The following is a 57671-nucleotide window of genomic DNA, read 5'->3' as shown; positions in this document are numbered from 1 at the left end:
CCTTCGCCATGATGTAGCGAATCTGGTCGACGGGGATGAGCACCTTGCGCCCGCCCTTCTCGACCGGGATGCGCTCGATGGTGGCCTTGCTCTCCGCCTGGGGCTTCACGCGCGTGAGGACCTTCTCGATCGCCTGGTCGAGACGGGCCTCCTCGACGGGCTTGAGCAGGTAGTCGACCGCGTCGACGTCGAACGCCTCGACGGCATGGTCGCTGTAGGCGGTCACGAACACGATCGCGGGCGGGTTCTTGAGCTTATGCAGGGCCTCGGCGAGCTGGAGGCCCGAGGCGCCCGGCATGGAGATGTCGAGGAAAACCACGTCCACGCGGCTCCCCATGAGCATCTCGATCGCGGAGCGGACGCTCGACGCCTCGGTGATCGAGTTGATCTTGCCCGTCTGCTCGAGCAGAAACCTCAATTCAGAGCGGGCAGGAGCCTCGTCATCGACGATCATCGCACGCAGCATAGGCTTGTGATCCCTTCATCTATTCATCTGCAAGCGCAAACCAGCGCGCATCATTCATGAATAGCAGTATTTTACCCCTCATCGAAGATACTCTGCAGCAAATCCAGATGCAAGGTGATGGTGGTGCCCTCGCCCGGGCGCGAGTCGACGCGCGCGAACGAGCGCGGCCCGTAGAAGCGCTTGATGCGCTCGGAGATGTTGCGCATCGCCACGCCCGCGCCGCCGCCTTGGGGCGCCGAGGTGTCGAGCTTGGGCATCGACGCGTCGAAGAGCCGGGCCGCGGTCTCCTCGTCCATGCCGGCGCCGTCGTCGGCGACCTCGATGGAGAGGGCGTCCCCCTCGCAGCCGCGCACCGTCACGCGGATGTGGAGCGCCCCCTCGTCCTTCATGGCGTGCCGTACGGCGTTCTCCACCAGCGGTTGCACCACGAAGGCCGGCACGAGCGTGTCCTCGACGCCCTCCTCGATGGAGAACTCGTCGGCGATGCGGTCCTCGCCGAAGCGCGCCTTCTCGAACATGAGGTAGCGCCGCGTCTGGGCGATCTCGCGCGAGATGGGGATGAGCGAGCCGGAGTTGTCGAGCGTCGAGCGGTAGAACGACGAGAACTCGCGCAGCAGCTCGCGGGCGCGCGCGGGGTCGGTGCGCGTGAACGACGCGATGGTGTTGAGCGTGTTGAAGAGGAAGTGCGGGTTGATCTGCGCCTGGAGCGCGCGCACCTCGGCGCGGGCCGTGAGCTCCTCCTGGAGCTCGAGCTCGTGGATGGCGAGCTGCGTCGAGATGAGCTCGGCGAAGCCCGAGACGAGCGCGTACTGGGTGCGGTTCACCGCGTGCGGGCTGCTGAAGTAGAACTTGAGCGTGCCCACCGCGCGCCCGCGCACCTTGACCGGCGCGATGATGCCAGCGGGGATCTCGCACGAGCGGCCGTTCTCGACCGAGACCCGCTCCTGCGTGAACGACTGGATGATGCCGTGCTCGAGCACGTAGTGGGTCGCCGGCGTGTGGATGAGCGAGCCCGGCGGGAAGTCGCGCACCATGGCGCCCACGCAGGCGAGCACGTGCGTCTCGTCGGTCACGGCGATGGTGCTCGCGTGGGTCTCGGGCAGAAGGCGCCGGCAGATGGCCTCGGCGCTCTCGGGCGTGAGGCCCACCTGCAGGTCCTCGAGCATGTCCGACGCCATGGAGAGCGTGGCCTCGGTGTACTGCGAGCGCAGCATGTCGGGGTTGAACGCCAGGTAGGCGCAGAAGGCGGCGAACAGCGTGAACAGCACGCAGAGCCCCGCCGCGAGCGCGGAGTCCAGGCCGGTCGCGAGCAGTGTGGCGAGGTAGACCACCACGAAAAAGGCGATCAGGGCCACGCATGCCCAGAGCAGCGAGGGGATCTCAAGGCGTCGCACGGGGCGGGGGCCGCGTATGCTCATCGGCGATCCTCCAGACGGGAAGCGAGGGCGGTGTTGTTCCACAGGCCATCCATGATAGCGGGCCAGAAGCTCTGGATGCGCAGATAGTTGCCGCGATGCTCGCTCGCATAGCGCTCGGCCTGGTCCTTGCCGTGCCGGTAGATGTCCCAGTAGGCCCCGCGCTCGGAGGTGGTGAGCGCCCGGGCGAGGGCCGTCTTGCGCACGCGCGCGTCGAGCTCGTCAGAGAACCACGGCCCCGGATAGGGCATGAGCGACGCGGCGGTGACCGAGGTCAGGTCGTTGCGGCGACTCGCGTCCGCGAGCTTCGCGCGCTCGTAGTACCACCGGTAGACGTCGGCCATGAAGCGCTGGGCGCCTCCCTCGCCCGAAGGCGGCAGGTGCCTGACGGCCCACGCGTTGTCGAACCACACGTCGAGGCCGTGGAGGCGCAGGTTGCACAGGTAGTCGAGGTCCTCGCCGCGCGTGATGTAGGGGTCGAAGGCCACCCGCGTGAAGGCGCGGGCCGAAAGCGCGCAGCAGCCGCCGCACAGGTAGTTCGAGCGCGAGATGCGCGTTCCCCCGAGCGCGCGGCGCATCCACTCGTTGAACTCGGCGCGGCGGGTCCACCAGCGCATGCCGGGCCCCACCTTGCCCTCGTCGGCGAAGGGGGAGCCCGCCTCGTTGTAGTAGTAGCCGCTCTTCGCCAGGATGGGGAGCCCCTGGCGCGTCTCGTGCCCGAGCGCGTAGCGGGCCTCGGCCATGAACGCGGAGTCGATGGCGACCTCGTCGTCATCGAGGAAGACCACCGTGTCGCGCCCCTGGATGGCGGCAACGGCGAGCCCCATGTTGCGGATCGCCCCGTAGCCGCGCAGCGACACGCACTCGCCCGCCCCGCGCGGCGCGATGCGCTCGACCTCCTCCATGACAAGCGCGGCCTCGTCGTTGGTCACGGTCGTGATGGCAAGCGACGGGTGCGCCTCGACGATCTTCCCCACGCGGCGGACGACCTCCCCGGTCGCCGAGAGCGGGCACACCACGAGCAGCACGATGGGCGCGACATCGTGCACCTGCTCGAGGGACGCGAGGCAGCGGTCGAGCTCGGGGGAGGGGCTGTCGAGCAGGGTCGCATGGTCGTAGGAGCCGAAGGCCCGCGCATCGGCGCGAGCGCTCGCCCAATAGGTGGGGATCACGATGACCGGCTCCATGGCGCGACCTTTCCCGGCAGGCGCGCGGCGCCGGCCGCAAGTGCACGTTCGGCACCCCGGGCGCGCGGGCGGTAACGTGCCCTTATGCCCTGCGCCCGAAGGGCGAGAGCTCCTTGAAGTAGGGCGAGCGCGCGAGCGACTGCGCGAGGGGGTACCCCAGCACATACATGATAACCGCTTCGCCGGCACCCGTGGTCACCAAGCCGAAGAGGTACATGAGCGGCCAGGCGCCATCGAGCGAGATCGAGGTGAAGGGGATGGTGTAGAAGCCGGTGGCCTGGAGCAGGATCGGCAGGTAGGCCGGGACGATGAGCGCGTTGGCGATCACGGGGCCGGCGAGCGCGACCAGGGGGCGCTTTCTCATCTTCCACGTGAACCAGGCGCCGGCGCAGGTGGCGGCGGACCCGAACACGACGTCGAGCAGCCCCAGCATGCCCGTGCCCGAGAGCGCGATGTTCGCGACGTTGGCGATCGCGCAGCCGAGCGTGAGCCCGGGCACGGCGGCCGGCGTGAAGAGCGCGAGCGCGCAGAGCGCCTCGGACACGCGGAACTGGATGGGCCCCCACGCCAAGCTGCCCAAGAACATGAGCGCGATCAGCGTGCAGGCCGCGTACACGGCGGCGATGACCCCTATGCGGGCCACGTCATTCGATTTCATGGCATTCACCTTCTATGTCGGAGGGCTTTACTGGATGCGCATCCGACATACCCGCAGGCGAAGCGCCCGGGGAAGGCGAGCGGGGCCGTCGCGCCCGGCCCCTAGGCCATGCCCTTGATGCGGGAAAGCCGGATGAGCATGACAAAGCCCACGACCAAAAGGATCCCGATGGAAAGCACTCCTAAAGAAGCATCCCCCGTGAGCGATGTCACGACAGATACTAGCAGAGTTCCCATCACGGAGGCGTAGCGCCCGAAGATATCGAAGAAGCCGTAGTACTCGTTGGCGCGCTCCTTGGGGATGAGCTTGCCGAAGTAGCTGCGCGAGAGCGCCTGGATGCCGCCCTGGAACATGCCCACCACGATCGCGAGGATCCAGAACTCGACAGCCGACTTCAGAAAGAACGCGGCGAACAGCACGATGACCACGTAGGCCGCCACCGCGACGATGATCATCTTGAGCGTGCCCTGGCTCTTGGCGAGCTTGCCGTAGGCGATGGCCGAGGGGAACGCCACGAACTGCGTCACGAGGAGCGCCAGGATGAGCTGCGTCGAGTCGATGCCGAGCGAGGTGCCGTAGGTCGTCGCCATCGAGATGACCGTGTGCACGCCGTCGATGTAGAAGAAGAACGCGACCATGTAGATGAGGATGGCGCGGTCCTTCGCGATGCGGCGCATCGTGGTGCCCAGACCGGTGATGGTGCGGCGCACCTCGCTCGCGAAGGTCTCGCCGGGGGCGAGCTCCTTGGCGTAGCGCTGGCGGTAGGTCCTGATGAGCGGCAGCGTGAAGGCGAGCCACCAAAGGCCGGTGATGACGAACGCCACGCGCACGCAGAGGAGCATGTCGAGGTCGAGGGCCGCGGGCCCGCCCAGGATGAGCGCGATGCACACGATGAACGGCACGCACGAGCCGATGTAGCCCCACGCGTAACCGGACGACGACACGGCGTCCATCCGCTCGTCGGTGGTGACATCCGGCAGCATCGCGTCGTAGAACGTCATCGACGAGTTGAGCCCGATGGTGCACAGCACGTACACCACGAGAAACGGCATCGCCCCCATGGGGATGGCCTGCGCAAGGCAGAGCACGAGGCCCGTCAGGAAGAACCCGAGGAAGAACTTGATCTTGTTGCCTGCGAAATCGGCGAGCGAGCCCAGGATGGGCATGAGGAGCGCCACGACGAGCGACGCGACGGTCTGGGCGTTCGCCCAGGCGGTCACGAGCTCGGCGGAGTTCGCCGCCGTGTTGATGGCGTCGAAGTAGATGGGCACCACCGAGGTGTTGAAGAGCACGAGCGCGGAGTTGCCCACGTCGTACATAACCCAGTTGCGCTCGAGCTTGGTGTAGTTCATCGCCGTCCCCTCCGAGATCATGTGGACGCCGCGCGCGGGCGCGGCGGCAGGCCGCGGCATGCAGCGTCCGCGGGCCATACCGCTCTATGGTAGAGCAGCACGGCCCGCATGAACATCATGATTCCGTAACGGACGGCGCGGCGTCCCGCCGCGGGCGGCATCCGCATGGCGCCGCCGGCGCTACTCGTCCCGCTCGTACTCCTCGCAGACGTCGAGTGGGCGGCCGGAGTAGTTGAGGTGGCGCGTCAGACCCTCCATGTCGTCGGACTCGATGAAGCGTGCGGCGGCGTCGCGGTAGCCCGCGAGGGCGCGCTCGAAGACCTCGGGGAAGCTCTCGTGCGACTCCTCGCCGGTGAACGGGTCGCTCCAGCTCAGGTGCCCCATGTTGCCCGCGCGGTACGGCTGGACGGTCGTGACGCGGTGCGCGAGCGAGGCGAGCAGCGACGCCCCGCGCGCCGCGGTCTCCGCGAAGTCGATGACGTTCGAGAGCGGCGAGCCCGCCGGCTCGATCGCGCGGTAGGCCATCCGCATGTCCGCCACGGACCGGCCGTACTCCGCCGCGCCGACCGTGAGGCCATAGACCTTGAGGCCGATGAAGCTCATGAGGGTGCCGGCGACCTTGTCGATGCGCTTGGAGGTGATAAGCGCGCTCTCGGGCGGGTAGTCCGCGACCGTCGCGCCGTCGCGCTTGAGCTGGAGCATGAGCACGTCGAGGTCGCTCTCGATGATGGCGTGGACCTGGCTCCCCACGCCCTCGAGGCTCTCGTCGGTACCCTGCACGCCCCACTGCTGCGCGTAGACGAAGGGGTGCGCCGTGCGGTCGAGCTCGTAGTGCGACAGCAGGCCGAGCGCGAAGGCGCGCCCGAGTGCCGCGTCATGGCGCTGCAGGTGGCTCACGCCGTCGCGGAGCGCGGCGAACTGGCGCGAGGGGCGGCAGCGGTGCATGGCGCGGGCGAGCTCCATGCACGAGGCGAGGCGCGGCGTGCGCACGCGGAAGAAGTAGGGGTCGGGCCCCTGGTTGGCGATTAGGAAGGCGATCCGCTCGTCCTCGGTGCCGATGATGCCCTGGGGCAGGGCGTCGATGCTCTCCTCGCCAAACAGGCGGTGCGTGATGAGTGCGGGCATGTCGATCCTTTCCGCCGGGCGGCTCGCGCGCGAGCGCCAAGCGCGGCGCGGCGCCGGCTGTCCCCCATTATGCCCCACGGGCGCCCATCCGAACCATCCGGCGCGGCCCGCCGGCCCACCGCGCGCGGTGGCGGCGCCCACGCCTATGCCGGCACGGCGCCATGCGGTAGTATGGTGCGGATACGCAAGGGAAGGAGGGACGATGGCTGAACGTCGGCGATCCGACGGCGACCGCATGCCGCCCTCCGCCCCCGGCGCCCGAAGGTCCGCGCCCGGCCGCGAGTCCCTGAGCGCCGCCGGGCAGGCGACCTCGCGCTCGGCGCGGCTCGCGTCCTTCGGCGCGGCCCGCGGGCAGGCCCCCTCCCCCGAGCGGCAGCGCACGGGCGCCCCCTCCCGCAGTCGCATCCACCAGGGCACCCTCTACGACGACAAGCCTCCCCGCCGCGCCGGTGGGGCAGGCGTGACGGACCTCCCTGCAGGCGACTCCCCCGCCCCGCGGAAGCGCCCCTCCCAAGGCGCGCGGGCGGGCACGCGCACGGCCACGGGCCCCGCGGGCGCGCGACCGCCATCGAACCCCGCGGGAACGCGCCGTGGCGACGGGCGCCGCGGCGGCGCGCGGGCGGGGACGGGCCCGGCAGCGGGAAGCCGGCCACGCGGCGGGTCCCCGGGTACCGCGCGCGCCCAGGGCGCCGGCAAGGTCGCCCTCATGGTCGCCGGCACCGTCGTCGCCGCGCTCGCCGCGCTCCTCGGCGCCATCGGATCCGCGGTGGGCGGTCTCTTCTCGCGCGCGTCCCGTCGGGGCGGCTCGTGCTACCTCACCCACTCCTACGGCGGCCACCGCGTCTCGTTCGCCGGCGCCTCGCGCTACGGCTCGCACCGGCAGTCGCGCGCGTGGTCGGGAGGGCACGGCGACGGCTCGGTGAGCATTTCGCGCGCCATCGCCACCTCCGCATGCGGCGCGCTCGCCGTCTGGCTCGCCTCGGCCCTCTTTTTCGCCGCGCCCGTCGGCGCGGATGCTGCGAGCGAGGCGCGTCAGCTCGACATCGCCCCGCTCGACGCCGGCAGCCTGCCGCTCTCGACCCCCTCGACGGAATGGTCGCAGGGCTCGATGCCCTACCTCTACCAGATCGACCCCGTCTGGAGCACCAAGCCCTATGCGGGCGGGACGGTCGCCATCAACGGCTGCGGCCCCACCTGCCTCACGATGGTCTACATCTACCTCACGGGCGACACGTCGTACACGCCAGCGCGCATGGCCGCCTATGCCGACGAGGGCAACTACGCGCCCACCGGCGCGACCGAGTGGCGCTTCATGTCCGAGGGCGCCGAGGGCCTCGGGATCGACGGCAACGGCATCCAGGTCTCGTCGGCAGCCGTCACCGAGGCGCTCCGGGCCGGCCATCCGGTCATCTGCGCGATGGGCCCCGGCGACTTCACCACGACCGGCCACTTCATCGTGCTCTCGGGCATCGACGAGCGCGGCATGGTCACCGTCCACGACCCCAACAGCAGCTACCGCAGCGCCCGCACCTGGCAGCTCTCGCGCGTGCTCTCGCAGGCGTCCGCCTGCTGGGAGTTCACGGCGTAGCGCGGGCGCGGGCCCGGGCGCGGGCCGCCTCGGGACGGCCCTCGATATGAGAAGGGCGCCGCGGATGCGACGCCCCATCGTTCAGGTTCCCTTCGCGCCGTCTCGCCGCGACAGGCCGCTAGTTGCCCCAGAGGTACCAGGAGCCGTCGATCTCGACCGCGCTCAGGCCCGTGGAACCCATGTCCTGCGACTGCGTCTCGCCGGCCTCGTAGCCGCCGTAGTCCTCGAGCAGCGTCGCCGTTATGCTCGCATCGAGCTCGTAGGCGTCATCAATCTCGAAGTCGAGCCCCATGTAGTCGAGGTTGTCGTTCATCGACGAGATCTCGCTCGCGCTCATGTGGTCGCCGACCTCGACCTCGATGGAGAGGTCGACCATGTCGAGTGCACCGGAGGCGTAACTCATCGCCGAGCCCAGAGCGCCGCCCAGATCCTCGCCGAACTCCTCCTCGCTGTCGTAGCCCATCTGCTCCATGCCGGCGCGCACGGCATCATCATGCATGAGGTCGACCAGGCCGTTGCTGAAGCGCGCCCACGCGTCGCTGTCGAGGTCACTCGAGAGCAGGTCGTTGTACACGGACTCGACACTGTCGGCGACCGACTCGGCGCTGCCGCGCTTCCCGCCGCCGAAGACGCCCGTCACCGCGAGCACGATCGCGACGATGGCGACGACGCCCACGGCGAGCACGCCGATGGTCATGCCGCGCGTCACGTGGAAGGGGCGCTTGGGCCCCTGGCCGCCCGCGACGACGGGCCCCTGCGGGGGCACGCTCGGCGGGTAGGCACCGGCGGGCTGGGCGCCCTGCGCGGGCTGGCTGGGCGCCGCGGGCTGGGCGGCGGTGTTCGCGGCGGCAAGCGGCGAGCCGCAGTTGCCGCAGAACGCCGACCCGTCCGGCAGCTGTGCGCCGCAATGAGGACAGAACATGGTTTCCCTCCCGATTCCTGTGCTTCCAGACACCCGTGCCCGCACGCGGTCGCGCGCGGGCACGGCACCGGGCGCTCGGCACCCGGCCGTTGGAACCAGTGTAGCGCTCGGGTGCCCTTGCGACTACACGATGGGCGCGATACCCGTGAAGTGCAGGTAGAGGGAGATGATCGCGACGACGACCACGACGGCGGCGATGACCTTGTCGTGCGCGAGCGGCAGCACCGGCTTGCCGCGGCCGCGCTCGCCGAGGGCGTACACCACGATGGCCGGGGCGAAGAGGATGGTCGTGATCATGACGCCCTGCAGCCCGGTCGACCACACCAGGAAGATGGTGTAGATGAAGCCCAGGGTGCCGAAGAGCCGCGCGACCCAGAGCTTGGGGGCGCGCGGGCCGTCGAGCCCCTCGTTCTTCCAGCCGATGACCATGTAGTAGGCGGCCGAGCACACGTACGGGATCAGGATCGTGTTGACCGCGCAGGTGTAGAAGAACTGGTAGGTGCTCGCCGCGATCACCGAGAGGATGAGGAAGAGCTGGGTGATGCCCGAGCTCACCAGCACGGTCACGATGGGGGCGCCCTGCTCGTTGGTCTTCGCGAACGCGAGCGGGAACGTGCCCTGGCGCGCGGCCTCGAAGGGCGTCTCGGCGGCGATGATGACGTAGCCGAGCATAGCTCCCACGAGCGACAGGATCACGCCGAGGTTCACCACCGCGGCGCCCACGGGCCCGATGGCGTGCTCCAGGATGCCCGCCATGGAGGGCGTCGCGAGCTCGGCCATCTCGGCGCGCGGCATGATGCCGAGCGAGAGCAGCGAGATGAGGAGGTACAGTACGAACACGGCGATGAACCCGAGCGCCGTCGCGCGGCCGACGTCCTTCACGTACTTCGCGCGGCCCGAGATCACCACGGCGCCCTCGATGCCGGTGAACACCCACACGAGCGCGATCATCGTCGAGACCACCTGGTCGCCGAAGCTCGGACCCCCGGGCTCGCCCCAGAAGTTGTCCATGAAGATGGCGGCGTCGAACTTGCCCAGAAGGATGATGGACAGCACGAACAGGCCGAGCGGGACGAGCTTGGCGAGCGTCACGATGACGTTGATGCCCGCCGCCTCCTTCACGCCGCGCGTCACCAGGAAGGTGAGCACCCACAGGAAAATGCTCGCGCACACGATCGAGAGCACGTTGTTGCCGGCCTCGAACGCCGGGAAGAAGTAGCCGAGCGCGCTGAACAGCAGAAGCGCGAAGCTCACGTTGGACAGGCACGCGCTGATCCAGTAGCCCCACGCCGAGTTGAAGCCCACGTAGTCGCCGAAGCCCGCGGCGGCGTAGGCGTAGATGCCGCCGGTGAGCTTGGGCCGCGCCTGCGAGAGCCCGTTGAACACCATCATGAGCGCGAACACGCCGATGAAGCAGATCGCCCACGACACGATGACCGCACCGGAGTTGGCGCCGCCGGCGGCCATGTCGCCGGCCAGCGAGAAGATGCCGCCGCAGATGCTCGCGGTGATCACCATCATGGTAAGGCGGAAGAGGTCGAGGCCCTCGGGGTCGATGATGCCGTCGGCGCCCACGCTCGCGGCGCTATCCCTCTCTTGAGCCATGATCACTCCTATCTCTTACAGGTTGTATACAGAATACAAGGGCCGGTGACCGGCTTTCCGGTGCACCGGCCCTCGCGGACGGGGAGCGCTAGAAACGCAGCGACAGGCAGGAGAGGCCGCCGTCGACCTTGCGGTACTCGGAGGTGTCGACCACGAGCGTCTTGTAGCCCAGATCCTGGACCGCCTTCAGGACGGTCGGGTAGCCCTCGGCCACGATCACGGTGTCGTTGACCCAGATGCAGTTCGCGCCGTAGGCCTCCTCCTCGGGCACGACGATCTTGTTGTACTGGGCGAAGTCGGGCTTGTCGATGAACTCGCCCGAGACGAGCATGTTGTTGTTCTCGATGTAGTTCACGCCGGTCTTGAGGTGCAGGACCTCCTCCAGCGGGACCTCGGAGCCCTCGAGGCCCCAGCCGGCGAGGATCTCGCAGAACTGGCGGATGCCCTCCTCGTTGGTGCGGGCCGAGCGGCCGACGTAGAAGTGGTCGCCGACCATCATGACGTCGCCGCCGTCGAGCGTGCCGGGGGCCTCGATGTGCTTGACGTGCTCGTCATCGAAGAAGCGGCGGATGACCGGCTCGATCTCGTCCTTCTCGCCGTTGCGGCTCGCGGCGCCGGGGTTGGTGATGATGGCGCCGCAGCGGGTGATGACAGCCGGGTCCTCGACGAAGCAGCTGTCGGGGTACTGCTCGAGGGCGGGGAGCACCGTCACGTCGACGCCGCACTGCTCGAGGGCGTGCTCGTAGTCGTAGTGCTCCTCGATGGCGCGCTCGTAGATGGGCTGGCCGAGCTCGGGGGCGCTCGTGATGCCGTTGCTGAGCGACTTGCCGGGGCGGCGGATGATGACGTGGCTGAACTTGGTCATGGGATCGAACCTCCAAAGCTCGGTGCGGGGATGACCTCCATCCCCTTTCGACACCCTCATCCTATGGCTCCGCTTCTCAGTTGTATATTGTATACAATCTGAACGGTAGCTAAACGTCGGTGAGCGTTTCGCTAAATCGCAGCCGGTGCGATATGGCCGCTCCCCGGCCTTGATATACTGTGGGCGGCATCGTTCGACCACGGGTTGCGTGCGGTATACGCGCCGCGGCATTCCCATCCGTGAAGGAGGCCCGCATGGGCGCACCGCACAGCTCGCTCAAGGACAACGTCTACGCCTACATCGCCGGCCGCATCGACTCGGGCGAGCTCTCCGCCGGCGACCGCGTGAGCGAGCAGGCGATCTGCGACGCCATGGGGGTCTCGCGCACCCCCGTGCGCGAGGCGCTCATCCAGCTCGCGAGCGACGGCTACCTCGACAACCTCCCCCGCCGCGGCTTCCGCGTGCGCGGGTTCGACCGCGAGAACGCTCTCGAGGTCTTCGAGATCATGGGGCCCCTCGACGGCCAGGCGGCCTATCTCGCCTGCCCGAGACTCGACGACGACACCGTCGCGCAGATGCGCTTCCTCGTGGGATCGATGGACCTCGCCATCGAGAGCCGCCTCATGCTCAAGTACGACGACCTGCAGCGCGAGTTCCACTACACCTACTACCACCTCTGCGGGAACCAGCGCCTGATAGAGCTCCTCCGCCAGCTGGAACGCTGCTTCATCAAGCGCGACTACAGCACCGTGGACCGCGAGGAGGCCTACCGGCTGCTGCGCAAGGCGAACGACGAGCACCGCCGCATCCTCGAGCTCTTCGAGGCGCGCGACGCCGCCGCGGTGCGTGACTACATCCGCGACATCCACTGGAACACCGAGAACGCCCAGTTCACGGTCTGGTAGCCCCGACAGCGCACGAAGGCGGGGATTTGCATGGCGCGGGCTACAGCGCCGCGGCAATCTTGGAGAGAGGCCGTATCTTCCTGAGCTCAGGCTCAAGCTTACGACGAGCGACCTCGATGTCGTGCGCCGCCTGCGCACGCAACCAATACCCATCGGACAACCCGAAGAAACGACAGAGCCTTAGGTCGGTGTCGGCGGTCACGGAGCGACGCCCCAATACGATCTGCCCGATGCGCTGCGCGGGTATGCCCGTCTCCTTGGCAAGGCGGTACTGCGAGATGCCCATGGGCACGAGAAACTCGTCGCGCAGCAGCTCGCCCGGAGTAATGGGGGCAACCATCTCCCCCTCGCCGACAGGCTCAGTGGTAGTCGACGATTTCGACATCCTCGGCACCTCCCTCGATTCATCGAAAACAGACCCGGAACTGGTCGTTGATGCGGATGCTGAACTGGCCCGCCCTATCTCCACTCAACGCCTCGAGACGATTTCCCGGAGGAATCCTGAGGTCGGACAGCTCGTTTGCGATTTGCAGCTGACGAATCTTCCTCAACGCGACGCGCTCGAACGCAACGAACCTCGAAACGCGCGATCCCATGGAGAGCCGCTCGGTATCCTTGTCTCCAAATGACCTAATCATAGTATCGTTTCGCGTTACTATTGTCAATGATCATTCGGGCGTCTCAGTCCATCTAGTAACCGCATTATATAAGAACATGTGTTCGTGTCAACGGGGTCACTTGAGAAATTACAGCCGAAGGGCAGTGCTGCCAACCACATCCGGGATGATCTCGGAGCACGTCCCCTCGGGCTCGGGCTCCGCCTCGGCCTCATGTCACAGGTCGCCATCGATGCGCTGCAGAGGCCGGCGGCCAGCTCCCCGAGCGCGATCGCGCCCGTCTCGCAGGTCGATAGACATGAGAAAGCCTCCCATCCCCCGGACCTGTATGGGCGGTCCAGGAAATGGGAGGCGCTTCACCCTAGATCCCAGGGCTCATCACGCTGTTACCAGGCGGCCGCGTCTCGCGCGGCCCCGTGCGGCGGCGCTACGCGTAGATGCGCGTGCCGGACAGACCGGCCATGGTCTCAGCGGCCTTGTCGAGGGCGCCGATGATGCACATACGGCCCTTGCGGCTGCGCGCGAACTTGATGGCCGCGCGGACCTTCGGCTCCATGGAGCCCTTGCCGAACTGGCCCTCGTCGGCGAGGCGCTCGGCCTCGTCGGCGGTGAGCTCCTCGAGCTCCTTCTGGTCGGGCTTGCCGAAGTTGATGGCAACGTGCTCCACGGCGGTGAGCAGGAACAGCACGTCCGCATCGCAGTCCTCGGCCAGAAGCTCGCCGCCCAGGTCCTTGTCGATGACGGCCGCGACGCCCTTGTAGCAGCCCTTGTCGTTGTAGTCGCGGACGACCGGGATGCCGCCGCCACCGCAGGCGATGACGATGAACTCGTTGTCGAGCAGGTTCAGGATCGAGTCGGCCTCGACGATCTTCTTGGGCTCGGGCGAGGCGACCACACGGCGCCAGCCGCGGCCGGAGTCCTCGACGAAGGTCATCTCGGGATGCTCGGCCTTCTGGGCGTCAGCCTGCTCCTTGGTGAGGAACGGGCCGATGGGCTTCGTGGGGTTCTGGAACGCGGGGTCGTCCGGATCGCACTCGATCTGGGTGACGACCGTGGCGGCATGCCAGCGCTTGTAGCGGCGGTGCATCTCGCGACCGATGCCCTGCTGCAGGTGGTAGCCGATGTAGCCCTGGCTCATGGCGCCGCACTCGGGCAGGTCCATGGCCGGGGTGCCGATGGCCTCATGGGCGGCGGCGAAGGCGTTCTGGATCATGCCGACCTGCGGGCCGTTGCCGTGGGTGATGATGATCTCGTTACCCTGCTCGATGAGGCCCAGGAGCGCCTTGGCGGTGTTGTTGACGCGCTCGATCTGCTCCTCGGGCGTGTTGCCGAGGGCGTTGCCGCCGAGGGCGACCACGATGCGGTCGGGCTTGCCGATGGGCTTGGACATATTCGTTCCCTTCCTTCGATACCAGCTGCCAAACAACCCGCGCTCGAGCGGGTAGGTCTGAGATTATATGCTCCAAGTTCGCGTTTTTATTCATTTCTCAACTCGAATTGCGCTAGCAATCGGGTGAGCGGTATGTTCTCGCCGCTCAGCGTAAGCACGTATGGATTTTTCTTTAACCCCAAGGTATGGCCTATAAAACCATCGCGTTCGCATCAAATTCGGCCCCTTTCGCCCCTAGATGCATGGAACTTCCCTCAGAGCCAACTTTATGCATAGTGGGGTTCTTTCATGCACGGTCGCGGCGCTCGCGGCCGGCGCTACCCTACGGGTTCACGCAGTTGATGCGGTCGCCGTCGAGGTAGTGGCGCAGGTTGTCGCACACGATGTCGATCATGCGCTGGCGGGTCTCGAAGGGGCACCAGGCGATATGCGGGGTGAGGTAGCAGTTCTCGACCCCCTCGAGCACCGTGTGGTCGTCGGTCCACTCGGTGTAGGACGCGTCCGCGCCGAACCCGCGCATCTTGCCGCTCTCGAGGGCATCGACCACGTCCTGCTCGACGACATGCCCCGGGCGCGCGATGTTGATGACGATCACGCCGTCCTTCATCTTGTCGATGTTCTCCTTGCGGATGATGTCGCGGCTGTCGTCGTTCAGCGGCGCCGAGACGAGGATCACGTCGGATGCGCGGAAGACCTCCTCGACGTCGGTGGTGGTACGGGTCATCTCGTCCTCGAGCTCGGGATGCGCGTGGCGGCTCTGGCCTATGACCCTCATCCCGAAGGCGTTGGCCATCTTTCCCGCCGCCTGCCCGATGGAACCGAACCCGATGATGCCCATGGTCTTGTCGAGCAGCTCGATATGGTCCTTGAGCCAGAAGCACCAATCGGGGCTCTCGACCCATTTTCCCTCGTTCACCGCCTGGGCGTGCATGCCGACCATGTTGGTGATCTCGAGCAGGAGCGCCATGGCCATCTGAGCGACCGCCATGGTGCTGTAGCCGGGCACGTTGCACACCGAGATACCGTGCTCGCGCGCCGCCTCGATATCGATCACGTTGTAGCCCGTGGAGAGCAGGCCGATGTACTCCAGGTTGGGGCAGCGCTCGAACACGTCGCGGCCGATGACCACCTTGCTCGAGATGACGATCTCCGCATCGCCGATGCGCTCGGCGATGAGCTCGGGCGGGGTGCGGTCGTAGATGGTCAGGTCCCCCATCTCGGCAATCGGCTCCCACGAGATGTCGCCGGGCACCGTCGCCCACGCATCGAGAATCACGATCTTCTTGGTCATAGGGACCACCCTCCTGATGTCGTAGCTGGAGCGAGGCATGTGCGGGCCGTCGTGCAGGAGCCGGCCGGCCCGCCTACGAAGACGGGCGGCCCCGGGGCACCGGGCGCCGTGCGCCGGGAGCCGCTGGGACCGCCCGTCCGTTACCGGTTCAGGTCGAGCGTCTGCGGGAGCGCCTACATGTGGATGCGGGTGCCCGACAGACCGGCCATGGTCTCGGCTGCCTTGTCGAGGGCGCCGATGATGCAGGTACGGCCCTTGCGGCTGCGCGCGAACTTGATCGCGGCGCGGACCTTGGGCTCCATGGAGCCCTTGCCGAACTGGCCCTCGTCGGCGAGGCGCTCGGCCTCGTCGGCGGTGATGTCGGTCAGCTCCTGCTGGTCGGGCTTGCCGAAGTTGATGGCCACATGCTCCACGGCGGTGAGCAGGAACAGCACGTCGGCGTCGCAGTCCTCGGCGAGCAGCTCGCCGCCGGCATCCTTGTCGATGACGGCCGCAACGCCCTTGTAGCAGCCCTTGTTATTGTAGTCGCGCACGACCGGGATGCCGCCGCCACCGCAGGCGATGACGATGAACTCGTTGTCGAGCAGGTTCAGGATACTCGGAGCCTCGACGATCTTCTTGGGATCGGGCGAGGCGACGACGCGACGCCAGCCGCGGCCTGAGTCGTCCACGAAGACCTTGGACGGGTCCTCGGCCATAATCTCCTTGGCCTGTTCCTCGGTGTAGAAGGGGCCGATGGGCTTCGTGGGGTTCTGGAAGCTCGGGTCATCGGGGTCGACCTCGATCTGGGTTACCACGGAGGCGACGTGCCAACGCTTGTAGCGCTTGTGCAGCTCACGGCCGAGGCCTTGCTGCAAGTGGTAGCCGATGTAGCCCTGGCTCATGGCGCCGCACTCGGGCAGGTCCATAGCCGGCGTGCCGATGGCGTCGTGGGCGGCCGCGAAGGCATTCTGGATCATGCCGACCTGCGGGCCGTTGCCGTGGGTGATGATGATCTCGTTGCCCTGCTCGATGAGGCCGAGCAGCGCGTGGGCGGCGTTGCCCACCTTCTCGATCTGCTCCTCGGGCGTGTTGCCGAGAGCGTTGCCGCCCAGCGCGACGACGATGCGCTCGGGCTTGCCAAGAGGCTTGGACATAGCAAAATCCTTTCTCTATACGACCATGTCGGCATCTGAAGCGAACATGATCAGATACAACTAGAAGGAGGTCTCGATCTGTGTATGAGTCTCGACGATGACCTTGCCGTTCTTGATCACGTAGAGGCGCTCGGGCAGGTCGATGACAGCAGTCTGCACAGATGTGGTGTCGAGCAGAACCATATCGGCCTTGTTGCCCTCCGCAATTCCGTAACCCTCGAGGCCGATGGCCCGCGCCGGGTTCTCGGTCATCATGGGCAGAACGGTCGGCAGATCGTCGGCACCGCCCAAGTGACACACGGGAATGCCCAGCATGGCAACTTGGAACAGGTCCCCGGTGCCATACGGCGTAAAGGCGTTGCGGATATTGTTTGTGGCGAAGCACACGTTCACACCCGCGTCACGTAGTTTGCGAACGGGCGTCACGGCGCGGCGCACATTGTAGGCGTCATTGCGGCCGCCCAGATGCTGGTCAGTCATGGGCAAGCACATGACGCTGATCTGCGCGTCCGCCATCTTACGCATGATGGCCTCAAGCTCGGCGTCCGGCAGCGCGCCCAAAGCCGTGAGGTGCCCCACCGACACGCGGCCTTGCATCCCCTCGGCAATCGTGCGGTCGCAAATCTCCTCGATGGTGATGTTGTCGGCGTCGTCCTTGAAATCCTGATGGAAGTCGAGCGGCTTGTCATACTTCTTCGCCAAGTCAAAGACGAAGTCGAGGTGTTTGTCGACGGGCGTATCATTGTATGGAATGGCACCAACCACGTCAGCACCCATCTCCATTGCCTCGACCATCATCTGCTCCACACCCGGACATTTGAAAATGCCCTCCTGCGGGAAAGCGACAACCTGGATGTCCATGAGGTCGCGATACTTCTCGCGCATCTCGAGCACCGTCTCGAACCCGGTGAAGCCCTGCGCAGGGTCGAACTCTGCGTGCGTGCGGATATAGGTGGTACCGTAGCGCAGCAGCGTCTTCATGGCGCGCGTCGCGCGCTCCACCACGTCTTCCTTAGTGAACGTCGGTTTGAGCTGCGCCGTCACCGCGATTGCCTCCTGGAGCGTGCCCGATTTGTTGGGCAGGCGATCCATGATGTAGGCCTTATCGAGGTGAATGTGGCTGTCGACGAGCGAGGGAATGAGCACGCGCCCCTCGGCATCGATGATGCGCGCCGCATCGCACGCGAGCCCGGTTCCCACTGCGGCGATGCGGTCGCCTGCAACGGCGACGTCGACCAAGCCGTCATATCCCGGAACCGCAGCGTTAGTAATAAGAAGCTCCATGTCCATTGACCCACTCCTTTGCACGATATGGATAATCTCCCTACAAAGACGGCTGATACCAAGCTCCGCTTACAGCACGAAGCCAAGGACCAGCAACACGGCAAGCGACGCGGCAACCCATGGCAAGTTGCCCTTAACAACCTTGTCGATAGGAATCTGGAAGCCGGAGGACATCGCCTGCATGGTGATGTTCACGTACGCTATCTGACTGCCGAAGCCAACGCCAATGGTCACAAGACCAACCTCGAAGAGCGAGAAACCCAAAGAAACGGCGATGGGCAGGATGAGCGCAAGGATGGAGCCTACGTAGGCGCCAGCAGGGAAGCCGATGAGGAAGCCCGCAAGGATCATGGCGGGTACGAGCAAGAACGCGGGAGCCGTCTGCGCGACGTTCACGATGGATGTGAAGGCCCCCGTATCGCGGATGACGTTGATGAAGGCCAGGAACACGGCGACGCCGAGCAAGCGCGTCAAGATATAGGACGACCCATCGATGAACGCCTGGCAGCTCTCGTTGAACGTGAATTTCGTGCACATGCCGATGAGCGCCACGGTGATAATCATATAGGCGGCGGTTCCGAGCACCGGCATGCCCACGGCGCTATTGATGAACGGGCCGCCGATTACCGCGAAGAGCAAAAACACGGCCGGAATCATGGTACGCACCAGGTCGGCGGTCGTCATGTCCTTGAACTCCTCGTCCTCGGCACCTACGAAGACGGCCTTGCGCCTGATGGCGCCAAAGACCGCGATGCCGACGCCAACAGCCACGAAGAGCAGGGTGATGATGCGAATCGTGTCGACGTATTCATTCACCGAGGCACCCGTGAACTGCGTAAGCATGCTCGTTTCGAGCGAGGCGGGCGAGGTGGTGAAGCACACTGCCGTAGCGACGCACATGCCCGCGATCAACTCGGGGATGGCACCGAGCGCAGCGAAGGCGAGCGGGGCAATAACCATGGCTGAGCCGCCGCCAATGCCCGACATGTATGTAGCCGCAGACTGCAGCAGCACGATGAACGCCGCCATAATCCACGTACGCTCGCCAACCGCGCGGCGCACGAGCATGAGAGCCGCCATGTAGCCGCCCGACTTGAACACGGCGGTCGCCACAGCGGAGTTGATGATGGGAGCGGTATTCGAAAGCATGCTGGGAACCGTCTCCAGCAGCTGCGCCTGCAGGTCGGCGATGCCAATACCGCCTATGACCATAGCGAGCGCGCCGCCGGCAAGACCGGCAATCAACATATCCACCTTCATGATGAGCAGCGCGATAATCACCACGAGCGGGATGATGACCACAAATGCCATGGCACCCTCAGGTGCCGGTGCCATACCAGACGCCTCATCGGCGAAGGCGGGAACCGCCGTAGCCAAGAAGAGGGGCAAAGCGAGCGCGATGCCTTTGAGAATGCGTTTGATGCTCACTCCCATGTTATTCACCTTCTCTTTCGTCTCTTACGCCGCGTCCGCCCTTGCGGTATCCCGCACCGCATCACGCACATATCGACGCAAGGGCGGCACGCGGTCACACATCAGATGGGGTCGTGGGAGCTTACTCCGCGAAGCGGTTCTTGTGGTCCCAGCTGTGGCGATACAGGTCGTCGGAGACCAGGTAATCGTAGATGTCGTCGACGACCTCGATGCCGCCGGCATCCTTGGTGGCCTGGATGCGCAGCTGCGCGCGCTCGCCCGGCCAGTAGACCTTGTCAAAGCCCACGCCCGGTTTGACGGCGTTGAGCTCGTCGAGCACGACGGACATGGCCTCGCGGAACTGCTTGTCGCCGCAGAAGAACTCGGGGTTGATCGCGACGTTCAGGTGGCCGAGGCGACGGCCCTCGGAGAGGTCGTGGTACATGGACGAGACGTGCTTGCCCGCGGGCACGCCCAGCAGCACGCCGGAGAGGATGTCGACCATCATCATGAGGCCGTAGCCCTTGGCGCCGGCGATGGCGACGAGCGCGTTGACCTTGTGCGGGTCGGTGACGGGCAGGCCGTCCTCATCGACCGCCCAGCCCTCGGGGATGGAGCGGCCGGCGCTCTTGGCGTCGAGGATCTTGCCCCACGCCTGCACGGTCGTGGCCATGTCGAAGCTCACGATGCGGCCGTCGGCCGTGGGGGCGGCGATGGCGATGGGGTTCGTGCCGTAAAACGGCTCGGCACCGCCGTAGGGGATGACCATCGGGTCGGACTGGGTGCAGGACAGGCCGATCATGCCCTCCTTGGCGGCCATCTCGGTGTAGTAGCTGATGGCGCCCGTGTGGCCCACGTTGGCGACGCCCACGAAGCCGATGCCGTTCTCCTTGGCGAGCTCGATGGCCTTCTTCATGCCCTGGATGGCGAAGGGGTAGCCGCAGCCGTTGTCGCCGTCGAGGATACCCGAGCAGGGGCCGGTCTGCTTCCAGGTCCACTCGGGGTCGATGGTCGTGCCGCCCTTGGAGATGCGCTCGGTGTAGTACTCGACGCGCACCTCGCCGTGGCTGTGCAGGCCGCGCTCGGACGACCAGGTGAGCACCTCGGCCATGTCCTCGGCGTGGTCCTCGTGCAGGCCGGCGGCCATGAACTTGTTCTTCATGAGCTGCTTGAGTTCTTCACGGGGGACGATCATAGGGAAACCTCCTTGAGTTGGGCCTGGGCAGCGGCCCGGGCCGGCGGGTGTACCGGGCGACACACTCGGCGCCGCCCGGCGATCAGGCTGGGAAGTGCGCTAACCCTCGGTAGCCTTCTTCCCATAGAAGACGTCTTTGTCGATGCCGTCCTTCTCCCCGGCCGCCACCATCATGGCGCAGAACACGTCGGAGTCCACGTTCAGGATGGTACGGATGGCGCCCACCGGGTAGGTGAGGCCGGCGAAGATGCCGATGCTCGAGAGCGGCAGGCCGAGCTGCGGCACGATCATCGTCAGCGAGACGATGTCGGCACCGGGCGCCACCGCGTTCGCGAGCGAGAGCAACGTCGAGATGACCGTAAGGTACACGAAGTCAAAGCCGCCAAACGTCATGCCGTAGATCTGGGCGATGGTGATGGCGGTAACGGCGAGGTGGATCGAGGCGCCGTTGGAGTTGAGCGGCATGCCGAGCGGCAGCACCAGGTCGGCGATATCCGAACGGATGCCGATCTTGTTCTTCGCATCGTCCATCTCGACCGGAAGGGTCACCGCCGAGGAGACGGTGGCGATGGACATGATGGACATGCGCCAGATGCGCTTGATGAGAACGACCGGGCTGAGCCCGCAGCGCACGCACACGACGACGATCCACAGCACCAGGAACACGAAGACCGTGCCGCCCAGCACCAGGAGGTACTTGAGGAGCGGCAGCAGCACGTCGGGACCGAGCTGGCCGACGACCGAGGCGACGTAGCAGAAGATGCCGATGGGAGCGACCGTCATGACGCCGCGGATGATGATGAGCAGCGTCTCGCCGAGCTGGCAGATGACATCGAACAGCGGGCAGGGCTCGCCCTCGTGCTTGGTGCGCCAGTAGCTGATGGCCAGCCCGAGCGCGATGGAGAACACGATACACGGGACCATGGTGCCCGCACCCATCGACGAGATGATGTTGCTGCTGAAGAAGTTCGTGAGGGTCTCCTGGACGGTCACGGAGCCCGTCCCGGTCGCCTCGTAGACAGCGTCCTGCACGAGCGCGGTGTCGGCAAGGCCGGCACCGGGCTGGAAGATCGTCGCGGCGGCGACACCGCATGCGGCGGCGAGGATCGAGGACCCGGCGAACCAGGCGATGCCCTTCACGCCGATGCCCGAAAGGTCGCGCGCGGTGAGCCCGCCCACGGCCTCGATGATGGTGCACATGACGAACGGCACGATGCCCATCTGGACGAGGCGGAAGAAGATGTCGCCGATGAACTGGACGTTCGACATCACCGGGCCGCCGATGACGCCGGCGATGTAGCCGGCGACCATACCGATCACGATGGCGAGCGTGGCGTTGTACTTGAATTTACGGGTACTTAGGGTACCTTCATTGCTCATGGTAATCACTGATTCCCTAGGGGAAACCACTCTTCCCCACGTAGGTTGATGAGACACGCCCAGAAGGGCGGCTGCGGCGCGAGGGCCGCTACAAGGCTTTTAGGTCCGAGTGGGGACCAACCTTGATGGTCACAAGGCATCGCGGGCGCGGGAGGCAGGCCGCGGACCACAGGCGCGCGTCAGCACCCGCTCCCGCGATTCTCCGAGGCCGCCGCTGAGAGGAGATGTGGCCAAAGCGACGGCCCCGGATGTGGAGGGATCGGCCGCTTATGCAGCCTCTTGGAATTCCTTCTTACCGTCGAAGATGTCGTGGTCGATACCGTCGGGGCCGGCTACGAGCATCGCGGCGAAGACGTCGCCGGTGACGTTAAGCGGGGTGCGGGTGGCACCGGTGGGGTACTCGAGACCGCCGAAGATGCCGATGGCCTCCATGGGCAGGCCGAGGGCCGGGATCATCATCGTGAGCGACACGAGCGAGGCGCCCGGGGTGGCGGCGTTCACGAACGAGATCATGGTGCAGATGAGCCAGCAGGTCAGGAAGTCGGACGGACCGAACGTGATGCCGTAGAGCTGGGCGATGCACAGGGCGTCCACGGTCATGTGGATGGCCACGCCGTTGGAGTTCAGCGGCACGCCGAGGGGCAGGAGCACGTCGCAGACGTCCTCGCGGATGCCGATCTTCTTCTTCGCGTCCTCCATAGCGGTGGGGAGGGTCACGGCGGAGGAGATGGTGGTGAAGGCGGTGACGAGCATGCGGCCCATCTTGGCACCCAGCTTGAGCGGGTTCACCTTGCAGTACGCACCGCAGACGAAGAGGTACGCCACGAACATGATGACCATGCCGAACGCCATCACGAGGAAGTACTTCGCGAGCGGGACCAGGACGCTCATGCCGACGGAGGCGACCATGGAGGAGACGTAGCAGAAGATGCCGATGGGGGCGATGTTCATGACACCGCGGATGATGTTGAGCAGCAGGTCGGAGACCTCGGAGATGACGTCGTAGACCATGCAGGTCTCATGGGTCTGGCGCCAGAAGCTGATGACCAGGCCGAGCGCGATGGCGAAGATGATGATCTGGATCATCGAGCCGTTGGCGAGCGAGGACACGATGTTGGTGCCGAAGAACCCGGTGAGGGTGTCCTGGATGGTCATCATGTCGACGGCCTCGCCATCATAGCCGGCAGCGGCCATGACGGCGTCGGTGCCGGCGCCGGCGCCGGGCTGGAAGAGGACACCGAGGCCGATGCCGAGCGCCGCGGCGATGCCGGAGGAGACGATGAAGATGATGACGCCCTTGCCGGCGATGCCGGAAAGCGTCTGCGGGGTGAGGCCACCCACGGACTTGACCACGGTGGCAAGCACGAAGATGGGGATGGACATCTGGATGAGGGCGAAGAAGATATCGCCGATGAACTGGACCTGGGTCATGGGCTGACCGACGACGAGGCCGGCGACGACCGCGACAGCCATCGAGATCAGCATGAGGACTGTCAGGTCCGGGCCCTTCTTCTTGACTTCAGTAGCCATAAGCGTTTCCTTTCTTGCTGTGGCCATAACCGGTTAGATAAGGCAGCAGAACGCTGCAGCGAACCCGAGAAGCCCGTCCGCACCCGAGGTGTGCCCGACCTCGAGCACGCGGGAGAGCCGGGCGGGCAGCATCGCCACCTCGCCTGCGCGCAGGGTCGCGCACAGATCGATGTAGTCGGCGTTGGCGTACCCGGCGCAGATGGCCTTGAGATACGCCTCGCTGACCGCGGTGGTCTTCCCGGGATAGACCTCCGCGACGGCGGTGAAGAACGTCTGCGCGAGCCCCGAGCCCCCGTAGAGGAGCCTGAGGCCGCAGCCGTAGCCGCAAAGCACGTCGTCCCCCGACGGCGTGAGGCCGAGGCCCCGCCCCACCAGGTACTCGACGGCCGAGCGCATCGCGCGCGTGGCGGATTCCTCCCGAAGGGGGTTCCGCTCGCCGAGCTCGCGCGCCAGGCACATCGAGGAGAAGCGCGCGAGGCTGGTGAGCGCCACGACCGAGCGCTCCTCGCCGAACCACGGCAGCCCGATGCGCTCGGCGAGATCCAGGCTCGCGACCGCCGCGGCGCTCGCGGCGTCGAGCCCGACGGGCGCGCCCTCGATGCGCGGGACGGACAGGTGCGCCACCGGGGCTCCCGCGATGAGGAGCGAGACCGGACGCGACGCCGTCTGGATGACGAGGCGCGCCCCGTCCCATGCGACCGCGTCGCCCGCCTCGATGGCGCGCAGGACGCAGGGCATCTCCCCCGCCGCGATCGCGACGCCCAGGCACGAGAGCGGCTGGTCGTCCGGGCCCACGTGCACGAGCTCGCCGGCGAGCTCAACGTTGAAGCTCGTGCCGAACACGCTGTGCACCCGGCCCTGGGCCGCGTCGCCCAGAAGCTGGAGCGCATAATCGCTGGCGGAGGAGACGTTCATGGTTGCCTGCCTTGCGCGCTACTCGATGCCGAGCTTGGCGCAGTAGGCCTCGAGCGCCTGCTCGAAGCAGGCGAGCGGGGCACGGACGGTGCCGGCGCCCACCTGGCCGATGCCGGCCTTCTTATGGGCGATGCCGGTGTTGATGAGCGGCGTGATGCCCGTGGCGACGACCTTGCGGATGTCGATGCCGAGGCACGTGCCCTTGAAGTCCCACGTGGGGATGGACCAGTTGGGGTTGTGCTCCACGCAGATCTTCTCCATCTCGTTGGAGATGTTGAGGGCGTCCTCGAAGCCGCCGGCACCCACGAAGCGGGTGACGCCGGGGGCCGCGACCATGGCCATGCCGCCCACGCCGACGGTCTCGCAGATCGCGGAGTCGCCGTTGTCCGGGCAGCCGTCCTCGGCGGTGAAGCCGGTGAAGTAGAGGCCGATCGGGGTGTTCACGGGCGCGGTGAACCACTGGTCGCCGAGGCCGGTGACGCGCACGCCGAACTCGTAGCCGTTACGGGTCATGGTGGAGACGACGCAGCCCTCCTCGTCCTTGCGGACGTAGTCCACGATCGACTTGCCCATGGCCATCATGATGTTCAGGAAGAACTGGTCGGTGTCGGCCAGGAACTGGATGACGCGCTCCTTGGCGTCCTCGGGGGCGTCGGTCTTGACGATGAGCGGCGCGACCTCCTTGAGGAAGTTGAGCGTGGCGGCCATGTTGCGCTGGTGGAACTCGTCGCCCTGGGTGATGGCGCGCGCGATGAGCACGTTCAGATTGATGCCGCCGTCGGAGAGCTTGAGCGCCTTGGAGAGCACCGGGCCGAGCTCGTCGGCCATCCAGTGCAGGCGGTCGACGACCTCCTGGCTGTAGGCGCCGAAGCGCAGGACCTTGCCGATGCCCTCGTTCATGGTGCAGTAGGCGGTGGTGCCGTCAGCGAGGTTCACGATCTTGAGCACGGCCATGTTGGCGGAGGTGATGCCGCCCATGGGGCCCACGGCGTGGCAGTGGTGGCAGGGGATGAACTCGACCTCGCCGGCCTCGAGCATCTTGACCGCGTCCTCCTCGGTCTCAGCCCAGCCCTCGAAGAGCGCCGCGCCGATGCACGAACCGCGCATGGGGCCCTGCATGTTCTCCCAGGTGATCGGGGGACCGGCATGCAGGAGGGTCTTCTTCTCGCGGTTGAGCTCGGGGATGACGTCCTTGGCGACCACGACGTCGACGAGCTGCGGCTGGCTCTCCTTGAAGCGCTGGCAGATGCGCTCGTTGGCCTCGTCGATGCCCTCTACCTTGGCGAGCTCGGTGAGGAGGTGGATCATGCGCTTGTTACCGCCGGCCATGGGCTTCCAGGTGTACTGGACGCTCTTGGCGCCGTAGGCGCGCAGCGGGTCGTTGAAGCTCTCGACGCCGACGTTGATGACGCGCGGCTTCGTGGTGAGGAGCTCCATGACGGCCTCGGAGGGCTCGGGCAGCGGCGTGGCGTCCTTGACCTCGTAGGGGACGACCTCGCGGTCCTCCTCGGTGAAGTGGATGCCCTTGAACTCGAGCGCGGCGCGGACGGCCATGGCGTTGGAGGGCTCCATGCGCGCACCGGCGTCCTCGAGGATCTTGATGGAGCGCTCGTAGTCCTGCGGGTCGTGGCTCGTGCCCACGACGGTGCCCACGAACTGGATGGTGCGGCCGTCTGCCTCGGCCTTGGCCTTGCACTCGGCGATGACCGGCGCGAGCGCGGAGGCCATGTCGGGATGGCAGCCGTAGCCGAGCACGCAGTCGAACACGATGACGCCGGTGGTGTCCATGTCGCAGTAGTCGCGCATCATCTTGATGCGGACGTCCGGGTCGATCATGGGGTGCGGACGGCCCTGGGTGTAGACGTCGTCACCGAGGTCGATGACGTCGTAGCCGCCGTGGCGCAGCATGTAGCCGTCCTCCTTGATGATGGAGCCGAGGTTGAGCGCCTCGGTGATCATCATCGCGGCCTCGCCGGCCAGCGTGCCGCCGGAGTACAGGCCGATGACGGTCTTGTCCTCGGGGAGCGGCTCGTCGCAGGTGAAGTCGAGCGGCTCGAGGTAGTTCTTCTTGACCTCGGCGCCGTTGGCGAGGTCGACCGCGATGCGGGCGGTCTCCTCGAGCGTGTGGGCCAGGTAGACCTTTCCCTGGTGCGCCTCGGGCTTCTCGCCGATGAAGATGGCCACGACGGGCTTGGTGCACTTCTCGAGCAGGTCGACGACCTCGTCGCGGACCTCGGGCGCGGGCGGCTTGGAGATGACGCAGATGACGTCGGTCGCGTCATGGTTCTCGAGGGCGACGATGGCGTCCTTCACGGTCACGGCGCCGACCTTCTCGTTGAGGTCGCGGCCGCCGGTGCCGATGGCGTGCACGCAGCCGCCACCCAGGCGGTCGATCATGCAGGTGACCTCCTGGATGCCGGTGCCGGAGGCGCCGACGATGCCGATGTTGCCCGGGTTGATGACGTTCGTGAACGCCACGGGGACGCTCGACACCACGCCGGTGCCGCAGTCGGGACCCATGAAGAGCAGGCCCTTCTCATGCGCCTTCTTCTTGAGACGGACCTCGTCCTCCAGCGGCACGTTGTCCGTGAAGGAGAACACGTTGAGGCCCAGATCGAGCGCGCGCTCGAGCTCGGGGGCGGCGTACTCGCCGGGGATCGAGAACAGCGCCATGTTGGCGTCGGGCAGCTGGGCCATGGCCTCTTCCCAGCTCGTGGCCTCGGCGGGACCGCCGGCGGCTTCCTTCTTCACGGACAGGTCCGCGAGGAAGGCCTCGGTCTCGGCGAGCACCGTGTCGAGGATGGCGGGGTCGTCGCTCTCGACGACGATGACCATGTCGGACGGGTTTGCCGCGGCGGCCTCATCGGTGAGCAGGCCGGCGGCCCGGTAGATATCCTTGTTGGCGTCGGTACCCATCATGATCTGGCTCTGGATCACACCGTCTAGGGTGTTGATCTTGTTGGTGAGCAGCATCAGGTTGATGGAGTCCTGATACGAGTTCGGCTTGATGACCGTTTGCAGCATCGCGTTCCTCCTGTTCTATCTGGCGGATAGGTCGCACGCCGCTGCGTGGCGCAGGCGCGACATTCCCGGGATACTCGTCGCACCGTATTGCGACTGCATTGAACCATTCGGGGGCCGCGCATCCGTGCGCTGGCCGGATAAGATTTGATGAAGGGTTTTATCCGTTAGGGAAATGAGCCTCTTTTGGGTACCGATATACTGGAATGTGGCCTGAAATCGCGTTCTGATGCATAAGACCGCATGATTCCAGCCTGTTCGCCCAGCATCCAAGGAGGGGGGTCGGCACCATGCACGTCAAGGAGATGCTCTCGCTGCCCTCCTTCGCGGGCTCGGAGGTCGTCGCCGGCTCGTCCCATCTGGACAACGAGATCGAGAGCGCGATGATCCTCGAGGGCGCCGACATCCAGAACTGGGGCAGGCGCAACCAGCTCATCATCTCGAGCTACTTCGCCCTCGAGGACCTCGACGCCGTGGGGCTCGGCAGGTTCTTCCGCACCATGAGCACGATCGGCATCGGCGCGCTCGCCATCAAGCCCGGCCGCGCCGTCGACGAGATCCCCCGCGAGATCGTGGAGCTCTGCGACGACTTCGACCTGCCGCTCATCCGCCTCTCGCCCCAGGTCAAATACGAGGCCATCCTCATGGACGTCCTCGGGCACGTGCTCGACACCAACCTCACGCTGCTCAACCGCTTCTACGAGTCGCATCGCCACGTGATGACGCTCGCGCTCAAGCAGCCGTCGATCTCCTACATCCTGAACACGCTCAAGAACTCGCTCATGGCCGACACGACCTACCTCGACACGCAGCGGGACCGGCGCCTCAGCACCAACCCCGCGCGGGCGGCCTTCACGGGCTACTCCTTAACGCGGCGCGACCCGAGCCCCTACCAGACGCACGCTTACTTCGACGCGCGCCTCTTCTACCGCGACGCCTCCGAGAGTGCGGACGCAGACGGCGACGCGGGCGGCCACGAGGCCGCCTCCGACGCGTCCGTGCCCGACATGCTCGACGGCGCGGACCGCGTCGAGAACGCGCTCGCCGTCCGCATCCCCAGCTCGGACGGGGTGGACTACTACCTCATCATCCACAGCGACGGCACCGAGCTCTCGCAGGTCGACACGATGCTCGTCGAGAACATCGTGAGCCTGCTGCAGATCGAGATCCTGAAGCAGAACGCCGTCAAGCAGAAGCTCTTCTACCAGAACAACAACACGGTGCACGACCTGCTGCTCGGCCGCTTCGGCTCCGAGGAGCGCGTCGACGAGGCGCTCGCGCTGCTCAACGTCGACCGCTTCCCGCTCTACGAGGTCCTGCTCGTGCGCTCCACGCTGCTCGACCCGAGCGACACCGACCGCCAGGACGAGCTGCACCAGGCCATCCGCCGCCGCCTGCGCTCGGCATACCCGGGCATCGTCTACTACGTGAACGGCGACCGCCTGCTCGTGCTGCACAACTACCGCAGCGAGCTCTCGGGCATCGACATCGACGAGGTGCAGCGCATCCTCACCAAGCTGCACGAGTCGTCCACGCTGCCGCTCTTCACGCACTTCGCCGTGCTCTCGAGCTCCACCGACCGCTACCGGCTGCCCGAGATCAACAACGACGTCATAAACGCCTACAGGCTCTTCGACGACTCGGGCTACCGCGACGTCTCGATGCGCTTCGACGACCTAGGCATCTACAAGCTGCTGCTCGGCTCCGACGACCACCTCCAGCAGGAGAAGCTCATCGACCCGCGCCTCACGCGCATGCACGACGAGCAGCCCGAGCTGTTCAACACGCTCGTGCGCCTGTGCGAGAACGGCATCAGCTACCCCAAGACCGCCGAGGAGCTGTTCCTGCACCCCAAGACCGTGCGCTACCGCGTGGAACGCGCGCGCGAGGTCTACCGCATCAACGTCAAGGACCCCAACGACTACCTGCAGATCATCCTTGCGGACAAGATCTACACCCTGAGGAAGGGCTGATGGCCATGGCAGACACGAACGCAGGGCTCACGACCGTCGTCCCGCCCCGCGCGGAGGCGGACCAGCGCATCGCCGTGTTCTACCTGCACGGCGGCGGCCTCGTGTACGGTGAGCGCGACGATCTGCCCGCGCCCTACGTGCGCGCGTTCGCGGATGCCGGCTACACGCTCGTCTGCGCCGACTACCCGCTCGCGCCCGAGTCCGCGCTGCCCGAGACGGCAGAGGCCCTCTTCTCCTGCTGGGAGGGCGCGATCGCGCGGCCCATCCAGACAGGCGAGCTCGATGGCTACTTCCTCTTCGGGCGCTCGGCAGGGGCGTACCTCGCGCTCGTGCTCGCGCGGGAGATCCGCCGGCGCGCCGCCGAGGCCCCGCTGCCGCAGCCCCTTGGCATCCTGAGCTTCTACGGCTACTACGACCTCACCGACCCTGCCTTCCGCGAGCCCGCGAAGGCGTACGCCGCGCTGCCCGAGGTCTCGCAGGCGACCGTCGCCGGGATGGTGCGCGACGAGCCGCCCACCTCGGGCCCCAAGCCGCTGCGCTACGGGCTCTACGTCTACGCGCGCCAGCACGAGGGGGCCTGGCTCGACCTCATGGGCCTCGACGGCGCCTCGAGCGAGCGCACGCCCGAGGCCTGGTCGCTCACGGCCGAGGACATCGCCCAGCTGCCTCCCCTCTTCGCGACGGCGAGCTCCGGCGACGAGGACGTGCCGCTGCGCATCTCGAAGACGCTCGCGCGCCTCGCGCCCGACGCCGTCATGAAGACCGTCTACTACCTGCCGCATGACTTCGACCGCGACGTCACCGACGCGACCGGCATGCAGGTCTACCGGCAGGCCCTTTCCTGGATGGAGCAGCGGGGCCAGCGCGGGTAGCGCGTTCGGGCGGTTTTGTGCCGGCTTGCGGAGTGCGCCTGCATCTGTGCCTCGACAGAAGCACGCTCATCCGGGCGCTAACTGAAGCGGGCACGGACCCAACGGCCCGCGCCCGCTTGAACGTCGTGCTGTTTTCTCGACCGCCCGATCGGGGGGCAACCGCCCCTACGCCCAGGCCTCGCGGCCCTTGAGCGCCCGAAGCCCGATGTCGCGGCGAAGCGTCTTGCCCTCGAAGTCGATCTTGCCGCAGGCCTCGTAGGCGAGGTCGCGGGCGGCCTCGAAGGTATCGCCGAGCGCCGTGACGGCGATCACGCGGCCGCCGGACGTCACGAGCTCGCCGTCATCGCGGACCGCCGTGCCCGCGTGGTAGACGGTGACGCCCTCCATGGCCTCGGCGTCCTCGACACCGGTGATGACCTTGCCCTTCTCGTACGACCCCGGGTAGCCGGCGCTCGTGAGCACCACGGCGACGGCCCACGAGTCGCGCCAGGAGAGCTCGACCTCGTCGAGGCGCTGCTCCGCGCAGGCGAGCATGACCTCCACCAGGTCGTTCTCGAGCCGCGGGAGGATCACCTGGGTCTCGGGGTCGCCGAAGCGCGCGTTGAACTCGAGCACCTTGGGCCCCTCCGGCGTGAGCATGAAGCCGCCGTAGAGGCAGCCGCGGTAGTCGATGCCCTCGGCGGCGAGCTCGGCGACGGTATCGACGAGCGCCTGCTTCATGGCGGCGAGCTCGTCATCGGTCACGATGGGGACCGGGCTGTAGACGCCCATGCCGCCCGTGTTGGGGCCGAGGTCGCCCTCGAGGGCGCGCTTGTGGTCCTGCGCGGTGGCCATGGGGCGCACGGTCTTGCCGTCGGTGAACGCCAGCAGCGAGCACTCGGGGCCGGTGAGCATCTCCTCGATGACCACGGTGGAGCCCGCCGCACCGAACGCGCCGGCGAAGCACTCGCGCACGGCCTCCTCGGCCTCGGCGAGCTCGGTCGCGACGACCACGCCCTTGCCGGCGGCCAGGCCGTCCGCCTTGACCACGAGCGGGGCGCCCTGCTCGCGCACGTACGCGAGCGCGGAGGCCTCGTCGGTGAAGGAGCCGTAGGCGGCCGTGGGGACGCCCGCGCGGCCCATGAGCTCCTTGGAGAAGCGCTTGGAGCCCTCGACCTCGGCACCGGCGGCACCGGGGCCGAAGCACGCGATCCCGGCGGCGCGCACCGCGTCGGCGACGCCGGCGACGAGCGGCGCCTCGGGGCCGATCACCACGAGGCCCACGCCGGCGTTCACCGCGAAGTCGGCGACCGCGGCGGGGTCCTCCTCGCTGAGCGCGACGTTCTCGCCCACCTGGGCGGTCCCGCCGTTGCCCGGCGCGATGTAGAGCGTGCCGCAGCGCGGGCTCTCGGCGAGCTTCATCGCGAGCGCGTGCTCGCGGCCGCCGCTGCCCAGCAGTAGGATGTCGATGGTCTGACGGTCAACGGTCATGGCTCCTCCTCCCGCCGGCGATGCCCCTGCCGGCCTAGAACTTCGGGGTCAGGTACTCGGCGATGCCGTCGAGCTCGGGGTTGTGGTACTCCTCCGGATAGGCGAACAGCCCCACCGCGCCCAGGCCCACGTGCGTCGCGATGGTGGGGCCGATGGTCGCGACCGTGAGGCAGCGCAGCGGCGCCTCCGTTCGCTCAAGCGCCGCGTCCATGTACTCGAGCGCCTTGTAGGCCTTGGTATGCAGCTTGTAGAAGACGAGCGGGCCCATCTCTTCGGCCTGCTCGGCCATGAGCTTCACGATATGCGTGACCGCGTTCTTCATGCCCTTCGCCTTGTGGAGCACCTCGATCGCGCCGGTCTCGGTAAGCGAGACCTCGATCTTGATGTTGAGCAGCGAGGTCGCCATGCCCTGGAACTTGCTCGCTCGCCCGCCCTTCACCAGGTTGTCGAGGGTATCGGGGATGAAGTAGATACGGCTCGTGCGGCGGATGTCCTCGATGCGCCGAAGCGCCTCGTCGAGGGTGCCGCCCGCGCGGGCGATGCAGGCCGCCTCGAGCGCCATCGCGCCCTGCTCGACCGTGGCGGCGCAGGAGTCGAAGACCTCGATGCGGGCGCCGCGCCCGTTCGCGACGTAGGCCGCCGCGCCGCGCGCGCACTCGCACGTGCCGGAGAGCGCGGCGGAGAGGTGGATGGAGAGGATCTGGGTGTAGCCCTCGTCGATGAGCCCGTTGTAGACGGCGAGGAAGTCGGCCGGGGCGGGCTGCGAGGTGATGGGCAGCTCGTCGATGCCCTCGAGGCGGTCGAGGAACTCGGCGATCTCGATGTCCACGCCGTCGGAGTACTCGGTGGTACCGAACGTGACATGCAGCGGCACGACGCGCAGGCCGTACTTCTCGACGAGCGGGGCGGGTAGGTCCGCGGCGCTATCGATGACGATGGCGAACTGATCCATGGTGTCTTTCCTTGACGGTCCGCGTCTTACCAGGAGCGCATGATGGTCTGGTCGCGGTCGGGACCGACGGCGACGATCGACACGCGCGCCTTCGCGAGGTCCTCGATGAGGGCGACGTAATCGCGCGCCTCCGCCGGCAGGTCCTCGAAGCGGCGGCAGCCGGTGATGTCGACCTTCCAGCCGGGAACCTCCTCGTACACCGGCACCGCGCCCGCGAAGTGGCTCTCGTGCTCGGGCACCGTGGTGTAGCGCACGCCGTCGACGTCGTAGGCGACGCAGACCTTGATGGTATCGAAGGCGGAGAGCACGTCGAGCTTGGTGAGGGCGATGTCGGTGAGGCCGTTCACGCGGGCGGAGTAGTTCGCGATCACGCCGTCGAACCAGCCGCAGCGGCGGCGGCGACCGGTGGTGACGCCGTACTCGTAGCCCTGCTCCGTGAGGATATGGCCCTCCTCGGTCTCATAGGCGAGCTCGGTGGGCATGGGGCCCGAGCCGACGCGCGTGATGTAGGCCTTCATGATGCCGAGCACGCGGTCGATGTTCTTCATGCCCACGCCCGAACCGGTCACCGCGCCGCCGGCGGTGCAGTTCGAGGAGGTCACGAACGGGTAGGTGCCGTGGTCGATATCAAGCAGCGTCGCCTGCGCGCCCTCGAAGAGGATGGACTTGCCCTCGTCGATGAGGTCGTTGAGCAGACGCCCGCTCTCGCAGATGTAGGGGCGCAGGCGCTCGGCGTAGCCCAGATACTCGTCGGCGATCTCGTCGACGGTGAAGGTGGGCAGGCCGAAGATGCTCTCGAGCTGCGGGTTGACGCGGTCGAGCGCGCGGGACAGCTTGTCGCGGAAGACGCCCTCGTCGAGCAGGTCCTGCATGCGCAGGCCGATGCGGGCCATCTTGTCCTGGTAGCACGGGCCGATGCCGCGCTTGGTGGTGCCGATGTTATGGCTGCCCAGCAGCTCCTCGTAGGCGCCGTCGAGGACCATGTGGTACGGCATGATGACGTGCGCATTGCCCGAGACCTTGAGGTTGGCGGTGGAGATGCCGTCGGCCTCGAACATGTCGATCTCCTCGAGCAGCACCTTGGGGTTCACGACGCAGCCGTTGCCGATGACCGAGATGCACTGGGGGTACATGATGCCCGACGGGACCTGGTGCAGGCCGTACTTGCGGTCCCCCACCACGATGGTGTGACCCGCGTTGTTGCCGCCCTGAAAGCGCACGACGCAATCGAAATCCTGGGCGATCAGGTCGCAGATCTTGCCCTTGCCCTCGTCGCCCCACTGGGTTCCCACCAGCACTGCCGAGCCCATGCTCAACTCCTATCCATCATGCGTGCGCGAGCATGCCGCCGCGCGCGCGTAACACAACATTCCCATTATATCCGCAGACCGCAGGAAGGCGCGGGCGCAAACCGTTCCTTCACGGTACGCGGGCGTGCGGCGGTCGCAAGACGCCGGGTACCGGGGGCGCCTGCCATTCGACATTCATTCCGGGTAACGGGGCGCCTGCCATTCGACATTCATTTGAACAGCGGATTGCAGGAACGGCGCAATTCGAGGTTCATTTGAATGGCGAGTGTCACCGAATTCCATTCGATTGAAAAATGAACAAACACGTCGTGGTCAGAGGATATCGGGTAAGCCATTTACCAGGTGTTTTATAAAACAACGGTCTCGAATATGCAATTCGAGCAACTTATGAACCCCGAAATCTATGCACAAAATGCTCGAACTGCAGACGCGCCCTCGCAGATGTACACGAATCGATCGAATGGCAGCCGTCCACCCGGGCAGTCGACGCGAGCGCAGGGAAGGTCGCGCCTCCCCCGCCGACACCGGCCGCCCCCGAAGGCATCAGCCCTCGTGGAAGCCGTCCAGCTCGTAGAACTTGGTCGACTGCGGCACGAAGGCGAGGTCCACATCGCCGATGGGGCCGGAACGGTTCTTCGCGACGATGACGCGCGTGACGCCCATATCGGGGCGGTCGTCGCGCGAGGCCTCCTGCTCGTCTGCCGAGCGGTCGAGGAACATGACGATGTCGGCGTCCTGCTCGATCGAACCGGACTCGCGCAGGTCCGAGAGCTGCGGCCGCTTGCCGGTGCGGCTCTCGACGGCACGGCTGAGCTGGGAGAGCGAGATGACCGGCACGCCCAGGTCCTTCGCGAGGATCTTGAGGCCGCGGCTCATCTCGGAGACCTCGACGGCGCGGTTCTCGGCATGCCGGCCTGCCGGCGGGCTCACGAGCTGCAGGTAGTCCAGGATGATGACGGCGTTCTCCTTGTTGTGGAGCATGCGACGCGCCTTGGCGCGGATCTCGGTGATCGTGGTGCCGGGGGTGTCGTCGATGAGGATGTCGAGCTTGGAGAGCTCCTGGGTGGCTTCGTTGATGTTCGACCACTGCTCGGGCGAGATGCGCCCGGTGCGGAAGTCCGAGATGGAGAGCATCGCCTGGGCGCAGATGAGGCGCTGGGCGATCTCCTTGCCGCTCATCTCGAGCGAAAAGAAGCCGACCGTGAAGCCCTCGGCCGCGGCGTTGAGGGCGAGGTTCAGCGCGAACGAGGTCTTACCCACGGCGGGGCGGGCGCCCAGGATGATCAGCTGGCCCTCGCGCAGGCCCAGAAGCAGCCGGTCGAGACTCGGGAAGCCCGTGGCCACGCCGTGCGCCTGGCCGCCCGCGGCGCAGACCTCGGACGCCTCGTTGTAGGCCTCGATCATGTAGTCGGTGAGGGTGCGGTAGGCGCTCGAGACCTCGCGGTCGGTGACCTTGAGGACGAGGCTCTCGGCCTGCTCGACCGCCTCCTTGGCATCGAGCGGGGCGTCGTAGGCGAGGTCGCTGATCTTGCCGGCGGCGAAGATGAGTTCGCGCAGCAGCGAGTCGCGGCGCATGATCTCGGCATGGTGCTGCCAGTTCACGAGCGCGATGGTGTTGCCCACGAGCTCCAGGATGTAGGCCTCGCCGCCCACGGCACCGAGCTTGCCCTGCGAGTTGAGGTAGTCGACCACCGAGATCGAGTCCACCGGGATGCCGCGCTCGTTCATCGAGACCATGGCCTCGAAGAGCTCGCGATGGGCGGGGCGGTAGAAGTCGTCGACCTGAAGCGCCGAGATGGCGTCGTCGATGACCTCGGGCGAGAGGAGCATGGCGGAGAGCACGTTGGCCTCGGCCTCGGTGTTGTTGGGGAGCCCCTGGCGCGCACCGCGGTCGATGGAGCCCGTCATGTAGTCGCCCGGCATCGCGATCCTTCCTTTCTCCGACCTCGCGGGCCATCAATGGTAGAGCATCTTGCGGCCGCATCCGGGCCGCATATGCGACCTTTTCGGCCCGTTCGGCTTTCAACATGCCGATGTGGAGAACCCGCGTACCCCATTCTGCACGGAATCGGGTTATCAACGTTTTCCACATTTTTGCCGCGCGACTGGAAGACGTTTTCCACAGCACCCGAGCCTACCTGCTGTTATTCACTGCTGATGCGATACTTGCAGTAACCTTACAATCCGATAGTTGTACGTTTTGTGATTCCGCAGGTAGATGAGCTTGTTCTATACAAAGCGCAGGACAGCTACGGCAGCTGAGGCTGGCAGCGCCGGAAAGCAGCTTGTGAAAAACCGCCGCCGGGGAGGGACATATTCACCGTTAGCAGCATCTCACCTGTGGATTTCTTCCTCTGCGGAAAAGTCAAGAGAAAGTTTCAAGTTCTCCTTGAAACTTTTCCTCCCTGCAAGAAGAGGGCCCGCACCGCGTACGGACGCGGCACGGGCCCCAAGCGGATGCGCGGGCGCGCACCCGATAAAGCGGCGAGCGCTACTCGGCGGCCTCCTCGGCCACCTCGACGGTCTCGGCCTCCTCGGTCTGCTCGACCTCGGCGGTCTCCTCGGCAGCGGCCTCCTCGGCGGTGATGCCCACGAGAACCACCACGTTGGCGCGGATCTCGCGGTAGAGCGAGATGGCGACCTCGTGGGTGCCGGCGACCTTGATGGGCTTACCGAGCTCGACGCGCTTGCGGTCGATCTCGACGCCCAGCTGGTCCTTGATGGCGTCCGCGATCATGGCGGCGGTCACGGAACCGAAGAGGATGCCCTCCTCGCCGACCTTGACGTCGACCGTGACCTGCTTGCCCTCAAGGGTCTCCTTGAGCTTGTTGGCATCGGCGATGCGCACAGCCTCGCGCTTCGCGATGTTGTTGCGGCGCTCCTCGAGCTGCTTCAGGTTGCCCTTGGTAGCCGCAACGGCGAGTTTCTTAGGGAACAGGTAGTTCTCGGCGTAGCCCTGAGCGACGTCGACGATATCGCCCTCTCCACCTTTGCCCTTGATCTCACCAAGAAGAACGACTTTCATGAGATCTCCTATCCTGCGCGCTGCATGGTGCAGCGCATTACTTATCTTGCGCCTCCGTGCCGGCGTTCCCCCGCGGAATCTTGCGGAAGTTCGCCCACACGTCTACGAGGCCGACGATGCTCATGACGAACATCGCCTCCAGCCAAACCGCGACCACGATGACCGCCGTGCGCATGATGCACCCGAACCGCCACCGGTCCATGAGACCGAAAAGCACGCCGAACCCCTGGAGCGCGAAGATGAACCGCACGCTCAGAAGCAGGGTGACCGACGCGGGGAGCAGAAGCCCCGGCGCGTCGCCGGCGAGCTCGGCGATGGCGATGCCGAGCACCGATGCCGCCAGGAGCCCGACCGCCCACAGCGGGGTGTCGAACGTGGCGAGCCGCGGCATCCGGATCGGGGGCATCCCCTGCGGGGACGGGACCCCGGCGTTGCCGCGCAGCGCTCCCCAGAAGGAGCCGAGCGCCGCCAGCCCGACGTTGATGAGCGCCGTCAGCGCGTACACGAAGGGCCAGACCGCCCGGAAGATCGGCTCGACGGTAGCCATGACCAGGTCGCCCTGGACGCCGTCTCCCGCATAGAGCCGAGCCGCCTCGCTGAGGTAGGCGGGCATGACCTGGGAGACATCGAGCCCCTGCGTGGCAAGGGAGATGCCGTCCACGGCCAAGCCGAGCGCCGTGCACACGGCGGCCGTGACGCTCACCGCGAGGATCGTCGCGCGCCGCGCCCACATGAGCGCCGCGAGCGCGCATCCCGCGCAGACGGGCATCGACGCCGTGAGCAGCGCGCCCGGGCCCAGCGATACCGTCGCGAACACGAGGCCCGCCGCCACCGCGACCGCGCTCCGGACGAACGACCGCGCGCCTGAGCGCTCGGCCATCACCCGGATACCGAGGGCGAGGAACAGCGTGCCGAGCATGCCGCCCCACGCCGCGATCACGACCGCGAACGCGACCTCGATGCACCAGAGGGCGCTCCTCGTGCTGGCACGCCCTGCGGGCACGATCCCCTGGCGGGGATCCGAGCGACGGTCAGCGGGGGTCATCACAGGTCGCTCGCGGAAGGCTAGTCGCGGTTGCGGTTACCGCGCGAGGACACCACGGGGACGGCGTACGGCAGAAGAGCCATCTCGCGCGCACGCTTGATCGCGTTCGCGATGTCGTGCTGGTGCTGCGTGCAAGCGCCAGTGACGCGGCGCGGCTTGATCTTGCCGCGATCGGTCATGTACTTGCGAAGGAGCTGCGTGTCCTTGTAGTCGATGTACTCGGTGTGCTCCTTGCAGAACTGGCAGTACTTACGACGCGGCTGACGTGTGGAGTAATCATTAGCCATGTCAAAATACCTTTCGTTTTGCGCGTGCGGTTTCCCGTCGCGCACTCACTCGGCCAGGCCCTAGAACGGGATCTCGTCGTCGTAGACGTCGGAGACCTGCGGCGGGGCCTGGACAGGCGCCTGGGGACGCGGCGCGGGCTGCCCGTAGCCGTGGGACGCAGGCTGGGAGGCGTAGCCGTCCCCCGAGCCCTGCTGGCCGCGCGACATGAACTCGATCTCATCGACGATGACCTCGAGCTTGCTGCGGCGCTGACCGTCACGCTCCCACGAGCTGTAGCGGAGCTTGCCCTCGATGGCGACCTTGGAGCCCTTGCTGAGGTAGCGGCTTACCGCCTCCGCACGCGTGCCGAACATGGTGCAGTCGACGAAGTTGGGATAGTCCTCCCACTCGCCCGTCTGCGGGTTGCGCCGGCGGTCGTTCACTGCCACGCCGAACGAGAGCACCTGGGTGCCGCCGCTCGTCATGCGCAGCTCCGGATCACGGGTGAGATTGCCGGAGATGTTAACTCGGTTGATGCTCATGTGACTCACTACCTCTCGTGCTTGGGGATGCCCCTAGGGGCGCTCCCCCGAGGCGCATGCGCGCCCCGTTCCATACCAGCGTGCTACTCCTTGTCGTCACGACGGACGATCATGTGGCGCTCCACCGCGTCGGTGATGCGCAGAACACGGTCGAGCTCCGCGATCGAAGCGGGCTCTGCATGGAAGTTGATGAGGGTGTAGTCGCCTTCGGTGAGGTCGTTGATCTCATAGGCGAGCTTGCGCTTGCCCCACTCGTCAACGTTGTCAACCTTGCCATTGGCCTCGGCGATGGTGGTGTCGATACGCTTCATCACCGCGAGACGGGTCTCGGGATCGAGGGAAGGATTGACGAAGAACAGCAGTTCATAAGCCTTCATGTTGTCACCTCCTCTGGACATACGGCTTCGGGTCGTGAAGGTGCGCCCGAAGCAGGAAAAGACTCAGATACTATAGCCGCTTGGACGCCGAACCACAAGAAGGCGCAGCTACGCCATCGTGACTCCACACATCCCACATCGCTCCACAGGGCCATGGTGCCAGATGCGTCTTGCCGGAAGCTGTCCGGTATCCCTCCGCGCTGTGCCCGGTTCCCAACAGGGACCTTCCCCATATCTTCCCGCCGCAGCTTAAGGGCCAGACCGAAGGGTCGCACGAGAACAGCCGCCGCGCCATGCAGGCGGCGAGCACATCGGGAATCCACAGATGCGGAACGACGTCGGGGCGGTATCGGGGCCCGAACCGGTACATGCCGCAGCGCCCGCCGCGAAGCTGCTTAGCGGCCCGGTGCGGACGGCGTGCCCGGAACGGACGGCGTGCCCGGGGGCAGCGGGTCCGAGGACACGCCCCAACGGCTCACGTCGAAGCGGCGGAACCAGCACGCCACCGTATGGACGCATGCGAGCTGCATCGCCACCGCGACCGCGCCGCACGCGATCTGGATGGCCGCGGCGCCGAGCACCGCGATGAGCATGGGCGCGGGCTCGAGCGAGAAGAGACGGTGCAGGAGGGCGCCCCCGTCGAACATGAAATGCCAATGCCCATGGTGCGCGGCGAGGCCGGCCAGGCCCGCCTGCAGGGGCAGGTCGAGCGCGGCGGCCGCCAGAAGCGAGAGCGCCGCCACCGCAGCGGCTCCCAGGATGACGGAGAGCGCGGCGCGCAGGAAGCCCGAGGCGTCCCGCGCGACCATCTGCGCGAGCCTGTCGAGGCACCACCCCGCCGTGAGCGCGTCGTAGAGCGTGGCTCGAAGCATCGCGGCGATGACGAAGGTGCCGATCGCAAGACCCAGCACCCAGGCGATGCCGCCCAGGGCATCGATGCGGTACGTCGAGGCCGCCTGGACCCACGAGCCGTAGAACCCAGCCTCGAGCGGCGAGAAGACCGCATAGCGACCGCCCGTCGCGAACCAGAGGGCGGCCCCGGCCGCGACGACCAGGGGCGTGCGGACGATGAGGGCTCGGATGCCGCAGACGAGCACCTTGCCCACGTCCACGCCATCGCGGCGCGGCGCCCCGTCAGAGCCCCACGCGGCGAGCCTGCCCCACTCGAGCGCATAGCCCAAAACCGCGATCTGGCCGACGAGCGGGATCCAGCCCACGAGCGCGAGCACCGCGACCGGCTTCCACCACCCGCGCGCCGCCGTGAGCGCGCGCCATGATGCCACGAGCCCGAAGCCCCTCGTATCCACGGCGCCTCCTTCGCGTCGCCTTCGCTCGGCAATACCAGACGAGCCCGTCCGGTCAAACCGAACGGGCTCGTGCGCATCAAAACTGGCGGAGGAGGAGGGATTCGAACCCTCGTGACCCGACAAGGGCCAAACGGTTTTCGAGACCGCCGCATTCAACCACTCTGCCACCCCTCCGCATCGGGGTGAGACGGCGCGAGCTGGGCCCGCGCCGGAGGTAAGCAACTGGCGGAGAGTCAGGGATTTGAACCCTGGAGACGCTTTTGGCGCCTACACGATTTCCAATCGTGCTCCTTCGGCCACTCGGACAACTCTCCGTTACAGCACACGAAATTGTACCGTATCTCGCATGCTTTGCAAACAACGTTTTTCCCGCCCACGCGATGCGTGCGGGCCGCGGCGGACTTCCACAACTTGTCTACAACGCGCACGCGCCAAGCCGCCGCGCAGCAGGTAAGATAGGCATGGACCCCGTGCTTGATTCCCGAGAGGAGCGGCCCCGATGACAGATGCGCTCGCATCCCTGGCCCCCGTCGCGGCCTCGACCGCCGCGGCGGTCACCGCCACGGCGTCCTCGCAGCCCGCCTCCATCCCGCTGTGGATCGAGCTTTTCGTCGTCGTGGTCTCCGCGGGCACGGGCGTGCTCTCCGCGCGCGAGAACAAGCTCGACTATGTGGGTGCCCTCTGGCTCGCCGTGCTCCTCGGCCTCGGCGGCGGCCTCATCCGCGACGTCATCCTCCAGGTGGGCGACGTCTACATCCTGAAGCAGCCGCTCGCCCTGCCCGCGTGCCTCGTCTCCGCCACCGTGGTATTCGTCTTCCCCGCCATCATCGAGAAGCCGGACAAGTTCATCGCCGTCCTCGACATCTTCGCGGTCGGCCTCTTCGCCGCCATCGGCGCCGACAAGGCCTACGTCTACGGGTTCGCGCCGACCGCCTGCATCATGATGGGCTTCTTCACCGCGGTGGGCGGCGGCATGCTGCGCGACATCTGCCTCGCGCGCACGCCGACCATCTTCCAGCGCGGCAACTTCTACGCGCTCGCGGCCATCTTCGGCGCGGCGACTTACATCTTCCTTGTCAGCAAGCTGGGCGTATGGAACATCCTCGCCCTCGTGATCTCGACCGGCGTGACCGTCTTCCTGCGCTGGCTCTCGATCGAGTTCAACATCCAGACGCCCACCGAGGTGGACATCTCGCGCATGGTGCACCGCCGTCACCGTCGCGGCGCCGAGGGCGGCTCATCGACGCCGCGCCAGGAGACGCCGGTCGTCGCCTCGGCCGAGGCGCTGGCGGACCGCCCCGAGCGCACGCTCGCCGACATCGAGGCGCGCCGCGAGCGCGAGCGCCGCGCGCAGGCCCTCGCACGCCTGCGCAAGAACAAGCGCAAGCGAAAGCAGCGACGCCTGGACATGTAGCGGCTGCCGTGCGGGCGCGTGCCGAGATACTGGAATATGGACAGAACCGGTAGCGGCACGCGGGCGCGCAACCGCCGCTGCGTCGTCCCGAAGCCCGAGGCGCCCGCCCCGCCGCTACGCCGTGCCGCTAGTGAGCGCGACTGCGCGCTCCATGCCCGCCTCGGTCGCGCGGTAGACGTTTCCCACCTGCGCGCCGGCATCGTTGAACTGGGGCGTCGAGACCACCAGGCCGTCGCGCCTCAGCCGCGTGAGCGCGCGGTCGATGGATCGCTGGTTCATCTCGAACCGCTCGGCGATCTCGCGCTTGCTGAGCAGGATGCCCTCCCCGCACTCGGTCCCGCGGGCGATGAGGACGAGCGTGCGCTCGTCGGCGAACGCGTGCCGCCCGTTCACCATCGTGGGGACCGCCCCGACCCGCGGGGCCATAGTTGGAGCCGATGCGGAGGAGGCCGCCTGGGCGCCCCCCTCATGAGGTCTGGTCATCACTTGAAGCCCCGTGCGCGACGGGCGACCACGCCGATGGCGAGGGCAGCCGCGCCCACCGCGGCGACGCCGCCGATGAGAAGCGGGGTGCTGTCGCCCGTGGCGGCGAGCACGTCATCGTCGCCGTTGCCGTGGCTCAGGTCCTCGGAGGGCGTGCCGCCCGTGGAGCCATCGCCGGGATCGTCCGGGGTGTCGTCGCCGGGGTCGGGCGTGGGCTCCGGCTCGGATTCCGGCTCAGGCTCGGGCTCGGGCTCCGTATAGGAGTTCTCGAACGTGATGGTCGCCGGATCGCCGGAGGCGCCGTCCACCGTGGAGTAGACGTACTGCTCGGTCGCGAGCCCGTCGCTGACGGTCGTGGTCACCGTGACGGCACCCGTCTGCTGGTCCGCCGCGGTCTCGATCACGATCGAGTAGGTCGCGTCATCATAGGTGTAGCCCTCGGCGCCCGCATCGGTCTCCGTGAGCGTGTAGCGGTACGTCGTGCCCGCATCGGCTTCGGTGAAGCGCTGCCACGCGAGGTCGAACGGCACGGGGGCCGTGGCGACGCCGGAAACCATCGAAGCGTCCTCGTTCTGGACGGTGACGCTCAGGTCGGGGCTCGTGATGCCGGCCTTCGCGGCGGAGGCGGCGTCCGCGGCGGTGAGCACGAACTCGAAGCGGTTGTCCGCTGTGAGGTCCTTGCCCTCGAGCTGCTTCTCGACCGAGATGCCGCCCGCGGCCGCGTAGTCGACGCCCACGCGCGGGTTCTCGACCGTAACCGTCACGCTGTTGGAGAAAACCGCGGAGAGCTCCTGGTCGCCGAGGTCCTGCTTGCTCGACTCCGTGTCGTCGTCGTGGTCGAGGCACTGCCGGATCGACAGCGACGACCAGCCGCTCTCGACCGTGAGGCTCGACGGGCTGCCGGTCCCCTCCGCCGGGATGTAGTCCTCGGCACCCGTCCCCGCATCGTCATACTGCAGGTGCATGCTCTCGGCGGTACGCGTCCACGCGGTGTCCACGGTCACGAAGTCCGTCGAGTCGTTGGTGAGCAGCGTCGCCTCGACGTCATGCAGGGTCGCATCGACCTTGTCGTCGGCGGCGAACTGGAGCATGCTGCGCACGACCCTGCCGACCCCGCGGCTCACGGACACGCCGTCGTCCTCGGTGCCGGCGTGCGCGAACACGCCCTCGTCGTTCACGGTCACGCGGACGGCGGTCTTGTTCGCCTCGTAGCCTGCAGGCTCGCTCGTCTCGAGCAGCACGTAGTCACCGGCCATGAGCTCGTTGTTCCCCGAAGGGAAGACCGCATAGCCCGAGCCGAGGCCGCCCAGGTCGCCCGTCGTCACGGTATCGACCGGCTGCGCTGCGGGACGCTCCGCCGTGCCGTCGGCTTCGATGGTCACGTCGGCGGCGTTGTAGAGCGCGAACTCGACGCCGTTCATGGCGTTGCCGGCGTCATCGACCTTGTGGACGATGAGGCGGTTCCAGATGTTGGACATGTAGATGCGCACGGAGAAAGTGCGGTCGAACTCATCGTGCCCCCGCTCGCCGTTGGAATCGAGGCGGCGCGTGTTCTCCGCCGTCGCCTCGTCGATCGAGGTGGCGGTGGTGTAGTAGTACGAGATCGAGTACTCGGCCTGGGTCTCGTCTCCGCCTGTGTTCTTGATCTGGTAGAGGTACTTGTTCACGTCGCCGGGGATGTTCTCGATATCGCCCTCGATGGCGCCGCTCGACGTGATGCTCAGCTGGTAGGGGTTCCGCCGCGCGGCGGCGAGCACCTCGTCCCAGGTGTGGCCGTCGGCGACCGTCCATCCCTCGATGGCGCCGCCCGAGACCGGCGACCAGGCGGTCTCGTCATCGAAGGGCTTGGTCATATCGCGCTTCATCACGACCGCGAAGACCGTGCCGTTCATGCGGCCGTCCGTGGCGATCTCGACTGGATCGCCCGTATCGGCGTCGTAGACCGTGTCCTCCGGAAGCGTGGTGGTCACCTTCGCCTGGGCATAGGCGCCCGTATCCCATTCGTTGTCAACGAGCAGGTTGCCGCCCGAGAAGTACAGGTGCACCTCGTCCGCGGACCGGTAGCCATCGGGCGTGGTGGTCTCGACGAGCACGTAGTTCTTGCTCGCGTTCTTGAGCTGCTCGAGGGCGATGGGGAACCCGTTGGCATCGGTGAACACCAGGCGGCCGTTGGCGTCGGTCGTGCCGGTATAGACGGCGTTGCCCTCTTTCTCGTAGTTCGCGTTCGCCCGATAGAGCTCGTAGGTCGCGCCCTCGACCGGCGTGCCGTCCTGGTCGACCTTGACGATCTCGCTCTCGGGGACGCTCACGAGGTTGTACTTGAGGTTCATGTTCGAGGCGTTGTTGCCGCGCTCGAGATAGTAGAAGTTGAGGGTGTGGTACGTGTTGTCCGCGAAGGTGTTGCCGCTCCACTGGACAGACGTCTCCCGGCCGGCCTCCTTGAAGCACTCCATGATGGTCCGCATGCGCGAAGGCGTAACGTCGGTGGTGCCGTCGGCCGCGGTGACTTTGATGTGCCCGGTCTGGAAATCGATCTTCACGCTCACCGCGTCGTGGATGCCGCCCAGGTCGGCCACGAGCACGCCGTCGATGAAGATCCAGACGTCGTCGTCACCGGAGAACTCGTAGGTGACGGCCTGGCCGTTGTTGGTGCCGCCGTCGCGCTGGACGAAGCGCGAGGTCATCGAGAGGCCGAAGTAGTGGTTGAGGTCCTGGCTGCCCGCGTTCGTCTGGCTGCCGTCGAGGTTGCCGCCGGCCTCCGTGAACACATCATCGGCGCTATTGAAGGGGAAGAACTGGCCGTCGGTCACGTTCGGCTCGCTGCCGTAGGTGACCGCGGGGGCGTCATACACCGTGAAGGAGCTGGTGTCCTCGTTGAATGAGGCGAAGTTGTCCTTGCTGTCGTAATAGTAGTAGCCGTCCGCATCGACCTGGAGCAGGCCCTGCACGTCGGTGTAGGCGGCCTTGCCCTGCACGTTGTTCGCGCCGCTCGTGCGGTAGTCGTAGCTGTTGAACAGATACGCGAGGGATTCGGAGCTGACCTGGGTCGATACCTGCGGCCAACCCGATACGTTCGTTCGCCCGTCCATGGTCTGGGCCTTGAGGCTCGGGTAACCGTTCACCAGCGTGCTCTCGAGCATGCCGTCGCGCGGTTCGCCGTGGAAGCCGGCGCCTGCGGGGTTGCCGCTGTTACCCGTCCAGGAGTTGAGCAGGCTCTGAGACGAGCCCGAGTTGAAATGCAGCTGGTGCCCGGCGTTGATGCCCTGGTCGGTATCCCAGTTGAGGTTCTCGCCCTGCGTGCTCGAGTTCCAGTAGTCGAACAGGTTGATCGTGGTGCCACGCGGCGTGACCGTCGGAACGGTATGGTCGCTGAACGCGCGCCCCGACCCGTTCACGGCATAGGCGATCATCGGGATGCTGAACACCACGAACGCGACGGCGAGCAGCATCGACGCCCGCGCCGCCAGCCGTGCCCTCAAAGACTTCCCCCGCATGTGTACCCCCTACCACATTTATGCAAAATTCATCCGATTACATGCATGGTTCTTTTTAGGCTAGCGAAGAAGAAAAAACCGCAAGTATTTTTCAAGCGGGGCGTAAGTTTTTATATACATTTGCGCAAACTATCAGGCAGACGGTTGCAGTCATGTGCTTAACGGCACGCGCGCCGGCGTCGAGGGGGTAACCTCGAAAGACGGACCTCCATGCGAGCACGCGCTGTCCCCATGGCAAATCTTATTCATTGCATTCTTCGCGGGTGTCTCGACCGGGGGAAGGCCGCCTACCGCAGGCGACCGGCACGGGTGTCCACGCGCGCTGGGCTCCCCGGATCTGTCCATATCCCTGTATCTCGGCAGGCCCCGATTCATCGAGGTACACGGATATGGACGGAATCGGCGGATTTTGGGCCCAGAATGGCTATCTTCATGTATCTCGATGAGCGGCGACCGCGCGCGATGCATCGAGATACAGAACTATGTACTCACCGATCGAGCGGGAGCCTTCGAACGAGGAGGTCCCCCGGCACCTTTTCCAGATGCCGAGGGACCCGCTTTCACGCGACGCCCGGTGACGCCGCCTCCACGTGGCTGCGGCGGACCGATCCGCGGCGGCCGTTAGCCCTGGCGCCGCCTGCCGCGGCGCACGAGGGCGCCGGCAGCGACCGCTATCGTGCCGACCAGGGCAACCCCGCCGACAACCAGCCAGGTGCTATCACCCGTGGACGAGAGCCTTCCGTCCGGGGTGCTCGCGACCTGCGAACCGCTGGTCTGGGAGCCGTCGCCCCGGCAACCGTCCTGACCGGACCCATCGCCCGCGCTTTCGATATCGCCGGAGCCGTCGACGTTTCCGTTGGGACCATCCGAGTCGGAATCGCCCGGCTCGGGCTCAGGCTCGGGGTCCGGCTCGGGATCGGTGCCGGGACCCTCCATCTGCTCCCAAGTCATGAGGAACGGGCTGAAGCCGGACTCGTCCACATGGAAGCCCACGAAACCGTTCTCCCCGTCCACCTGAAGGGGTACCGTCTCCACCGTGCTCGCCTCGATGAGGTCGGAGACCTCGGCATCGTCCGCGTCGTAGTCGCGGTGAAGGCCGGCGAAGTGGTAGACGCGCACGCTCGAAGGATCGGCGCCCTCGGGAATGCGCCAGTAGACATCGGTGCCGAGCGAGGAGCTCACCCAGGCGTTGGACTGGGCCTCATCCACCAAGTCGAGGTACTGGAAGTCATAGGTATCCGCCGAGCCGATCTCCACCCCCAGCTGGTCCTCAGCGTGCGACACGAGTTCGGCCTCGCGCGGCCCGGGCAGCAGGTCGTCGGAGAGCAGAGTCACGCCGGCGGTGTCCATGAGCGGCACATTCGCGTCGCCGTTGAAGTTGACCGTCGTGCCCGCGGGCAGAGACGCGACCACACCGCCGGACGCCTCGGCGAGCGCCGCCCTGACGGACCCGGCGTCGGTTGCCCCGAGCAGGTCGACGTTCAGGTCGCCGCGTTCGGCCCCGGCGCTATCGGACACGCTGCGGATCACCAGCTCGGCGGGCTCGAGCGCATAGGCGTACTGCTCGCCGTCCACCGTGACGACGGCCTCCTCGCCCGAGCGCGACGTGCCGTCGAGCACGATTCGGGCCTCGTAGGTCCCGGGGTCGGTGTCGTCCTGAATCTCGGTACCGTCCCCATCGAAGTAGGCGATGCGCGCCGCCTGGCCGCTCAGCAGAGCATTGAGCTCCTCGATCGTGTACGACTCGCCCTGGCCGTCCACCACGTACTGGTCCACGAAGTGGCCGCCGGTGTCGCTCTCGCCGCCGACGTAGATCTCGGCGTTCGCCGGACGGATCGTCAGACACGTGATATCGAAGGCAAAGGCGGCATCTTGACCGTCAGCCACAGCCCATGTACCCGTCATCTCGTTGTAGGCGAGGGCGAAGGTGCGCTCGCCCACCTGGTCGGCGGGGTCGGCGAAGTAGTGCTCGCCATACTGACCGGAGTAGCTGTCGAGGTACGCGCCGCCGTCGAGCGTCACCTGGACGGTCCAGGCGCCGGTCTGCTGGTCCTGAACGGGCTCGGCGACCGCGAAACTCTCTGCGATGAGGGCGTTCTCCCCCGTCGTCGCGTACGTCGCATCCGGGTGCGAGCCCTCGGCATCCTCGCTGTTGAGCTCGTTCACACCATGGAGCGTGACCGAGATGCCCGGCGTCCGGGCGACCTGCTCGGCCGTGGGCGCCGCGGGCGCCACGGGACCGGGCTCAGGCGCCGGTGGGTTCCACTGGGCGGTGAGCGTCATGCTCTCTTCGATAGCGGTGAGGTCGGTCACCTCGCTGCCGTCGGGCGCGACCCAGCCCACGAGCTCATGGCCATCCCACGATACCTCGGGCATGCCGCCCCAGGAGCGCAGGGCTTGGCCCGGCGCCATGAGGACCTCGGTCGCGCCCTCGGTGAAGACGGCGCCCTCGTTCTCGTCGCCTTCGATGCCGTCGCCGTCGTCGAAGGTGACGCCGATCACTTCGACTTCCTTTACCTCGCTCGCGTTGTGGTTATCGTCCGCCGGGGCGAAGACGTGGTAGGTCCCGGCATGGTCCACCTCGAACTCGTTGCCCTCGGCCTCGAGCGCATCGCCCAGTTCGTCGCTCTCGCTCCAGTAGTACATATCGGCATCGCCGTGCTGGAGGATGATGCGCACGGTTCCCGCAGCATCTCCCGCTGCGTAGAGGACGCTGGGCGTGACGTACGTTGCCTTGGCGATGACGAGACCGTCCTCGAAGAGGTGGGAGTACGCCTCGCAGGTACCGTCCGCGCCGCGCGTCAAGCGCACGTCGTAGGTGCCGGCGTTCACCGGCGCCTCGCTGGTCCAGGGGTCGGTTTCCGCCGCGTCCGCCGCGCGGTACTCGACCGTGAAGCTGTCGGCGGCAACGCCCTCGGGCTCCGCGATGAAGCCGAAGGGCTTCGCCGAGCCGTCGTAGGTGTAGGCGGTGTTGCCCGCGGCAGGCGTCACGGTGACGGCTACGAGCTGCGTCCACTGCGCCGTGACCGCCATCTCCCCGGTGACGGCGGTCGCGCCGTCGAAGGCGGCGCCGTCAGCCGTCCGCCAGCCCGCGAAGACGTACCCATCGCGCGTGACGGCGGGCATGTTGTCCGCACCGACCGCCGTGCCGTCCGCGAGGAACCAGGAGCCGACGGAGCCCCCCGAGAATGAACCCTCGCCCGCATCGAAGGTCACCTTGGCGATCGACACGCTTGCGACATCGCTCGGGTCGTTGGCCGCATCGCCCGCGGCGCGGAAGTAGAAGGTGCCGCTCTCGCTGACCTCGAGCTCATTGGCGCCGGGCGCAAGCGTCTGGAACGTATCGGGGCTCCAGTCGGTCTCGTGATCCGACCATTGGATGTCGCCGTAGAGTGTCGCGCCCTCGGCGCCCGCCACCGTCACCGTCGCATGGGCGGCTCCGGGGGTCACGGCGAGCGCGGGCGCCGCCTGGCTCCCCTTGCACACAACCTGGAAGACGACCATCGCGGCATCAGGGTCCGCGAGCGTCCAACCCGCCTCGACGGCGGGCTCAGCGCTCAGGTCGGCGTCGTTCCACACCAGCGTCACGGTCACGGACTCCTCGCCCGCAAGCTCATGGGTGCCCGCATCGAGCCCGAGCGCCTCGTCGAAAGCCGCCACGTAGGGCGAAGCCTGGATGGTCACGTCGACCTTGTACACCTTCGCGGCGCGCGTGACGCCGAGGAAGTTCGTGAATGCCTCGAGCGGGTTGGCGGCAGCTGCCTCCTCGGAGTAGACCTCGCCGATGGCGTAGGAGTCGTTCTCTCCATCGCTGTTGGCGATGAGCGTCTCGAACGTCTGCGTGGCGTGCGCAGCCGCCGCGCTCTCGTTGGAGTCTGCCACCTGGACGTCGATGAGCGCGTTCACGTCCTCTATGGCAGGCGCTTCGGGCTCGGACTTGAGCGCGACGGTCTTGGATACCGTTATATCGGTCGCCTCGCCGTCAAGGAGGAGCGTGGCCGTCACGACCACAGCGCCCGGCTTGACCTTGGTAAGCACGCCGGTCTCGGCGTCGATCGTGGCGAGGGTCTGATTATCCACCGAGTACCGCCAGGTGAGGCGAGAGTCGTAGGCATCGCTCTCGAAGCCCTTGCCCGCCGTGTAGGCAGCCGTCTCAGTCTCCTCGTCGAGCATGTCGGCGCCCGCGAGCTCCGGCCGCACGGCGATGACCTCGACCGAGGCGGAGGCGTTCTGGTTGGAGTCGGAAGTGGCCGTGATGTTGGCGCCGCCGGCCTGCTTGACCGTGACTACGCCCTGGCCGTTGAGCTCCTCGACAGAAGCGGTCTGCGCGTTGTCCGAGTTCCAGGTGATACCGTTGTTGAAGGCGTTCGCCGGCGTCGTGTAACCCGTGAGGCGCAGCGTGTCGGCCCCCTCCTGGTTGAGGTCCACGAGGCGTGTGGCGTCGCCGTCGATAGTCACGCCCGTGACCGGGTTGTTCTGGATGGTGCGCACCGGACCGTAGACAATGACGTCGCCGGAGCCGATGATACCCGAACCCGCGGGCGCGCCCTTGCCGCTGCCGCCACCGTAGAGCCAGTACTTGCCGAAGACCGTGCTCGTGCCGTCGGGCAGGACCGCGGCCATGTAGTCGCCATTGTCCGAGACGTCATCGGTCAAAAGGTGCGAACCGCCAAGCGCGGCGACCTCCTCTGCGGAACCCGCGCTCACGGCCCCGTCGACACGGTAGATTCCGTCCTCGGAACCGTTCCAGCCGTTCGCGCGCACGTACCCGAGACGCACGTTCTCGTAGTCGGTCGTGGAGGGCGAGCCCACGTAGGCGCTCACGTCGCCGATGCGCACGGCCCCATCGGTATCGGCGAGGATGTGCAGGCGGGCGCCGTTCTCCAGCTTGATGGAGGCGTTGCCGTCGCGGCCGTTATAGGACTCGAACGTGCCGCCGGTGATGTAGGCGTCGCCACCCGAGACGGCAAGCGGGGTCCAGTTGCTCGACGCCGAGTCCTGATGCTCGAACGTTCCGCCGTTCACGCGCAGCGTGCCCGAGATCCACATGCTCGATATGGTGCCACCGTTCACCGTGGCGTCGCCGTGCGTGTCGATGACCACGCGATTGTTGTTCTTGGCGCTATACGTGCCGTCGTTGATGACGAGCGTGGTACCGCTCGCGGTGGAGAGCACCGCCGCCTCGGATCCCCAGTAGGTACCCGAGCTGCCGAGGATCGCGGTGGCGCCCTCCCCCATGAGCTTCACGGCCACACCATCGTCGCTGCCGCCCGTACCGTACTCGGTGCGCAAAGACACGCTGTCCTGCGTGATGAGGGTGCCGCCGGCGTTGACCTCGACGGGGTTGAGCGCGTCGTAGAAGGAGCCCTGGCTGCGCGTGTCGTTCACGTAGACGGAGTCGGCGAGCACGAGGGTCGCACCGCCCTCTACATGGAAACGGCAGTAGCGGAGCTCGCCCGTGCCGCGGACCACCACGTCGCGACGGATGTAGATCTCGCGGTCGCCGTCGTCGAACAGGCCGCCCTCATCGAACTCGATCGTGCCCTGGGTGATGATGGTGCCCACACCGGGGTCGTTGATCGCTGCGGTGAAATCACTATGGTTCGCGACCGTCACCGTCCGCTTGCCGTCGACGCTCTGCAGCAGCGCGAGCATGCGCTCTGCCGCAAGGAGGCGGTCCAGGTTGGATACCTGGCTCTGGTCCTCGGCGGAAAGGCCGTCGTAAGCCTCCCGAGCGGCCTCGATGGAGGCGGCGTCGTCCAGTGCGACCTCCGACTGCTCGGGCAGTGCGGCGATCTGCTCCTCGACCTGCTTCCAAGCGGGCTCCTCCTCCGCCTTGGAGATGGCGAAACTGTCGACCAAATCCGAGGTTCCGCCGTTCACGGAATAGGCGCGGTAGTAGAGGTGGTCGCCGTCGATGGTGAAGCCGGTGTAGACGGGGACGCTCAGGTCGAGCGCCACCTGGCTGGGGATGCCCCCCGTGGTGTCCTGCGCGTAGTTCTTAACGCCGCAGGTGCCGGCGACGATGAACACGCAGCCGCTGGGGTTGACGGCGGTCTCGTAGTTGGTGCCCTGGTAGGTCTGGGTCTCGGTCGTGACGGTCTGGGTCTCGCCGCGCACGAGGTACGGCGTGCGGTTATAGACATGGTCGTGCCCGGAGAGCACTACGTCCACGTCGCAGGCGGCGGCGAGCGCGTCCATCTGGGCGCGGATCACCACCACATCCTCGTCGCCCTGATGGGGCCCATTGGAATAGGGGCTCTTGTGGAGCAACACGATCTTCCACTCGGTATCGGCTGCGGAGAGCGTCCGGTAGGCCCAATCGTACTGCTCCTGCGAGATGCCGCCGTCCGCACCGAGGTCATTGGTGTTGAGCACGACGAAAGCTGCGTTCTTGTACTCGAAGGAGTAGTACGCACCCGTGGAGAGGTCCTGCCCCTCCGGCACGTTCGCAAGGTTGAAGTGCGAGACGATGGGGTTCGCATCCGTGATGCCCTCGACGTCGCTTCGCGCCTCATGGTTGCCGGCGGCAGGCGCCATGGCCATACCCTGGGCCACGTCCGCATCGTCATCGAGCGCCCAGGTCCAGTAGTCCTCGTTGGCGCCATCGTCCACGTAGTCACCCCCGTGGACCGTGAAGGCGGCATCGGGGAAGGTATCCCGCGCGGCGGAGAGGGTGTCCAGGTAGACGTCGTAGTCCGCTTCGACCATGCCTTGGGAGTCATTGACGTCGATGAATGTGAAGGCGTCCGCGCCGTCTGTCTCGCCACCCGTGGTGAAGGCGACGGCATCGCTCCAGTAACCGTGCTCGGCATCGCCCACGCGGTAGAAGTAGTCGGTGTTCTCGGCAAGGCCCATCACCGTGACGGAGTGCTTCATCGCCTGCTGGGTGCCATACGTGGTCACGAGCCCAAGGTTGAGGTGAGTCCTGGGTTTCGTGACCTCCTCGGAGCTCGCATCGACCTCGGCGACGATGTCCTCAAAGGCGGCGTCCGTAGCCACCTGCACGGTTCCCTGGGTTACGTTGGTGCCGGTGTACCAGCGGATGTTGCGCGAAGTCGTTGGATCTGCGCCCAGCGTCATCGTGACCTGCGTGGGCAGAAGGCCGTTCTCCACCGAGGGCTCGGGCGCCTCGGTGGCCCCGTCGAAGGTGATGGTGCGGCCCTCGCCGCCGATCACGTCGTCGGCACCGTTGGTGTCGTAGAGCATGGAGTCGCAGATGTCCCCAACGAGGTTGCCCATGCCCGTGAGGAAGCTCGGGCTCATGTACTCGTTGATGAGCCCGTCGATGAGCCCGCGGATGGCAGGATCGTCGAATCCGAACGTCTCGAGCGTCGCCTTGAGGTTCCCGTCATCGGTCACGCTGTCGATTGCGGTCTTCCACAAGCCGCTGAACGCGATGCCCGTGTCGATAGACGTGTTCACCAAGGCGTCGTCCAGAATCGGCATGACGTCGTCGACGAGCAGGGTGATGAGGTCGCTCACGATATCTCCCTGGCGGATGGTCGCCACGGCGTCGGCCGTCCACGCGGGCGGGTTCTCGGACCCCGCGTAATGGCCGGTGAGGATGAAGAAAACAAGGTCGTAGATCGTGCGCTGCTCACCGTCGAGCGAGGAGAGCCCGTAGTTCGACACCTGCGTGACGATTTGATCGACCTGCCCAAGCAGCCAATCGGGGTCGTCGATATAGCGCGCCTCGATCTTGTCGAGCACGTCGTAGACGATCCGCAGCAGCTGCGCGTCGGTGATGGTCATGTCTCCGATGAGGCCCGCGGTACCGGAAGGCGACAGCTGGACACCGCCGTTACGGTACTCTACGTGCACGCGGCCGATGCCTGTGCCGAGCTCGATATCCATGCCGCCTGCGAGGGCGCCGCGCACGAGGTCGAGAATCGTCGCGTCGAGGTCGCTATCGGGCAGGTTCTCGGTGATCCACTGGCGCAGGCCCGTCTGGCCAATCTCCTGCAGCATGGGGCGAAGCATGCCGTTGGCCATGTTGTTGAAGAGCGTCTCAGGGTAGAGCCGCTCTTGGGTGTAGGCGAGAAAATCATCGATGTGCGTGGTCTGGCCCGTATGGTCGGTGAAGTCGATCGAGTCCACGCCACGCGAGCTCACGGTGAACGTCTCGTGCGTCCGCTGTGTACCGTCATCGAGCGGCTCGCCCTTGGTGACGGTCACCGTACGCATGGGGCTCTTCCAAGAGGAGAGCGAGCCCGTCTCCAGGTCGGTAATGTGGTTGCCGCTCACCGTGGTGTACTCCGCGATGTCGTTCGCATGCATATGACCGGTGAAGATGTAGCGCATGCCGGCGTCGGCCAGTTCGGTCGCCACATTCTGCCAGTCCTCGACCACGTACTCGGAGAGGATATCCTCCTCGCCCTCGAAGTGCGGCGCTGCACCGTGGTGCATGAGGCCGATCACGGTATCGCCCTCGGCATCCGCCTCGCGCACGCGCTCGGTCACCCAGGGCAGCAGGTCCTCGTCCACGCGGCCCGCGGTGATGTGCTCGTTGGTGTCGTAACCGGTACCGGCGTCAGGGCTGTACATGCCGGAATCGATGGCGACGATCGTGAAGCGGCCGAGATCGACAGCATACGAGAGCTCGCCGGCCTCCTCACCGGGAACGGGATTCGAGAAATACTGTGCATCGAACTCGCCGTTGTAGCCGAAGTTCGCGTAGATTTCCTTGAACTCGTCGGGCGTGGTGGTCTGCGCGCTCTCCTTGTAGCCGTTCTCGAAGGTGCACGCGTCGAGGTAGTTGTAGATGTCGTGGTTGCCGTTGATGACGAAGACCTCGGTCTCGGTCTCGTCCTCGAGCTCCTGGAACTTGGCCGCCAGGTCGCGGTGCCCCTGGATCTCACCGTCCTTGGTGAGGTCTCCCGAGACGATGAGGACGTCCGGGCCATCCTCACGCACCATCTCGAGCGCCGCATCGGCGATGGAGCCCGATTCCTCGAGCATCTTGGGGTCGCCGCCGACGTAGGTATCGTAGTCCGCGCAGTCGCTGACGAAGTTGACCGGGTAATAATGCATGTCGGAGAGAACGGCGATGCGCAGCTCGCTGGAATCGGCGGAGATGCGCGCGGCATCGGCCCCGTCGCCCGAGGAGAACCCGCCGAAGGAGACCCCTTCGCTCTCGGCATAGGCGATAACGCTCAGCAGCGGCGAGAGCATCGCCTGCGCCACTAGGATGAAACTCACCGCCAGCGCCAAGAGCCGCCGCCTCGCGGCGCGAGCGGTTTCCCTCTTCGAGCGGCCGTCTCTCATGCCGGCATCGTTCATACCTGTACCTCGACTTCCCCGTCCGCCACGTCTCACGCGGCTTGCACACAGCTATCGCACGGAACCCATGCGGTCCTCGACAAGCATAGGAACGGCTTGTCAGCTGCCCTGCAGGGCACGGTAAGGAAGTTTCAGGATTTGGTAAGCCCGCCGGTAGAAGGGTTGCTTGCCGGCGCGTCCACAGGGAACGGCCCACTCCGAGGCTAAAGACGGGGCGGCCTACAAAGCCCTCCCCTGACGGCTGTCCATATCCCTGTATCTCGGCAGGCCCCGATTCATCGAGGTACACGGATATGGATGGAATCGGCGGATTTTGGGCCCAGAACGGCTATCTTCATGTATCTCGATGAGCGGCGACCGCGCGCGATGCATCGAGGTACATGAATATGGACAGAGTGGCCGCGCCGGCTGTGCAGGAAGCTCAAGCCGGCCGGGCAGAACGCCCGTGCCGGCTTGATAGGACTCTGGCGCGGGACCGGAAAGGACGCCCGCGCTTGGCCGGACGCGCTACTTGTTCACCTGGCCGGCGCGGACGGCGGCCTTCTTGCGGGCCGTGGCGTCGAGGATGCGCTTGCGCAGGCGGATGTTCTTGGGCGTGATCTCCACGAGCTCGTCGTCGGCGATGTACTCGAGCGCCTCCTCGAGCGAGAAGGTGCGCGGCGGCGTGAGCTGCACCGCGATGTCGGCGGTGGAGCTGCGCTGGTTGCCCAGGTTCTTGGTGCGCGCGATGTTGACCACCATGTCGCCGGGCTTGCTGCGCTCGCCCACGAGCATGCCCTCGTAGCACTCGGTACCGGGCTCGACGAAGAGCGTGCCGCGCTCCTGCAGCGTGCCGAGCGCGTAGGCCACGGCCTTCTCGGTGGTCATGGAGATCATGGCACCGTTGTTGCGCTGCCCCAGCTCGCCGGCGTAGGGGCCGTACTCGAGGAAGGTATGGTAGAACACACCCTCGCCGTGGGTGACGTTCAGGATGCGGTTCTTGAGGCCCATGATGCCGCGCGTGGGGATCTTGAACTCGAGGTGCGTCACGGTCTTGCCCGCCTGCATGCTCACCATGGTGCCGCCGGCGTTGCCGAAGACCTCGATGACCTTGCCCGAGTACTCGTCGGGGCACTCGACCACGGCCTGCTCGACCGGCTCCATGCGGTTGCCGGCCTCGTCCTTCTTGAAGAGCACGCGCGGACGGCCCACCTGGAACTCGTAGCCCTCGCGGCGCATGGTCTCCATGAGGACGGACAGGTGCAGGATGCCGCGGCCGGACACCTCGACACCGCTCTTGTCCTCAAGCTCCTCGATGCGCATGGTCACGTTGTTCTCGGCCTCCTGGGCGAGGCGCTCCTTGAGCTGGCGCGCGCCCACGATGTCGCCGTCGCGGCCCACGAGCGGCGAGGTCGACGCCTCGAACACGACGGAGAGCGTCGGCGGGTCGATCTCGATCGGGTCGAGGTGCACCGGGTTCTCGGGGTCGGTGTAGACGTCGCCGATGTCGGTGTGGTCGATGCCCACCACGGCGGCGATGTCGCCGGCCTGGACCTCCCGGCACTCGGCGCGCCCCAGGTAATCGAAGGTGAAGAGCTGCTTGACGGTGGCGGTGGAGCTCGAGCCGTCGTTCTTCACCACGAGGATGGTGTCGCCGTCGTGCAGCGTACCGGAGTAGATGCGGCCGATGCCGATGCGGCCCACGTACGTGGAGTGGTCGATGGTCACGCACTGCATGGCGAGCGGCGCGGTCTCGTCGACCTCGGGCGCGGGCATCTCGCGGATGATCATGTCGAGCAGCGGGTACATGTCGTCGCCGTCGGCCAACGGGTCGAGGCGCGCGTAGCCGTTCACCGCGCTCGCGTAGACCACGTGCTCCATGGCGAACTCGAGCTGCTCGTCGGTGGCGCCGAGGTCGGCCATGAGGTCGAGGCAGTCGTTGTAGGCGCGCTCCGGGTCGGCGCCGGGGCGGTCGATCTTGTTGATGACGATCATGATCGAGAGCCCGGTCTTGATGGCGTGGCTGAGCACGAAGCGCGTCTGCGGCATGGGGCCCTCGAAGGCGTCGACGAGCAGCAGCGCCCCGTCGGCCATCTTGAGCACGCGCTCCACCTCGCCGCCGAAGTCGGCGTGGCCCGGGGTGTCGATGATGTTGATCTTGATGCCCTTGTACTCGATGGAGCAGTTCTTGGCGAGGATCGTGATGCCGCGCTCGCGCTCCTGGTCGTTGGAGTCGAGCACGCGGTCCTGGACCTGCTGGTTGGCGCGGAAGGCGTCCGTCGCGCGCAGCAGCTTGTCCACGAGCGTGGTCTTGCCGTGGTCGACGTGGGCGATGATGGCGATGTTCCTCAGGTTCTCAACGCGCATGTAGGGCTCCCCTTATATGAGTAGAGGTAGAATTACCAGATTGATTCGGTGAACCAGCAGATTATAGCGCTTAGCGGCCGGCTGTCATCTCATCGGCACGGATGAAACCGCCGATGACGGAATCTCCTTGATTATCAACTTTATCCGAACACCTCCCACATTCATCCGCACATGTGCGGATGAATGTGGGAACCCGATACCCTGAGGGCCGGATCGGCCGGCCCCGGGAGATCGGAGGACGGCATGTCCGGA

General features: G+C 66.5%; 40 protein-coding genes and 2 tRNA genes (1 of these 42 running past the window's edge). 5 read left to right on the top strand and 37 right to left on the bottom strand.

All coding sequences use genetic code 11. The annotated features are described in order from the left end of the window. From FS885_RS02705 to FS885_RS02680, 6 genes are all read right to left on the bottom strand, one after another. On the bottom strand, positions 1 to 466 hold the 5' portion of the coding sequence (locus FS885_RS02705) for a LytR/AlgR family response regulator transcription factor (RefSeq protein WP_144743472.1). It extends 251 nt beyond the left edge of the window; only the first 466 of its 717 coding nucleotides appear in the window; its start codon is at positions 464 to 466; its stop codon lies off the left edge, out of view. Positions 467 to 537: 71 nt separating this feature from the next. Further along, entirely contained in the window at positions 538 to 1884 is a 1347-nt protein-coding gene (locus FS885_RS02700) for a sensor histidine kinase (RefSeq protein WP_144743471.1), read from the bottom strand. Beyond that, entirely contained in the window at positions 1881 to 3068 is a 1188-nt protein-coding gene (locus FS885_RS02695) for a glycosyltransferase (RefSeq protein WP_144743470.1), read from the bottom strand. The genes FS885_RS02700 and FS885_RS02695 overlap by 4 nt, the downstream gene beginning before the upstream one ends. Positions 3069 to 3150: 82 nt before the next feature. Next, positions 3151 to 3726, bottom strand: a complete 576-nt coding sequence (locus FS885_RS02690; RefSeq protein WP_144743469.1) for a QueT transporter family protein — start codon at positions 3724 to 3726, stop codon at positions 3151 to 3153. A 101-nt stretch (positions 3727 to 3827) separates the two neighbouring features. Beyond that, positions 3828 to 5078 (bottom strand): MFS transporter, encoded by a 1251-nt coding sequence (locus FS885_RS02685; RefSeq protein WP_144743590.1) that lies wholly within the window; start codon positions 5076 to 5078, stop codon positions 3828 to 3830. Between the two features lie 180 nt (positions 5079 to 5258). Then, entirely contained in the window at positions 5259 to 6203 is a 945-nt protein-coding gene (locus FS885_RS02680; protein ID WP_144743468.1) for a zinc dependent phospholipase C family protein, read from the bottom strand. A 202-nt stretch (positions 6204 to 6405) separates the two neighbouring features. Here FS885_RS02680 and FS885_RS10065 point away from each other — a divergent pair, with 202 nt between their 5' ends. Then, entirely contained in the window at positions 6406 to 7791 is a 1386-nt protein-coding gene (locus FS885_RS10065; RefSeq protein ID WP_246060740.1) for a C39 family peptidase, read from the top strand. A gap of 118 nt (positions 7792 to 7909) precedes the next feature. Here the strand turns inward: FS885_RS10065 and FS885_RS10015 are convergent, their stop codons facing one another. The 3 genes from FS885_RS10015 to FS885_RS02660 all read right to left on the bottom strand — a co-directional run bounded on the left by FS885_RS10015 (position 7910) and on the right by FS885_RS02660 (position 11183). Further along, positions 7910 to 8713: a zinc ribbon domain-containing protein gene (locus tag FS885_RS10015; RefSeq protein ID WP_222419868.1), complete on the bottom strand. Its 804-nt coding sequence runs from the start codon at positions 8711 to 8713 to the stop codon at positions 7910 to 7912. 123 nt (positions 8714 to 8836) lie between these two features. Next, positions 8837 to 10318 carry a basic amino acid/polyamine antiporter gene (locus FS885_RS02665; protein WP_144743467.1) on the bottom strand — a complete coding sequence of 494 codons (1482 nt, stop codon included), beginning with the start codon at positions 10316 to 10318 and terminating at the stop codon, positions 8837 to 8839. 88 nt (positions 10319 to 10406) lie between these two features. Continuing rightward, positions 10407 to 11183: a dimethylarginine dimethylaminohydrolase family protein gene (locus FS885_RS02660; protein WP_144743466.1), complete on the bottom strand. Its 777-nt coding sequence runs from the start codon at positions 11181 to 11183 to the stop codon at positions 10407 to 10409. A 254-nt stretch (positions 11184 to 11437) separates the two neighbouring features. Here FS885_RS02660 and FS885_RS02655 point away from each other — a divergent pair, with 254 nt between their 5' ends. After that, the gene (locus FS885_RS02655; protein ID WP_144743465.1) at positions 11438 to 12088 is read left to right on the top strand and encodes a GntR family transcriptional regulator; all 651 of its coding nucleotides are present in this window, start codon (positions 11438 to 11440) and stop codon (positions 12086 to 12088) included. Positions 12089 to 12128: 40 nt separating this feature from the next. On the opposite strand, the gene FS885_RS02650 is transcribed toward FS885_RS02655, so the two are convergent. From FS885_RS02650 to FS885_RS02595, 12 genes are all read right to left on the bottom strand, one after another. Next, a complete protein-coding gene (locus FS885_RS02650; RefSeq protein ID WP_144743464.1) occupies positions 12129 to 12473 on the bottom strand; it encodes a HigA family addiction module antitoxin in 345 nt (114 codons plus the stop codon). Between the two features lie 19 nt (positions 12474 to 12492). Continuing rightward, positions 12493 to 12684, bottom strand: coding sequence for a type II toxin-antitoxin system RelE/ParE family toxin (locus tag FS885_RS02645; protein ID WP_425458921.1), 192 nt, complete (start codon positions 12682 to 12684; stop codon positions 12493 to 12495). A gap of 448 nt (positions 12685 to 13132) precedes the next feature. Continuing rightward, a complete protein-coding gene (gene arcC / locus FS885_RS02640; protein WP_144743462.1) occupies positions 13133 to 14095 on the bottom strand; it encodes a carbamate kinase in 963 nt (320 codons plus the stop codon). A 322-nt stretch (positions 14096 to 14417) separates the two neighbouring features. Continuing rightward, positions 14418 to 15386 carry a D-2-hydroxyacid dehydrogenase gene (locus FS885_RS02635; protein ID WP_144743461.1) on the bottom strand — a complete coding sequence of 323 codons (969 nt, stop codon included), beginning with the start codon at positions 15384 to 15386 and terminating at the stop codon, positions 14418 to 14420. 173 nt (positions 15387 to 15559) lie between these two features. Then, positions 15560 to 16522: a carbamate kinase gene (gene arcC, locus FS885_RS02630; RefSeq protein WP_144743460.1), complete on the bottom strand. Its 963-nt coding sequence runs from the start codon at positions 16520 to 16522 to the stop codon at positions 15560 to 15562. 60 nt (positions 16523 to 16582) lie between these two features. Beyond that, positions 16583 to 17812, bottom strand: coding sequence for an amidohydrolase family protein (locus FS885_RS02625; RefSeq protein WP_222419867.1), 1230 nt, complete (start codon positions 17810 to 17812; stop codon positions 16583 to 16585). A 63-nt stretch (positions 17813 to 17875) separates the two neighbouring features. Beyond that, complete coding sequence (locus tag FS885_RS02620; RefSeq protein WP_222419866.1) at positions 17876 to 19141, bottom strand: hypothetical protein; 1266 nt, start codon at positions 19139 to 19141, stop codon at positions 17876 to 17878. Positions 19142 to 19361: 220 nt separating this feature from the next. Then, the gene (allD, locus tag FS885_RS02615; RefSeq protein ID WP_144743458.1) at positions 19362 to 20414 is read right to left on the bottom strand and encodes an ureidoglycolate dehydrogenase; all 1053 of its coding nucleotides are present in this window, start codon (positions 20412 to 20414) and stop codon (positions 19362 to 19364) included. A 99-nt stretch (positions 20415 to 20513) separates the two neighbouring features. Next, the gene (locus FS885_RS02610; RefSeq protein ID WP_144743457.1) at positions 20514 to 21794 is read right to left on the bottom strand and encodes a dicarboxylate/amino acid:cation symporter; all 1281 of its coding nucleotides are present in this window, start codon (positions 21792 to 21794) and stop codon (positions 20514 to 20516) included. Positions 21795 to 22061: 267 nt separating this feature from the next. Further along, positions 22062 to 23324 carry a dicarboxylate/amino acid:cation symporter gene (locus FS885_RS02605; RefSeq protein ID WP_144743456.1) on the bottom strand — a complete coding sequence of 421 codons (1263 nt, stop codon included), beginning with the start codon at positions 23322 to 23324 and terminating at the stop codon, positions 22062 to 22064. A gap of 33 nt (positions 23325 to 23357) precedes the next feature. Beyond that, on the bottom strand, positions 23358 to 24239 hold the full coding sequence (locus FS885_RS02600) for an oxamate carbamoyltransferase subunit AllH family protein (RefSeq protein ID WP_144743455.1): 882 nt from the start codon (positions 24237 to 24239) through the stop codon (positions 23358 to 23360). An 18-nt stretch (positions 24240 to 24257) separates the two neighbouring features. Next, positions 24258 to 27263, bottom strand: coding sequence for a bifunctional FdrA/YlbE family protein (locus FS885_RS02595; RefSeq protein WP_144743454.1), 3006 nt, complete (start codon positions 27261 to 27263; stop codon positions 24258 to 24260). 287 nt (positions 27264 to 27550) lie between these two features. Here FS885_RS02595 and FS885_RS02590 point away from each other — a divergent pair, with 287 nt between their 5' ends. Both FS885_RS02590 and FS885_RS02585 read left to right on the top strand, forming a co-directional pair. Next, on the top strand, positions 27551 to 29233 hold the full coding sequence (locus tag FS885_RS02590; RefSeq protein ID WP_144743453.1) for a PucR family transcriptional regulator: 1683 nt from the start codon (positions 27551 to 27553) through the stop codon (positions 29231 to 29233). A 5-nt stretch (positions 29234 to 29238) separates the two neighbouring features. Then, a complete protein-coding gene (locus FS885_RS02585; protein WP_246060737.1) occupies positions 29239 to 30105 on the top strand; it encodes an alpha/beta hydrolase in 867 nt (288 codons plus the stop codon). Between the two features lie 165 nt (positions 30106 to 30270). Here FS885_RS02585 and purD read toward each other — a convergent pair whose 3' ends face one another. The 12 genes from purD to FS885_RS02525 all read right to left on the bottom strand — a co-directional run bounded on the left by purD (position 30271) and on the right by FS885_RS02525 (position 40714). Beyond that, positions 30271 to 31575, bottom strand: coding sequence for a phosphoribosylamine--glycine ligase (gene purD / locus FS885_RS02580; RefSeq protein WP_144743451.1), 1305 nt, complete (start codon positions 31573 to 31575; stop codon positions 30271 to 30273). Positions 31576 to 31609: 34 nt separating this feature from the next. After that, positions 31610 to 32527, bottom strand: coding sequence for a DegV family protein (locus tag FS885_RS02575; protein ID WP_144743450.1), 918 nt, complete (start codon positions 32525 to 32527; stop codon positions 31610 to 31612). Positions 32528 to 32553: 26 nt separating this feature from the next. Beyond that, a complete protein-coding gene (locus FS885_RS02570) occupies positions 32554 to 33837 on the bottom strand; it encodes an adenylosuccinate synthase (protein WP_144743449.1) in 1284 nt (427 codons plus the stop codon). A gap of 543 nt (positions 33838 to 34380) precedes the next feature. Continuing rightward, positions 34381 to 35760 carry a replicative DNA helicase gene (gene dnaB / locus FS885_RS02565; protein ID WP_144743448.1) on the bottom strand — a complete coding sequence of 460 codons (1380 nt, stop codon included), beginning with the start codon at positions 35758 to 35760 and terminating at the stop codon, positions 34381 to 34383. A 568-nt stretch (positions 35761 to 36328) separates the two neighbouring features. Continuing rightward, positions 36329 to 36862 (bottom strand): 50S ribosomal protein L9, encoded by a 534-nt coding sequence (gene rplI, locus FS885_RS02560; RefSeq protein WP_144743447.1) that lies wholly within the window; start codon positions 36860 to 36862, stop codon positions 36329 to 36331. 37 nt (positions 36863 to 36899) lie between these two features. Then, positions 36900 to 37907 carry a YybS family protein gene (locus FS885_RS02555; RefSeq protein WP_144743446.1) on the bottom strand — a complete coding sequence of 336 codons (1008 nt, stop codon included), beginning with the start codon at positions 37905 to 37907 and terminating at the stop codon, positions 36900 to 36902. Between the two features lie 20 nt (positions 37908 to 37927). Beyond that, positions 37928 to 38194: a 30S ribosomal protein S18 gene (gene rpsR / locus FS885_RS02550; RefSeq protein ID WP_144743445.1), complete on the bottom strand. Its 267-nt coding sequence runs from the start codon at positions 38192 to 38194 to the stop codon at positions 37928 to 37930. Between the two features lie 60 nt (positions 38195 to 38254). Continuing rightward, the gene (locus tag FS885_RS02545) at positions 38255 to 38716 is read right to left on the bottom strand and encodes a single-stranded DNA-binding protein (RefSeq protein WP_144743444.1); all 462 of its coding nucleotides are present in this window, start codon (positions 38714 to 38716) and stop codon (positions 38255 to 38257) included. 83 nt (positions 38717 to 38799) lie between these two features. After that, entirely contained in the window at positions 38800 to 39093 is a 294-nt protein-coding gene (gene rpsF, locus FS885_RS02540; protein WP_144743443.1) for a 30S ribosomal protein S6, read from the bottom strand. Positions 39094 to 39488: 395 nt separating this feature from the next. Next, on the bottom strand, positions 39489 to 40400 hold the full coding sequence (locus FS885_RS02535) for a DUF4013 domain-containing protein (RefSeq protein ID WP_186365752.1): 912 nt from the start codon (positions 40398 to 40400) through the stop codon (positions 39489 to 39491). An 83-nt stretch (positions 40401 to 40483) separates the two neighbouring features. Next, positions 40484 to 40574: transfer RNA gene (locus tag FS885_RS02530), tRNA-Ser, on the bottom strand. Positions 40575 to 40623: 49 nt separating this feature from the next. Then, positions 40624 to 40714: transfer RNA gene (locus FS885_RS02525), tRNA-Ser, on the bottom strand. A 185-nt stretch (positions 40715 to 40899) separates the two neighbouring features. On the opposite strand from FS885_RS02525, the gene FS885_RS02520 reads away from it, so the two are divergent. Continuing rightward, positions 40900 to 41814 (top strand): trimeric intracellular cation channel family protein, encoded by a 915-nt coding sequence (locus FS885_RS02520; RefSeq protein ID WP_144743441.1) that lies wholly within the window; start codon positions 40900 to 40902, stop codon positions 41812 to 41814. 114 nt (positions 41815 to 41928) lie between these two features. On the opposite strand, the gene FS885_RS02515 is transcribed toward FS885_RS02520, so the two are convergent. The 4 genes from FS885_RS02515 to typA form a co-directional block, all read right to left on the bottom strand. Then, positions 41929 to 42240: a GntR family transcriptional regulator gene (locus tag FS885_RS02515; RefSeq protein WP_144743440.1), complete on the bottom strand. Its 312-nt coding sequence runs from the start codon at positions 42238 to 42240 to the stop codon at positions 41929 to 41931. Positions 42241 to 42296: 56 nt separating this feature from the next. Then, positions 42297 to 45791, bottom strand: coding sequence for a SpaA isopeptide-forming pilin-related protein (locus FS885_RS02510; protein WP_144743439.1), 3495 nt, complete (start codon positions 45789 to 45791; stop codon positions 42297 to 42299). Between the two features lie 621 nt (positions 45792 to 46412). Further along, positions 46413 to 54992, bottom strand: a complete 8580-nt coding sequence (locus FS885_RS02505; RefSeq protein ID WP_186365751.1) for a metallophosphoesterase — start codon at positions 54990 to 54992, stop codon at positions 46413 to 46415. A 588-nt stretch (positions 54993 to 55580) separates the two neighbouring features. Beyond that, entirely contained in the window at positions 55581 to 57419 is a 1839-nt protein-coding gene (typA, locus tag FS885_RS02500) for a translational GTPase TypA (protein ID WP_144743437.1), read from the bottom strand. Between the last annotated feature and the right edge of the window lie 252 nt (positions 57420 to 57671).

Source organism: Enorma burkinafasonensis (genome assembly GCF_902150035.1).
In the GTDB taxonomy this organism is placed as follows: Bacteria; Actinomycetota; Coriobacteriia; order Coriobacteriales; family Coriobacteriaceae; genus Enorma; species Enorma burkinafasonensis.
Note: the sequence above shows the minus strand (reverse complement) of the source record. Positions and strands in the feature narration are given on the sequence as shown.

What these genes read in the sequence shown, in the direction of transcription:
- FS885_RS02700 (WP_144743471.1), bottom strand. Translation starts at nt 1,884, where the DNA reads ATGAGCATACGCGGCCCCCGCCCCGTGCGACGCCTTGAGATCCCCTCG.
- FS885_RS02695 (WP_144743470.1), bottom strand. Translation starts at nt 3,068, where the DNA reads ATGGAGCCGGTCATCGTGATCCCCACCTATTGGGCGAGCGCTCGCGCC.
- FS885_RS02690 (WP_144743469.1), bottom strand. Translation starts at nt 3,726, where the DNA reads ATGAAATCGAATGACGTGGCCCGCATAGGGGTCATCGCCGCCGTGTAC.
- FS885_RS02685 (WP_144743590.1), bottom strand. Translation starts at nt 5,078, where the DNA reads ATGAACTACACCAAGCTCGAGCGCAACTGGGTTATGTACGACGTGGGC.
- FS885_RS02680 (WP_144743468.1), bottom strand. Translation starts at nt 6,203, where the DNA reads ATGCCCGCACTCATCACGCACCGCCTGTTTGGCGAGGAGAGCATCGAC.
- FS885_RS10065 (WP_246060740.1), top strand. Translation starts at nt 6,406, where the DNA reads ATGGCTGAACGTCGGCGATCCGACGGCGACCGCATGCCGCCCTCCGCC.
- FS885_RS10015 (WP_222419868.1), bottom strand. Translation starts at nt 8,713, where the DNA reads ATGTTCTGTCCTCATTGCGGCGCACAGCTGCCGGACGGGTCGGCGTTC.
- FS885_RS02665 (WP_144743467.1), bottom strand. Translation starts at nt 10,318, where the DNA reads ATGGCTCAAGAGAGGGATAGCGCCGCGAGCGTGGGCGCCGACGGCATC.
- FS885_RS02660 (WP_144743466.1), bottom strand. Translation starts at nt 11,183, where the DNA reads ATGACCAAGTTCAGCCACGTCATCATCCGCCGCCCCGGCAAGTCGCTC.
- FS885_RS02655 (WP_144743465.1), top strand. Translation starts at nt 11,438, where the DNA reads ATGGGCGCACCGCACAGCTCGCTCAAGGACAACGTCTACGCCTACATC.
- FS885_RS02650 (WP_144743464.1), bottom strand. Translation starts at nt 12,473, where the DNA reads ATGTCGAAATCGTCGACTACCACTGAGCCTGTCGGCGAGGGGGAGATG.
- FS885_RS02645 (WP_425458921.1), bottom strand. Translation starts at nt 12,684, where the DNA reads ATGGGATCGCGCGTTTCGAGGTTCGTTGCGTTCGAGCGCGTCGCGTTG.
- arcC (WP_144743462.1), bottom strand. Translation starts at nt 14,095, where the DNA reads ATGTCCAAGCCCATCGGCAAGCCCGACCGCATCGTGGTCGCCCTCGGC.
- FS885_RS02635 (WP_144743461.1), bottom strand. Translation starts at nt 15,386, where the DNA reads ATGACCAAGAAGATCGTGATTCTCGATGCGTGGGCGACGGTGCCCGGC.
- arcC (WP_144743460.1), bottom strand. Translation starts at nt 16,522, where the DNA reads ATGTCCAAGCCTCTTGGCAAGCCCGAGCGCATCGTCGTCGCGCTGGGC.
- FS885_RS02625 (WP_222419867.1), bottom strand. Translation starts at nt 17,812, where the DNA reads ATGGACATGGAGCTTCTTATTACTAACGCTGCGGTTCCGGGATATGAC.
- FS885_RS02620 (WP_222419866.1), bottom strand. Translation starts at nt 19,141, where the DNA reads ATGGCACCGGCACCTGAGGGTGCCATGGCATTTGTGGTCATCATCCCG.
- allD (WP_144743458.1), bottom strand. Translation starts at nt 20,414, where the DNA reads ATGATCGTCCCCCGTGAAGAACTCAAGCAGCTCATGAAGAACAAGTTC.
- FS885_RS02610 (WP_144743457.1), bottom strand. Translation starts at nt 21,794, where the DNA reads ATGAGCAATGAAGGTACCCTAAGTACCCGTAAATTCAAGTACAACGCC.
- FS885_RS02605 (WP_144743456.1), bottom strand. Translation starts at nt 23,324, where the DNA reads ATGGCTACTGAAGTCAAGAAGAAGGGCCCGGACCTGACAGTCCTCATG.
- FS885_RS02600 (WP_144743455.1), bottom strand. Translation starts at nt 24,239, where the DNA reads ATGAACGTCTCCTCCGCCAGCGATTATGCGCTCCAGCTTCTGGGCGAC.
- FS885_RS02595 (WP_144743454.1), bottom strand. Translation starts at nt 27,263, where the DNA reads ATGCTGCAAACGGTCATCAAGCCGAACTCGTATCAGGACTCCATCAAC.
- FS885_RS02590 (WP_144743453.1), top strand. Translation starts at nt 27,551, where the DNA reads ATGCACGTCAAGGAGATGCTCTCGCTGCCCTCCTTCGCGGGCTCGGAG.
- FS885_RS02585 (WP_246060737.1), top strand. Translation starts at nt 29,239, where the DNA reads ATGGCAGACACGAACGCAGGGCTCACGACCGTCGTCCCGCCCCGCGCG.
- purD (WP_144743451.1), bottom strand. Translation starts at nt 31,575, where the DNA reads ATGACCGTTGACCGTCAGACCATCGACATCCTACTGCTGGGCAGCGGC.
- FS885_RS02575 (WP_144743450.1), bottom strand. Translation starts at nt 32,527, where the DNA reads ATGGATCAGTTCGCCATCGTCATCGATAGCGCCGCGGACCTACCCGCC.
- FS885_RS02570 (WP_144743449.1), bottom strand. Translation starts at nt 33,837, where the DNA reads ATGGGCTCGGCAGTGCTGGTGGGAACCCAGTGGGGCGACGAGGGCAAG.
- dnaB (WP_144743448.1), bottom strand. Translation starts at nt 35,760, where the DNA reads ATGCCGGGCGACTACATGACGGGCTCCATCGACCGCGGTGCGCGCCAG.
- rplI (WP_144743447.1), bottom strand. Translation starts at nt 36,862, where the DNA reads ATGAAAGTCGTTCTTCTTGGTGAGATCAAGGGCAAAGGTGGAGAGGGC.
- FS885_RS02555 (WP_144743446.1), bottom strand. Translation starts at nt 37,907, where the DNA reads ATGACCCCCGCTGACCGTCGCTCGGATCCCCGCCAGGGGATCGTGCCC.
- rpsR (WP_144743445.1), bottom strand. Translation starts at nt 38,194, where the DNA reads ATGGCTAATGATTACTCCACACGTCAGCCGCGTCGTAAGTACTGCCAG.
- FS885_RS02545 (WP_144743444.1), bottom strand. Translation starts at nt 38,716, where the DNA reads ATGAGCATCAACCGAGTTAACATCTCCGGCAATCTCACCCGTGATCCG.
- rpsF (WP_144743443.1), bottom strand. Translation starts at nt 39,093, where the DNA reads ATGAAGGCTTATGAACTGCTGTTCTTCGTCAATCCTTCCCTCGATCCC.
- FS885_RS02520 (WP_144743441.1), top strand. Translation starts at nt 40,900, where the DNA reads ATGACAGATGCGCTCGCATCCCTGGCCCCCGTCGCGGCCTCGACCGCC.
- FS885_RS02515 (WP_144743440.1), bottom strand. Translation starts at nt 42,240, where the DNA reads ATGGCCCCGCGGGTCGGGGCGGTCCCCACGATGGTGAACGGGCGGCAC.
- FS885_RS02510 (WP_144743439.1), bottom strand. Translation starts at nt 45,791, where the DNA reads ATGCGGGGGAAGTCTTTGAGGGCACGGCTGGCGGCGCGGGCGTCGATG.
- typA (WP_144743437.1), bottom strand. Translation starts at nt 57,419, where the DNA reads ATGCGCGTTGAGAACCTGAGGAACATCGCCATCATCGCCCACGTCGAC.